Genomic DNA, 55624 nt, shown 5'->3' on the forward strand with positions numbered 1-55624 from the left:
AGCGAGAAAAACGGCACCGTCTGCTGGTACTCGAACGCCTCGCCGAACAAACTGCGTACTCCACATTTGTCGGTCAGCGCTAACACCTCGGTCAGCAACCGACTCTTCCCGATGCCGGGCGGCCCTTCGATGACCAGCACGCCTCCGCGCCCCTGGGCCACCGCGGTAACCAGCGCGCCGATCAGTTTCAGCTCGTCCGCCCGCCCCCGAATCGGCGGAGTGACCAGCGGCTGACCGCCGACATCAAAAAGGCCGGTTGAAGGCCCCACCGGTTTCCTGTCCACGAGTTACTGAACTGCCCTTGCAGTGGCGCAATTGTAATCATCGACGTGATTTGCTGTCGATCAATCAGTGCCGTGCGTGAGCTGCGCCAATTGGGCGCGGGAGGTGATGCCTAGCTTGGCGAATGCATTGTGGACGTGGGTCTTAACCGTGTGGGGGGAGAGGTGCAGCTCGGTAGCGACGTCGCGGTTGGTCGCACCCTGTGCGATGAGGTTGACGACGGTGAGTTCGGAGTCGGTGAGGCTGTCCCAGCCGGTTTTTGCCCGCGATTGCGTGACGATGCGCCGTTCCACGCCTAGTCGGCGCAAGGCGCGCCCCACCCGGCGGGCATCGGCAGTCGCCCCGCACTCGACGTAGGTGTCGAACGCCGCGTTCAGTTGGTCGAGCGCCTCAGCGTTGCACTGTGCGCGAGCCAGCTCGACGCCGGCATCCTCGGCGGCGCTTGCGCAAAGAAGCGGCCGCGACGACGAATGAAGCAACTCCGCGGCAGCCAGCAATGCTTGGGTATCACGCTCGAGGATCCCGCGAATGTGTTGGGCAACTGTGGTGAACAACCGAACCGCGGGCCGCTCCCGTTCGAGCACGTCAACGGCGTCCAGGAGACGCGCTCGCAGCCCGGCATCACCGGCGGCCGACGCTACCCGTGCGGTCAAGGTCAGCTGATCCAAGACCGTCGGCAAGAACGGTGTCACGAGTAGCGAGATGTCGCTGCCCAGCCAGCGCGCCGCTTCATGGACGTCGTCGCGCTGCCACGCCGCCAGTCCTAGCACGCCCGCCGCCTCTCGACGTACGGAAGGTGTGCCGTTGGAGTAGGCATCGCGCGCCTCACTCATCGTCTCTAGCAACAACGTTCGGTCGTCGGTGCGCGCCGCCACCTCCGCCAGGATGAACATGCGCCTCACGTCTACGTAGGTCGAGCCCGTTCGACCCCCCGTCGGCAGCCACTCGATGGCGGCGCGGGCAGCCGCCAACCGGCCCGCGGCCACCTCCGTCCCCCCGGCCGTCAGGGCCCAGATGTGAAGCCCCATGCCGTCGCGTTCCTGCTGGGATTTTTCTGTGCGGCCCGCGACCAGTGCCGCGGATTCTTCCAACCGTCCGACCACGGCGAGCAGATTTGCCAGGTGGATCGCGGCGAGGTGATGAGCGGTCGTATCGTCCGCGGGGGTCAGGGCTTGGAGTTCCTCAACGCGGTGGAGAGCGCGGCCCGGGTAACCGTTCGCGCAGTCGAGGCAGGCAAGTGCGACCCCGGACAGAATGCACGACTCGAGATCGCCGGTGGATGCGGCGGCTGCGGCCGCCTCGTCGGCTGCCGCGCTGTCATGTCCGTGTTGGCCGTACATCGCCAGGTTGTAGGCCAGCCACGCCCGATGTCGTGCCTGTGTGGCGCCGCTGAGGTGGGGCAACTGAAGCGCGCGGCGGTTCTCTTCGATGTGTCGCGTTGTCGTATCTGTGGTTAGCGTGGGGAGCCGGAGGCGAATCTTGGCCTCTTCTTCGGGCGCCAGCGCATCAGACAGGGTGGTGCTCGCCAACCGTTGCGCCTCTTCGTAGCGTGTGGCCCGATTGAGCAGCACGATCGTTTCTGTCACGAGTGGCCCGCGTCCCGGATCCTGAGGGGGCTGGAGCTCCAACGCGCGCTTGCTCAAATCCGCCGCAGCGCTTGGATCGCTATTGGCCACCGACCGTGCGGCCTGGCGAAGTGCGGCGATCGCGGCCTGGTCGCCCATCTCGGCGCTGCGGGCGAGTTGGGTTGCGACCTCCTCGGGCGCCGCCCCCATGTCCAGCATGACGGTTGCCGACTGGCGCTCCATCGCTCGGCGCAACGATTGGGGCAACGACTGGCGGGTCGCTTCGCGCAGCAAATCGTGACGGAACCTCATCTGGTCACCGTCTTCGATGAGTAAGTCGGCGCGGACAGCCTCATCTACCGCCGATACCAGGCCGGTAGGTCGACGTTCCAGCATCGCGGCGAGCAGCCGGGCCGAGAACCGGTCAGGCAGCACTGCGGCTACCTGCACGACTTGGCTCGCGGCATGGGAGAGTTGGTCGAGTCGTTGCTGCATGGTGTCGCTGAGGCGTCGCGGCAACGTGTCTCCGGTGGCTACCGCGCGGCCGCCGCTGACATCGAGCCGGCCCTCCTCGTCCAGTCCGCGCAGCAGTTCTGTCAGCAGGAACGGGTTGCCGTGTGCCTTGTCGGCCAGACTCAGAAGCGACGGATCTGCGTTGGCTCGCACTGCGTCTTGCACAATGTCGGCGACTGCGCCCGGTGTCATGGCCGTCAACCGCAGAAAATCGGCATCGTCGCGTTCCAGCGCGGTCAGCGTCTCGCGAACGGCCGGTCCGCCTGCGCCGGTTCGCGCGGTAAGCACCCACAGCACCGGGGCGTCGGGCCGCGTTGCGGCCAGCGACCGCAGCGCCAGCAGGGTGGCGTTATCGGCCCAGTGGATGTCCTCGAGAACGATCGCCAAGGGTTTTTGGGACGCGGCCGCATGTATGGCGGCCTGTAACTCGCGCACCACCCAGTAGCTGAGATCGGCGGTCGTGCCCAAGCGGCGCAACGCCTCCGCATCCCCGACAGGGGGATCCGCACGCAGGGTCGCCATGAACAGTGAGAAGAACGGCACCGTCTGCTGATACTCGAACGCCTCGCCGAACAGTGACCGAACACCGACCTTCTCGGCGAGCGCCAAGACCTCGGTCAACAAGCGGCTTTTGCCGATGCCCGGCGGCCCCTCGATGACCAGCACGCCCCCGCGCCCCTGGGCGAGTGCCGCGATCAGCTCGCTGATCACCTTCAGCTCGTTCGCCCGCCCACGGATCGGCGGTATGCCAACCTTCCCGGTCGCCCTCGCGGTGCTCACGCCAACCACCGCCCACCGACCCCGAGCGGGTGGGCGGAAGACCCCGAAGTTGTGTTGGCCACAGTTCTCGCTACCGTTAGCGCTGGCAGTAAGTGTAGGCCTGTTCCTTGGCCTCACCTGCCGTGTATCGCGTTCGATTGAACTAGATATGTACTCCGCAATTACCTCCGGCGCGCGCTGGTGTCCGTTTGGGCTGGCGGGCCCGAGTCCCGCCAACGCAGCGAAAATCTTCTCGCCAGCCGCGCTCACGCTGTGTCCGCTCACCGGATTCTCCTCGTTGTGGCATCGATGTATAGGCTCTTGCGACTCATGACACCGCGGCGCACGGATGGTGAGGGTCTCAACATGAGGTGAGTGAGCGTCTCAAAGTGAGACGCCGGTGGGCGTGCTGAACCGGCCGTCATCGTGGTCCCGAATGGGTGCCCCCGGGCATGCGCTGGTTCGTCTGAGCAACGTCACCGCGGTCCGTAAAGTAATCGTTTAAGGTCTACAGCGAAGGGACGCCCAAATCTTCCGATCGCGGAAGTGGGGTGACAGGCCGCCGCTCGACGGCGAGCCAGAGTCGAGGTAGTTCGAAGATGGCGCATGGGGGCTCCGCGACCGAATTAGAGCGGGCCAGGGAAAAGTTTTTGTCCGTCGAGTCGCTCGACGCGGTGCGGTCACTCGATGAGGACATTCTGCAGCCCAGCGTCCTGGACTCCTGGCGTCGGTCGCACGCCTTGCGCCTAAACCCCGACCGGGTCGAGCTCCCATATGTGCGTGAACCCAATATGGGTTCGCAGTTGGCGCGTGCGGCCGCGCCGGTGCTGCGGCGCATCACCGATGACCTGGCTGCGCAAGCTGTCAGCGTTATCTTGACGTCAACCGACGGGGTGGTGGTTGAACGAACCGCCGCGGAAGTGTCCATCCTCAACGCGTTGGATACGGTGAGCCTCATACCTGGCTACAGCTTGGCTGAAGAGGTGGCGGGCACCAACGGGATTGGCACGACGCTGGAGACTGGGCAGCCGGCGTTCATCCGTGGCGGTGAGCACTACGTGGCTGTGTTCACCGGCTTCGCGTGCGCAGGTGCGCCGATCCGTGATCCCATAACGCGCAGACTCGTCGGCGCCGTCAATATGAGTTGTCTGGCCGACGAATCCGATCCACTGTTGCTCGCGCTGGCTACCAGCGCCAGTCGTCAGATCGAGGATCGCATGCGGGTGGTGGCGCATGAGGGTGAGACCGCGCTATTGGAGGCGTATCTGCAGCAGGCACGGCGATCTACGAGCGGTGTGCTAGCGATTGGCGGCGATGTGGTGTTGATGAACCCCTATCTGCGCCGGACGCTCGACGGCAACGAGCAGACCGCGCTGCTCGAACACGCCTCGGATCTGTGCGCCTCCACGCTGTCGGGCACGACGCTGGCTGTTCTGCCAAGTGGGCACATCGCCAAAATTACTGCCGCCGACCGCTCTTCGATGCGCGGCGGCCGAACGAATGTCGTTTTCCGCGTTGATCTTTCCGTCCAGACAGGCTTGCACGAGGCTCAAGTCGGCCACTCGTTGCGCATTCAAATCCCTGGTCTGGCAGGTCGCAACAGCGCCTGGCTACGCTGCTGCCAGCAGGTGCGGCAGTGCTGCCGCGACCGAGACTGGGTAATGCTCGAGGGAGAGAAAGGATCCGGCCGGGCGCGGCTGGCCCAGGCGGTGGGGCAGGATGCGAAGCCAGGCCGAACCGTTCGGGTGATGCGCGCCGCGACGTTTCCCAGCGCGGTGCGTTTCGTCGCCGAGCTGGCGGCTGAGTCAGGCGATGAGGACTTCGCGGTGGTGATCGCCGACCTGGATGAAATCGACAAGGACACACTCGAATCGATCACTTCGATGCTGGCCGCGCGCGCAGGCTCGGGATGGATTGCAGCGACCAAAAGTTCCGCGCCTCCTTCCGCACCGCTCACACATCTGCTGCCGCTGTTTACGCATACCGTGACCGTGCCGGCGCTGCGACACAGGATTGACGACCTCGAGGAACTGGTGCCACTGCTGCTGCGCGAAATCACCCGGGGCGCTGATGTGAAATTGGCGCCCGATGCTATGCGCCAACTCAGCAGGCTGCCGTGGCCGGGCAACGTCTCGCAGCTGCGGCGGGTTCTGACCGAAACCGTTGCCCGCCAGCGATCGGGCATTATCCGAGCCGACAAGTTGCCACCTGAGTGCCGCTCGGTCACGCGCCGCAAGCTGACCCAATTGGAAGCCCTGGAGCGCGACGCGATTGTCCGTAGCCTTCAAGACCATGGCGGAAACAAACAAGAGGCGGCTCGCAGCTTGGGAATGTCGCGGGCGACCATTTACCGCAAGATAAACGACTACGGCATCGCGTAACCCTCCTGCGATTGAGGGTCCAAATCGTTGGCCCACAATCATCATCGTGAAGCGTCACGTCCCTACTGCGCCTCGGGTGCGGTTTGTCGGCAACTCGTGATGCGCGAAACGATCGGCAAATCACCCGGGTGAATCAGTTCCCCGGGCGATGACCACTCATCCCACATCGGTTAATCCTGGCTTAACAACTGGCGAGCGGACGGTACGTGGAGCCAACCATGCTTTTTCGGATCTACGTTCGGGGCCGATAAGCGAGCAATGCCTCGCGACGACCTGGCTGCGTTGATCACCGCGGAACGCCATCGCCACAAATTGGAGAAAACCAGATGAAGCCTCGCCAATTTCAACAGTCGCCTGCCGCATACGGGTCCGGCGCCGCGCGAACACCACGGCTGCTGCATCGTATGCGGGACGCCGCCTTTCGCCGCCGTTGGGCGCACCGGAAGGGAGATGCCGCGATGGACGCCGCCCGGGCGGTCGAGGATCAACTTCACGCGCTGCGGCCCATCTGCAGTGCCCAGCAGGTGTCAAGCGGGATTACCTGCGGTGCGCCGGCGGTGGCGGTCGCCGAGATACACGCCATCGACGGATGTGACCAGATGGGGCTGACCCCAGACGGCGACATCATCGAGACGCTCTGTCAAGCCTGCTTGGCTACTGTGCGATGGGCGATGGCGACCTACGTGGGCGACAAACGCGAGATGGCGTCTCGATGCGGCACCCACCCGGCGTGCGCCACCTGCGGGCGTCCCACTGGATACCTGCGCAGTGTCTTGGCTGTGCGCCCGATCGGGCCTAGGGGCTGACGCCATGAGCCGACTACGCGATGCCTCGCTGTTTGTGGCCGCGGTCGCCGGTGATTACGCGGCCCTCACGTTGATCGACGGCCAGCTAACCGATTTCGGCGTCTCCACCGCCGTTTGTGCGGGATCCTTGATCACCGCGGGGCTGAACGCCCGTGCCGCCAATCGTCGCCGCCAAGCGATGGTGCGGGGACGCGCGGCTGTCTGGCAGCGCCGTGATCGGCAGGCAGGTACCGCCTCCGGACAGCAGTGCCCGTTATGCGGAGGCGCGAGCCAAAAACCAAGTGAATCACCCAGATTCGTTGATCGGCAGCTCACGCGCTTATGCGGGGCCTGCGCGCCGCCGGCATTTAACCCAGAGCCGACACGATGATCCCCGAAGCCACCCGCTCACTGCGCCAGATCGGCCGCTACAGCCGCGAAGCAAGCGGATAACCAAGGCACCCTGAGGTTTTCGAAGATGGATTTCGGGGCATTGCCACCAGAAATCAATTCCGGCCGCATGTATTGCGGGCCGGGCTGCGGGTCGATGCTGGCCGCCTCGGCAGCCTGGGACGGGCTGGCCGCCGACCTGCATTCCACAGCGGGCTCCCATCAGTCGGTGATCTCGGACCTGACCAGCGCGGCATGGCTGGGTCCCGCGTCGGTAGCGATGGCGGCCGCCGTCGCACCCTACGTCTCGTGGCTGACGACGACTGCTGCGATGTGCGAGCAGGCAGCCACGGGTGCCAGGGCCGCCGCAGCCGCCTACGAGGCCGCATTTGCGATGACGGTGCCTCCACCGCTGGTCGCGGCCAACCGCGCACAACTGATGTTGCTGATTGCGACGAACATCCTTGGCCAAAACACTCCGGCGATCGCAGCCACCGAAGCCGAGTACAGCGAAATGTGGGCTCAAGACGCCGGGGCAATGTACGAGTATGCCGGCGCTTCCGCTGCGGCGTCGGCATTACCGCCGTTCGCCTCGCCCCCGCCTACCACAAATCCAGCCGGGCTCTTCGGCCAGGTCGCCGCAGTTGCCCACGCGGGCGCCACGTCAGCCGGCACGGCCACCCAGACCATCATGTCGACGGGCTCGCAGCTGCTCTCGGCAGTACCCAATGCACTTCAGGGAGTTGCACTGCCGTTACCGGCCGCTGCCGCATCACTCCCATCATTCTCGCAATTGCTGAGCTTACTGAGTCCGGTCAACCTGACCGTTGCGTCGGCATCGACGGCCATCACGTCGACGGGCATGGCGGGATCGTATGCGGGCTTGGGATATGCGGCCCACTACGACCCAGACGGTGCCAGCAAAATGGATGCCATATTGGAACGTTTGGGGTCCGCTCCGGGAGGCTCAGCAACAGGCGCAGTAGCGTCGTTGGGTTCGCCAGAAGCGGCGGCAGGCAGCGGTGCGGCACCTGCATTGTCGGCGGGTATAGGCCGGGCCTCCTCAATCGGCGCGTTGTCGGTGCCGCCTACCTGGTCCGCGGCCGCTCCGACGATCAGAAGCGTCGCGGTGGCATGGCCGAGCGCCCTCCCCGGTGGCGTCCCGACCGTCCTGGCAGCGAGCCAGGAAAACATGCTCAACGAAATGCTTTTGGCGAGTATGGCAGTGCGCGGCATCCGCGGTGCTCCGGCTCAGAGCCGGTCAACGATCACCATAACGGTGACGTCGCGCCCGCCGGATAGGCCCACGAGCGTCGACAGGTGAAGGCTCCACCCGGTGACGCCTTCGCACTCACCCGGGTGATTTAGCCCGCCGGGTGATGACGACTCACCCCACGTCGGTTAATGCTGGCTCAACAGCCGGCGAGCGGAGGGCAAGTGCAGTCGACGATGTACCGGATCTGCATTCGAGGCCGCGTGACCGAGCGGCTCGGGTCCGCATTGGAAGGGATGCGCCTCGAAGCCGGTGCGACCGAAACCGTGTTCACCGGTGAAATCCACGACCAGTCACAGCTTTACGGACTCCTCGATCGGGTCCGTGATCTGGGCCTTGAGCTCATCAGCGTACAACCGCAGCCCGCGGCTGACGCGACGACAATAACCCTCATCAGGAAGGACCTGTAATGCGAGCGATCACTGTTTCCGATCGTGACTCCGGTGTCGCCGGCCTGTCTCTGACGGACCTGCCGTACCCCCAGGCGGCCGACAACGATGTCGTCGTGCGGGTGCACGCCGCCGGTTTCACACCCGGGGAGCTTGACTGGCCGCACACCTGGATCGACCGCGCGGGTCATGACCGGACACCGAGCGTGCCCGGCCACGAGCTGTCGGGCGTCGTGGTTGAGTTGGGGTACGGCACCACCCTTTTGACTGTCGGGCAGCGGGTGTTCGGGCTCGCCGATTGGGCCCGCAACGGCTCGCTGGCGGAGTACGTCGCTATGGAGGCCCGTAACCTCGCGCCGCTGCCGATGGACATCGACCATACTGTGGCCGCGGCGCTGCCGATCTCTGGATTGGCCGCCTGGCAGGGCTTGTTCGACCACGGCCGCCTCGCCGCCGGGCAAACGGTTCTGATCCACGGTGCCGCGGGTGGGGTTGGGTCGATTGCGGTCCAGCTCGCTCGCGAGGTCGGTGCGCGCGTCATCGGTACCGGCCGGACCGCAGACCGTGACCGGGCGGGGGAGCTCGGCGTCCACACGTTCCTGGACCTGGAGACCGAAAAGCTCGAAGACGCAGGCGAAGTGGACGTGGTGTTCGACGTGATCGGCGGAGAGGTCCTCGCCCGATCCGCCGCTCTGGTGCGAGCCGGCGGAACGCTTGTCACCATCGCCGAGCCGCCGAAGACCCAGCCGCACGACGGCCGGGCAGTTTTCTTCCTTGTCGAGGCCGATCGCGCGCAGCTCGCCGACCTCGCCGCGCGAGTGCGCGATGGCCGCCTCAAGCCGGTGGTGGGTGCCGTGTTGCCACTCGCCGAAGCTGCCGCCGCGTTCGCTCCCGGCAAGCGCATCCACGGCAAGACGATCCTGCGCGTCGTCGAAGACTGAAGACGGAAGGCAGCCCAAAATGGCACTAAGACTGCCACTCACCGCACTAACGGTTGCGGTGATGCTCGCACCGGCCGCACACGCCGAGCCGACGCCAGAAAATCCGGATCAAAACCCAGTGGTTCGACCGGTTTTCAATCAACCTAGCAACGTTCCGGGCAAGTCACTTGAGGCAGTAACCGTCAGCTATCCGCCCGGAGCTAGAAGCGGAGCTCACCACCACGCGAAGTCGGCGTTCATTATGGCGTACGTGATCTCCGGAGCGATCCGCAGTCAAGTCGAAGGTGAGCCGGCACGGGTTTATCACGCAGGCGAGACGTGGAGTGAAGCCCCCGGCGCACACCACACGATCAGTGAAAATGCCAGCGCCACCGAACCCGCGCAACTGCTGGCGGTCTTCCTGCTCGATACCGGAGACGGCCCGCTCACCACGGACGACAACACGACGCAATGAGCCAGCGCGTCAACGACGGAAATTGTTCGCACCATTCGGCATTCATAGTTTGACGCTTCGATTTCCGGGAGAAGTCCATGCGCACCCCTGATCCGATCCGAGTTGTCCGGATGGCATTGCGGTTCTCGCTGGCGGCGTCCTTTCTGTCCGCTGTTGCCGACCGGTTCGGTTGGTGGGAGCCGTTTGGGCAGGGTAGCTGGGGGAGCATGGCCCGCTTCACCGACTATGCCCACCAGCTGGTTCCGTTTGTTTCTGGATGGTTATTGACCGTCATTGTGTGGGTTGCCACCGTCGCCGAAGCGACCCTGGGGGCCTTGCTGATCGCGGGCTGGCGCCCGAAACTCGTTGGCGTGGCAGCTTGCTCGTTGCTCATAATTTTTGGTACCGCGATGGCTGTGTCCCTCGGTATGGAATCACCGCTTAGCTACAACGTCTTCTCCGCGGCAAGCGCAGCCGCGGCCTACGCCATACTCGGCACATCATGGCCCCCACATACCCCTGGTGCCAAACACCACGGGCGCCTTGTCCAGTCGCGAACACAGCTGGACGCACCGATCATCGGGAACGAGGGTAGATGAAAGCTGGTAAAGACTTCGACGTGATCGTCGTAGGTGGCGGTGTGGGTGGAGTGGCCGCAGTGCGGAAGCTTGCGTCCATAGGCCTTTCGGTAGCGCTCGTTGAGGATCGTCTATTCGGTGGAGAGTGTCATTACTGGGGCTGCAACCCGAGCAAAACGCTACTTCGCTCGGTCGAGGTGTTCAATCTCGCGAAGGCTGTTCCTGGTGTGCGAGAAGCTATTTCGAAGTCAGAACTGGATGTTGCGGCCGTCTTCGCGAAACGCGACACGATCATCGAGCATCTCTCGGATCAAGACAGAACAGCATCACTGCGGCAAGCCGGTGTAGCAGTGTTTCATGGGTTCGGCCGGTTGAGCGGCCAACGGACAGTGCGCGTGGCCTACACCCTGGGGGATACCACCGAAGCCGTCCTGACCGCACGCCACGCGGTCGTGCTGGCCACCGGCACTCGACCTAACATGCCGGAGATACCTGGGTTGCCACAAGCACGCCCGTGGACGAATCGGGACTTGACGACCATGACAGAGGTGCCGCCTCGCGCGCTGGTGGTGGGAGGCGGCCCCGTCGGCGTCGAATTCGCGACCATCCTGAACGGTTTGGGCTCCGCGGTAACACTTCTGGTACGCGGGAACACCCTGCTTCCCAACTGCGAACCCGAAGCCCGCGAGCTAGTCGCGCAGTCACTGCGAAGCAAAGGCGTCACGATTCACTTTGAGACAGAGTTGTCGACGGTAGCCCGCCCCGTGGCGGGCGGCCCCGTCACCGCGACTTTCCAACGTCAGACCGTCGAGGTGGACGAAATCGTCCTGGCGGCCGGACGGCGCACCAACACCGACAACATCGGGCTGGAAACCCTTGGCCTGCCAGGCGGCGGGTTCGTTCCTGTGAACGACCATCTACAGGCGGTCGACGTCGCGGGCGGCTGGCTCTACGCGCTGGGAGATACCACCGGGCGCGCGCGGCTGTCTCATATCTCCACCTACCACGGCCGTGTCGTGGCGGACATCATCGCGGCCCGAGCCGCAGGGCGAGAACTGTCCGAGGACGAGTTGATTGCGCGTGATGCCGGCAGTCTTGCCCAGGTTATCTTCACTGAGCCTCAAGTGGCCTGGGCGGGGCGCACGGAAAGTCAGGCTCGAGCAGAAGGGTTCGTGGTGCGGACGCGAACCGCCCGTTACCCCGGAACACTGTCATTTCTGTCCCTTTTCAGGGATGGCTTCCAAGGGTGGGCGAAGTTGGTCATCAACGCCGAGACCAACACATTGCTCGGAGCGACGTTCGTCGGCCCGGAGTTCTCGGAACTGATTCAAGCAGCCACCCTGGCTATCGTCGCGAAGGTCCCGGTCAGTCTGCTACGCCATGCTGTAGCGCCGCATCCGACGGTTAATCAGGTCTGGGATCTGCTGGTCGCCCAAGAGTACGAATGTGCCCCGTTACGGAAAAACGCGGCGCAGAAAGCACAGAAGAGCGCTTAAGCGAATCGCCTTACCCATCAAACCCGTTAGACCCCGACCTTTGGGAGGAACCACAATGACCTGCGACTGGCCGGTCGTCTCACTGTGACCATGCTTGTAGCGGGAGTCCGCACGCTCGGCGGCAAAGTGGAGACGCTCGAAGTGGACGACCCGCGACCGTTGGCGGCCGACGAGGTCCTCATCGACATTCGCGGCGCAGGTGTCGGCAACTGGGACAACATTATTCGCTACGGCGGCTGGGACGTTGGCGCGCGGCCACCGCTGGCGCTCGGTGTCGAGGCGGCGGGAATCATCGAGGCCGTGGGTAATCGTCCGAGCGGATTCAGTGTGGGCGATGAGGTGCTGTGCCATCCTGTGCCGCTGCGCGGCCAAGGCACGTGGGCGCCGTTTCTGATCGCACCCGTCGCATCGCTCGCGCGCAAACCGCCCGAGATTTCGTGGGAGACCGCAGCGATCTTTCCGGTGCCGGCGTTGACCGCCGAGCAGGTGGTCGGCGAGGCGTTGGCCCTTCAGGGTGGAGAAACGTTGCTCGTTCATGGCGCGGGCGGACTCACCGGCGGGCTCATCGTCCAGCTGGCCGGCCTGCGCGGGGTCGACGTGCTCGCCACGGCCAGCCCGCGCAGCGCCGAACGAGTCCGCGGGCATGGTGCACGCGAAGTAATCGACTACCGCGATCCGGCGTGGCCGCACCACGCAAGGGCGCTGGCGAAGGGCTCCATCGACGCCGTCGCCAACGCGGCCCCCGGTGGTGCTGCTGCGGCGATGACCGCACTTGCCGACGGCGGCCGGCTGGCCACCATCACCCCCGATCCACCCGCATCCGCCCGCGGGATCGGCGTGACCGCGGTTTACGTCCGGTCCGACGGGGCTCAACTCGACCGCCTCACCGCGCTGCTGGCCTCTCGTCGATTGAGCATGCCGACCCCGCGTTCTTGCGGCCTGGATCAGGCCGCCGCCGCCCTCGCGCATGTCGTCGCAGGCCACGAGGCCAACGGAGTGGCCATCACCAAAAAACATCTCACGGAATCAGCCGGCAAACCATCACACCACCAAGGAGTCTCGAGATGACCACCATTACCCCGATCCCCACTGGAGTAGCCGATCACATCGGACACTACGCCGACGCCGTCGTCGTATCCGGCGGCGGCGCACAGATTTTCGTCTCCGGAACGCCCGGGGTGCGCGAAGACGGCACTGTGCCTGAGGACTTTACCGAGGAAGCCCGGCAGTGCTGGGCCAATGTCGAAAAGGCCCTCGACAAGGCCGGCGCCAAGCTCACCGACATTGTCTACATGCGCCAATGGGTCACCAGCCGTGACAATGCGTCCGCCTACCTGGCGGTGAGCAAAGACATCATCCGCCACCGACCCGCCGCCATGTTCAGCATCATCGACGGGCTGGTGTGGCCCAACATCCGCGTGGAAGTTGAAGTCATCGCCATCCTGCCGGCATGAGCGATTATCCCATCGTCGACTTGTCCACCGACGCGCTGCTGACCACGACACGCTCGGTGCGCAAGCGTCTCGATTTGACCAAACCCGTTCCCATCGGCCTGATCCGGGAATGCCTGGAGATCGCGGTGCAGGCACCGACGTCGGCCAACGTGCAGAACTGGAGCTTCATCGTGGTCACCGACGCCGAACAGCGCCGTGCGATCGGCGATGTGTACCGCCGCACATGGGACTTGATCGTCGCGTCCCCTTTCGCGGTCGCCGATCGGTTCAAGGACGACCCCGCGCGCAATCGCGAGCAGCGCAAAGTGTCCGACAGTGCGGCGTATCTCGCCGAGCACTTTTGCGAGGTCCCAGTGTTGATGATTCCGTGTGTCGCGGTTATCGATGGTGACGGCAGGCTGACGGGCGAAAACGCCAACCAGTACTGGAGTTCGGTCATGCCCGCCACATGGAGTTACATGCTCGCCGCGCGCTCTCGGGGCTTGGGAACCACGTGGACCGGTGTGACCATAATGGCCGACGACGAGATGCGGGCCATCCTCGGGTTGCCCGACAACGTCTATCACGCCACGACCGTGCCGACCGCCTACTACACCGGCACGACCTTCCATCGTGCCGAACGGATTCCGCTCGACGACGTGCTGCATTTCGACCGATGGTGAGCCGCAATGAATCTGGCGCTCAGTCATCGCCACGCGCGCAACGGTGGCCGCGGTGACATTGCGCGCCGCCGCACCGACCAGCCGCGCGATGGCTGTCGCGGTGATGGTATCGATGGTCGCGTTCCTCGACTCCACCGTGATCAACCTGGCTTTGCCGGCCACCGAGCACGACCTCGGCGGTGGCCTGGCGCTGCAGCAATGGATCGTCGACGGCTACCTATTGGCGATGGCGGCCGCGATTCTGCCCGGCGGATCCATCTCGGATCTGTTAGGTCGCGTTCCGGTGATGCGGTTCGGGCTGTTGGCTTTCGGAGCGGGCTCGGTTCTGGCGGCTGTTGCCATCGCACCGGCGATGCTGATCGCTGCGCGCCTGATCCAGGGCCTGGGTGCGGCTTTCCTTGTGCCGGGCTCGCTGGCGCTGATCAACACGGTTTTCGACAAAGCACAGCGGTCAGCAGCGATCGGCGTCTGGACCGGGTGGACCGGGACCGCATTCGCGTTGGGCCCACTGCTGGGCGGACTGAGCGTCGATTTCCTCGGCTGGCGTTGGATTTTCGTGTTGTCGGCGATCCCCATGGCGGTCGGGTACGCATTGACGTTCTGGCTGTGCCCGATGTCGGGGCGGGTCGAAGGCGCCCGAGTCGATTTCGGCGGGGCGGGCCTTTCGGCGGTAGGGCTGGCCGCGACCGTGTATGCGTTGATCGAATCGCAACGCGCCGGCTGGACCGACCCGATGGTCATCACACCGTTGGTGATCGGGATGGCCGCACTGGCTGGCTTCGTGAGCTGGCAGCGACGCAGCAGGTGTCCGATGATACCGTTGCCGCTGTTCACATTTCGCAACTTTGCCGCCGCCAATGTGGTCACCGCGTTCGTCTACGGCGCGTTGACTCTGGCATCGCTGGCCATCGCCCTCTACACCCAAGAGGTCGGCGGCTACTCAGCCACCGCGGCCGGACTGGCCACCCTGCCGATCCCGGCGCTGTCGTTCGTGTTCGCCCGTCACGTCGGCCGCATCGCCGCGCGGATGGGGCCACGCGCTTTCCTGATCGCCGGTCCGGCCTTAGCGGGGATCGGGCTGCTGCTGATCCGCCCGAAACCCAATGGATTCCACGCGATCACCGACCTGATCCCCGGGATGACCGTGCTGGCCATCGGGCTGGTCGCGACGATCACACCGCTGACGTCGGTGACGCTGGCCTCGGTGCCGACCGAACACAGCGGCGTGGCGTCGGCGATCAACAATGCCGTCTCGCGGCTCGCCGCGCTGATGTCGATCGGGTCCATGGGGTTGATCAGCGCTGGGGCGGTGAGCGCCACGGGATTCGCCCACGTGTTACAGGTGAGCGCCGCACTATTCGCCCTGGGCGTATTATGCGCCGCGCTGTTGATAACCAATCCGCCTGCCGGGTGCCAGCCTGTGCCGTGCGACATCGCGGCCTTGTGTCGCGACCGGCCCGGCGTGCAACCGGCCCTGGCCAGCAGCCCCTCGGCTGCAACCGAATCCGCCCCTCCGCAGTGATAGTTCACGCGCTGAAAAGAACACGCCTGACCATCCTTGCGCCAGCACCATCGAGCGAGCGGTCTCCCCGCAGGGAGGTACCTCAACGTGACACAACAAGTGGGAGGAAAGATGACAACAGCACCCGTACCGTCCGGAACCCGAGACCACGAGCGCATGATGACCATGCTGACTGGATTCTGGGTCACCCAGATCGTCCGTGCTGCAGCGACTTTCAACTTGGCGGATCATCTCGCGGCAGGCACCGACACGGCAGAGGCGATCGCCGCAAAGGAATCCATCGACCCGGACGCCACTCGAAGGCTGATCCGTGCCTGCGCCTCGCTGGGTCTTGTGTCGTCGGCCGATGGTAAGCAGCTCAGAGGGACGCCCTTGCTCAGCACGCTGCTCAGAGACGACCCGAACTCGTTGCGTGGCATGGTCCTTGCGCAAGCCGCTCCTGGTCACTGGTTGACCTGGGGATGCTTCCCGGATGCTGTTCGCAGCGGCACCAGGCAGATGGAGCCTGCACACGGTACACCCGGTACGATCTTCGACTACTTAGCCGCCCATCCCGACGAGGCGAGTCATTTCACCGAAGCCATGTCGAACCTGAGTGCCGCCGCTGCGATCGAGATCGCAAAGTTGGTCGATACCCGAGGCGTCGAATACGCGCTCGACGTTGGGGGAGCAAACGGCGCGGTACTTCGGGCGATGATGCGGGTCAACCCCGACCTGCGCGGTGGCGTCTTCGACTTGCCACACATCGTGTCCGACGCCGCGGCGGCGGCTCGCAAAGATGGTCTGCAGGAACGCCTCACCGCAGTGGGAGGCGACTTTTTCGAGTCGGTACCGCCTTCAGATCTGTACGTGCTCAAATACATTCTGCACGACTGGGACGACCAGAACTGCATACGGATCTTGAGAAACTGCCGTGCCGCCCTGCACCAGGGTGGGCGCCTCGTCGTCATCGACTATCTCGTCGGAGAATTCGGAGTGCCTGGGCTGCCGGCAATGATGGACATGAACATGTTGGTCATGACCGGTGGGAAGGAACGCGACATCGCCGAGTTCGATGCGCTCTTCGCCTCCACCGGACTTCGCCGCACCACCGTCGGCCAGGCTGGGCAGTTCGCCGTCATAGAAACCGTAGCGATCTGAATATGGCATCCGCCACGGGCGTCTGCGAACGCGCAATGGACACCGCATTGTTTCTGCGATCAGTGAAAGGCGCTGCAACCTTCACCATCACAGCGAAGGAGCCCACCCCGGGAATCAACTCGACCGCCATGGCGTTCGGCTAGCCGTGGCGCACGCGAAGAGATGCCTTAATATCAGCCCGTCGAGCATTCCTGATCGGGGGGCACGGTGTTGACGCTTCTCAAGCGGGCATGGGTTCCGCTGGTTGTGGCCGTGGCGTTGATCATCGGCGGCGTGGCGGTGGTCCGACTCAATGGCGTTTTCCCAGGACCTGGCCTGCCCAAGCCCGATCCGCGGGACGCAACCCCGCCGTATGCGGCCAAGACGGCCGTATACGAAATCCTGGGACCGCCCGGGACAACCGGCGTCGTTAACTGGATGGACGCGGACTCGCTACCGCAGAAGGCCAGTTTCACCACATTGCCGTGGTCGAAGACGATCGTCGCCCAGATGCCTGGCATCTTTGCCTACGTCGTCGCCCAAGGTGACAGTCCCTCCATCGGTTGCCGCATCACCGTCGACGGCAAGTTGGTCGATCAACAACAGATCAACACCCGGGACGCGCAGGTTTCCTGCTTGGACAAGTCCGCGTGACCGACGACACGAGCGACACCGACAGAATCCCCGTCGCGCAACCCACCACTGTTGAGCACAAACCGCGGATCGCCCGCACCATCCGCGTGCTGGCGCTGCCGATAGTGGTGATCTGGCTGCTGATCGCAGTCGGCGTCAACGTCTTCGTCCCACAGTTGGAGAAGGTTGCCGAGGAGGTCTCGGTGCCGCTCTCGCCGTCCGACGCGCCGTCGGTGACGGGGATGAAGCACATCGGGGAGAAATTCAAGGAGTACGACTCCGACAACCTCGTCCTGGTGACGCTCGTCGGTGACAAACCTCTCGGCGAAGACGCTCACCGGTTCTACGACGATCTGGTCAGGAAGCTGCAGCAGGACCACGAACACGTCGAGCATGCGCTGAATTTCTGGGGACAGCGATTCACGGCCTCCGGTGTCGAGAGCTACGACCACAAGGCCGCCTATGTCCAGGTCAACCTGCGGGGTGACCAGGGCGGAGCCGTCGGCGACAAATCGGTTGCCGCAGTTCGCCAAATAGTCGCGGATTCGAAGCCGCCGGCGGGGGTGAAGGCCTACGTCGCCGGTCAGGGAGCCCTGACCGCCGACACGATCGTTGTCGGCGACGCGAGCCTGGCCAAGATGACGATCATCACCATCATCATCATCGCGATCATGCTGATGTTCGTCTATCGATCCATCGGCACGGTGTTGCTGACGATGGTCATCCTGTTCGTCGGACTGGCCACCGGCCGCGGGGTGGTAGCGCTGCTGGGCGAGACCGGCATCATGGGGCTGTCGACCTTCGCCGTCAACTTGCTGACGGCACTGGCCATCGCGGCCGGTACCGATTACGCGATATTCATGGTGGGCCGCTACCAGGAGGGCCGCGAACGAGGCCTGGACCGGGAAGCCGCCTACTACGACACCTTCGCCGGGGTCACCAAAGTGGTGCTGGGCTCGGGTTTGACGATCGTCGGGGCGCTGGCCTGTCTGAAATTCACCCGGCTGCCGTACTTCAGTTCGCTGGCGTTTCCGTGCGCAGTGGGTCTGCTGGTGGTGGTGGCCGCCGGGGTCACACTGACGCCGGCGCTGATCGCCTTCGCAAGCGGCTTCGGCCTGTTCGACCCGAAGCGCGAGTTCAACTACACCCGGTGGCGCCGTTTGGCGACGGCCATCGTGCGGTGGCCGGCGCCCATCCTCGCCACCTCCGTCATCCTGGCGATCGTCGGTGCAATTGGCTTGATGGGCTTCACTCCGCGCTACAACGACCTGTACTACCTGCCGCAGAGCGCTTCGTCAGTGAAGGCGTACACAGCGGCCGATCAACACTTCACCCAGGCCCGTTTGAACCCGGACCTGCTGATGATCGAATCGGACCACGATCTGCGCAATCCCAGAGACATGCTGGTCCTGGACAAGATTGCCGGCGCCGTTTTCCGGGTGCCGGGCATCGAACGGGTGCAGAGCATCACCAGACCTCTCGGCCCGCCGATTCAAGACGGATCCATTCCGTTCCAGCTCAGTGTGCAAAGCGCGCCGATCCGCAGCAATCTGAACTACTTAAAGGACCGCGTCGGCGACATCAAGAAGATCACCGGTTTCCTCGACACTCAGATCGCACTGTTGGAGCGCCAGTACGCGGTGACCCAGAAGCTCGCGAACGCCGCGGACGACAGCTCGAAAACCACGGGGGAGACGGCGGCCATCACGGACGAAATCCGGGATCATATCGCGGATTTCGATGACTTCTGGAGACCGATTCGCAGTTACTTCTACTGGGAGAAGCACTGCTACGACATCCCGATCTGCTGGTCGCTACGATCGCTCTTCGACGCGCTGGACGGGTTCGATCAACTCGCCGAAAAGTTCCACTCGCTTACCAGCGACCTCACCAACACGGCCAAGGCCACGCGCGAATTGCTGGCGATCATTCCCGAGAACATCGCCGTCTCGAAGTCGATCCGGGATACGACGCTGACCATCTACAGCACGTTCGACAACCTGATCGATCAGTTCGACCGGCTGACCGACACGAACGCCGTGATGGGCAAGTCCTTCAACGACTCCCAGGTGGAAAGCCTCTTCTACCTGCCACCCGAGATCTTCCAGAACCCAGACTTCTTGCTGGGGTTGAGCTTGATGGTGTCGCCGGACGGCAAGGCCGCTCGCTTCATCATCACGCACTCAGTGGATCCTGCGACGACAAAGGGAATCGCGTCTGTTGATCAGGAACGCCAAGCGGCCAAGGAGGCGCTGAAACTCACCTCGCTGGAGAATGCCGACATCTACCTCGGCGGTACGGCCGCAACGTTTTACGACATCGCCAACGGCGCCAAGTTCGACCTGATGATCGCCGGGGTGGCCTCGATCGTGCTCATCTTCATCATCATGGTGATCGTCACCCGCGCTCTGGTCGCAGCGGGTGTTATCGTCGGCACCATCGTGATGTCGTTGGGGGCCGCCTTCGGGTTTTCGACCCTGATCTGGCAGCACCTTGGGAATTTCCAGCTGCACTGGGTGGCAACAGAATTCGCGTTGATTGTGCTCTTGGCCGTGGGGTCCGATTACAACCTGATGTTGGTGTCCCGAATCGAGGAGGAGATCGGAGCGGGTTTGAAAACGGGACTTATCCGCGGCATGGGCGTGACAGGCCCGGTGGTCACTGCCGCCGGTGTGGTGTTCGCCGTCACCATGGCCACGATGATCACCAGCGATCTTCGGGCGATCGGCCAATTCGGCACGACGATCGGCATCGGCCTGTTGTTCGACACCTTTGTCGTCCGATCGCTCATCACACCGTCGATCATGACGGTGATGGGACGCTGGTTCTGGTGGCCGAAGCGGGTACGCGTCCGCCCGGCCAGTCAGATGCTTCGGTCGGTGGGGCCGCGCCCGTTGGTTCGTGCCCTCTTGTACCACCCGCGGCACGGGGTCCCGTCGGATCCGCAGACGTAGCATCAGCCGGCGTCGCCGATTGCGGATTGTGTCGGCTAACGCGCCGCCTTGGCGGCCTCGCGCCGAGCCTTCTCCTTCGCGTGGGCCGAGCAGCAATGCCCCATATCGCAGTGGTACCGGTCACTACAATCATGCGAACAATAGACTGATGCGGCCGGAAGCCATTCCGGATCGGACAGCTCGCGCGGCCGGTCGTTCGGATCGAACGTATGGCCGCAATGTACGCAGACCTTGGTCTTGGCCATACCGCTCAGGGTACGCGCTTTAGCCCTAATTCGAAGCTGATTTCAGATCGCGGCAAACAAACTAGTTTCGCAAAGCAATGGCGTGCAATTGAAGGTAGCCGCATTTACGCGAACGAAATTAACTATCTTTACCGCCCCCCTATTCATTCACGCTTCGCTTCACGGCGGCGCATTACTCACCCGGGTGAATGGGCAGTTGGGGTGATGACAGCTCACCCGGGCTGCCCGCAGTCTCAGTACGAGCACGGCCGGGCGGGATTGTCACTCCGGGTCGTCCCAGCAGAGGGCGTTACGCGTCGTGGAAACGAAGAGTGGCGTCCACTCATAGCCGTCAGAAGAACCAGGAAGGGACCCCGAGTATGCATTTTGATGGCAAGAAGGTCATTGTTGTGGGCGGTAGTGCCGGCATGGGCCGGCAGTCCGCGATCGACATCGTCGGGCACGGCGGCAGCGCGGTGATCGTCGGACGCTCGAAAGCGCGCGTCGACGACACCGTCGCCGAGCTGACGAGCCACGGTGAAGCCTGGGGCATCGCCGCCGACCTGACGGACCGCGCGGCGGTCGCCGACGCGCAGCGCGCGCTTTCCGAGAATCACAGCGACGCGACGCTGCTGGTGAACGCGGCCGGGTTCTTCATCCCGAAGCCGTTTCTCGCGTACGACTCGCAGGACTACGACTCCTACCTGGAGCTCAACTTTGCGCTGTTCTTCCTGACGCAGACCGTCGTTGCGGGGATGATCGCCCGCGGCGAGGGCGGGTCCATCGTCAACATCGGCAGCATGTGGGCGCATCAGGCGATCGGCGTTACCCCATCGACCGGGCACTCGATGCAAAAGGCCGGGCTGCATGCGCTCACCCATAATTTGGCCATCGAGCTGGCCGGGCACCAGATCCGCGTCAACGCCGTAGCACCGGCCGCCGTCAAGACCCCCGCTCTCGAGCGGTGGGTCCCGAAGGACGAGATCGACTCCACCCTGGACACTTTCGCGCCGATTCATCCCCTGGGGCGAGTCGGCACCCCCGCCGACGTCTCCAACGCCATCACCTTTTTGCTCTCCGACGCGGCCAGTTGGGTCACCGGCGCGATTCTCAATGTCGACGGCGGCATCATGGCTGGGCGCAACTAACCCGATGGAGTTCCTGAGGGTGCTAGGAACCCGGCCTGAAACCCTCTGGCGCGCCGGACAATTGACCACACCCTCAAAATCTGGTGTTCTTTGAAAATAGAAGCAGTCGAGGAGAGATTGCAGTGACAATCGACATATTGAGGCCAGGCGGCCCGCCAGCTAAGTCCGTCGGCCGCACCGAAGGCAAGTCCGTGTTCAATGGGACGGTCGGTGTCCGCCACATCCTGGATAAGTTTCAGGCGGAAGGGCGTTTCTCAGTGCTCGAGCATCCAATGTCACCCCGAGCGCTGGCCGCACCACTTCATCGCCACCACAACGAAGATGAGTACAGCTGGATCATCGAGGGACGCGTAGGCGCTTTGCTCGGCGACGAGGTGCTCTACGGCGGACCAGCCGACTTCATTTTCAAGCCACGAGGCCAATGGCATACATTCTGGAATGCGGGCGATGAGCCGGCCCGCATCCTTGAGATTATTTCCCCCGCAGGATTTGAGCAGTTCTTCGACGAACTTTCTGACCTCGGCGGCATAGACAAGATATCGACAGAGACGCTAGACGCACTCTGTGCGCGGTACGAGCTGGAGATGGACGTCGACAGTGTCCCAGAACTATGCAAACGCTTCGACTTAAAATTCCCCGGTGAACCTATTTGATAATGAACCGCGGGTCCGAAATCCCTGTATACCCAAGCAAAGTCGGCGGGAAGGCCGCCCATGCGCAAGCGAAACATCAAGGAGGACAACCATGGACGGCGATTACGACGACCCGGGGCCCGATAACACCCTGGGTCCCAGCGAATCTCTGGACTCCGACGAGGTGCGCAACGACGATGGTGACATCGTGGTCGACGCACCATTGCGCTGGATCTCGCCTAAGGAAAATCTGACGCTGGATAAGCGCCTAGCCGCTGAGGAGCCCGAGTTCGGCTACACCGAGGAACCGCCGCTAATGCCCCGGCGCCACCGCGGTCAGATCAGTGGCAGCCCAAACGACGGCCCATCGTTCTACGGTGTGGCGCGCGAAGAGTTTGACGAGGACGAGGACGAGGACGTCGGCTGACCGTTAGCCAGGTCCCGTACGCCAGTAGGGAAGGGATTTTTGACTGTGACTGAATCACCAACGCCGATGGGCAGTATCGAGCGCAGTGCTCACCATGGACTGCTGACAATCATCACCGACAACGCCCAAGAAGCGCGGTTCGAGGCCACCGTAGACGACCAGGTGATCGGTCGGCAGCCCTACCGCCGCTACCGCGGCCATATAGTGTTGATGGCCATCGAAGTCGATACGCAATGGCGTGATCGGGGTGTCTCCTCAGCGATGATCAGTGGTGTGCTCACACTGATCCGCAGGGCCGGGCACACGGTTATTCCGCGGTGCAAGATCACGGGTGACTACATCCTGCGCCATCCCGAATACCGGGATCTGGTGACCGACCAATATCAGGGATTGCTCCGCCCGGTGTCGCGGCCCGCTGCGACCGACAGCACCTAACCGGGCTGCGCCGGGCGTGAGGGATCCTTGGTGCTTTCAGCAATTCGATCGGCGGCGGAAGGCACGAAACCGAAGTGACCAGTTGAACGCAACTTTGAAAGGTTAATCATGAAGATCGTAGTCATCGGCGGTCGCGGGCTGATCGGCTCGAAAGTCGCGTCCAAGCTCAGCGCGCAGGGCCACGATGTCGTCGTTGCCTCACGCCGATCAGGTGTCGATTCGTTCACCGGTGAAGGCCTTGCCGGCGCGCTCGCCGGTGCTGAAGTCCTGGTCGACGTCGCGGATTCGCCAGAGTTCGACGATGAACCTGTGATGCGCTTCTTCACCACCACGACCACGAATCTCCTTGCAGCTGAACGGGAAGCCGGAGTCGAACACCATGTGGCGTTGTCGGTGGTGGGTGCGCAGGTCATGCCAGATAGCGGCTACAACACCGCGAAAGCGGCCCAGGAGAACCTGATCAGGGAATCGGGCCGGCCTTATTCGATCGTGCGAGCGACTCCCTTCTACGAATTCGCCGTCGGCTTAGCCGATTCCGCGACAGAGGGAGACATTGTCAGGTTGCCGCACGCGTTGTTCCGTCCTATCGCCGCCGACGACGTCGCCACCGCCGTGGCCCGCGCCGCAGTCGGACGTCCAACCAACGGAGTGACGGAGATCGCTGGACCCGAGGTAATGGGGATGGACGACTTCGTCCGTAGCGGCCTTGCCGCCAGCGGTAATCGACGTCGGGTCGTAACCGACGCCCAGGCGCCATATTTCGGTGCGGTGATCGACGATCACAGCCTCGAACCCGACGAGAACGCCACCATCTTCACTACTCGATACTCCGACTGGATCGACGCGCGCCGCAGTTAAGGAAGCTGAACCGTTGAATACGACTGACTCGGAACCGAAATCAACGATAACCGTGTTGCAGGAAGTGCCGTCACCGTCGATTCCTGACGATGCCCATGTGATGACGGTTCTCATCAAGCATCCGCCGGGCGCCCCTGGTTACCCACCACATCGCCTTCCTGGCGGCCCGGGGTTCGGTTACATGATTGACGGTGAGATGTTGTTCGAGATCGAGGGTGAGGCGCCACGCGTCCTACGGGCTGGAGATGCGTTCTGGGGACCCGGCGGCGACGTGATCCACTATCGGGACGCCAACAACCGCACCGACATTCCCTGTAGCTTCGTCCTCACGTTGGTATGTGTGCCCGGGCAACCGATGCTCGAACGGGCTACCGAAGAAGAGCTTGAGGAACGAAAGGGCCTGCGCGTAACCGACTGATCAGCAGCCAACGAAGCTGCCACCTGCGGGGCAGGTGGGGATGTTGATGAGGGGAACGCAGCTTGACGTCGTCGTTGAGACAGCGAATGCGAGCACCAGCGCTAACAAGGCCTTCTTTCCCCTGGTCATGGCTGGGAAGTGTACGCCTGGGGCACACATCGGCCGTGGCGATTGCCGCGATCTGCCCCCGTTGATCGCCGGGAAGCGCCGGTCAGTTCCCGGCCTCGATGGACGCCACTCGTGCGGCCGCGTCGGGACCGCAGAAGCGCTGGAGGTCCACTCCGCCCGCGCCAAGGAGGTCGTCAATGCGGCGCTTGAGGTCTCCCGAGGAGATGTGGGCGTACAGGTTTCCACCCGGGCAAGAGGTTTGGGCCAGGTCCCGATGGCCCGCCAGGGTGTCGGGCGAAACGTGAAAGTTCTGAGCCGCCCATGCGAACGCGCGAGCTGCTCCCTGGAGCTGGGCCTCCGGCACGGCCTCTTGATCGAAGTCTCCTTCGCAGAGGACCAGGAAATGCCCCGTTGTGTCGTAGTCCGTGGCGGTGTCGCCCGCGATCTCGGTGCTCCGCAGTTCGTAGATGTTGCCATTGCGGTCGACGCCGATGTGATAGGCGATGTCGATCCATCCATGCTGGTCCTGGTGGTATCGCTGATCCTGTCGGAGATGGCTTGGGGCATTTCGGTTTTCGCCAAGGACCACGGCCTCATGGTGCAGAGTCATCCTGGTGATGGTGTGGCGCTTCCCTCCGGAGCGGGCCGGTCGCGCGCCCCACGCGTCGCGGCATAGCAACAGCGCCGAAGTCGCGGCGGCCAGGCTTGCGCTGATGGTCGACGTCGGGGGAGGGGCCGCAACCGAGCGGGTCTCAGAGGCAGGGGCAGAGTCCCTACGCGTCGCACAGCTGCCGACCAGGGACGCCACGCCGATGCTGCCGGCCACCATTAGCAGCTGACGGCGGCTGACGTGAGCTGGCCGGCCGCACGCTGGCTCACACACGCTCCTCACGATACGGGCGTGACGCCCGCCTGCGGAACGTCTTCAATCATGTCCCGCCCAAGGCGTCCCGCACACGTCCGTGCGCTCGTTCGAGCCGCGCGGCGGCCTCCGTCGCGTCGACGCCCTTCAGCAGCGCCACGATCGCGGTCTTGGCATGACCGTCCGCGGCGGCGAGCGCGGCGGTTGCGGTCTGCTCGTCGACGCCGGCCGCGTCGCGGACGATCCGCACCGCCCGGCGGCGTACCTTCGCGTTGGTCGCGCGCACGTCGACCATCCGGGGCCCATAGGCCTTGCCGAGCGCGATCATCACGCTCGTCGAGAGCGCATTGAGCACCACCTTCTGCGCCGTCCCCGCGGTCAGCCGCGTGGACCCGGCGAGTACCTCGGGCCCGGTCAGCAGCTCGATCACCAGGTCGGCGGACGCCTCGCTTCGTGGGTTGTTGACAATCGCGACGGTCAAGGCACCCGCCGCGCGCGCGTGCTCGAGTGCACCGAGCACATACGGCGTGCGGCCCGACGCCGTGATCCCGACGAGCGCGTCGGCGGCGGTCAGGTCCGCGAGATCGGTGGGGTCGAACACATCCTCCGCGCCCTCGATCGCCTCGGTGAGCGCCGCCGGCCCGCCGGCGATCACGGCGCGCACCAGGTCGGTGCCGAAGGTCGGTCCGCACTCGGCCGCGTCGAGCACGCCGAGCCGACCGGGTGTCCCGGCGCCGGCGTAGATCAGGCGGCCGCCGCGCTCAAGCCGTGCGGCGATCGCCTCGGCCGCCGCCGCGATCTGCGGCACCGCCGCCGCCACCGCGTCATGCGCCTCGCCTTCGGCGCCGACGAGCAGCGCGACGACGTCGGCGATGGGGCGCGCATCGAGATCGTCAAGGTCTGGCCACACGGCCTCGGTCGCGAGCGCATCGAGCCCGTGCGTCGCGCCGGGCGCCTGCACGCGAACCACATACGGCTCGTGGATTGCCCGCAGTTGCAGCGCGCCATCGAGCGCGTCGCCGGCGGCCGGGATGAGGTCGAGCTGTGCGCGCAGCGCCCGGACTCCAGCCAGTCCGCCGACCATCGCGACCGGGCCATCCCCGGCCGCGCGGGCGGTCGCGGCGAGCGCCTCGGCGGCAGCGCTGATGATCGCCAGCGCCGCCGCGTCGTGCTGCGCGGCCAGGACGTCCGGCGCGAACGACGCGACTGCGGCAGCATCGGTGAGCTGCGTGGGCCAGCTCTGCGGCGCGCCGAAGCGGGCGCGGGCGGCGTCGAGCAGCGTGGTCGCCGGTCCGCGGCCGTCCTGAGCGCGCAACGCCGCGCGCAGCCCGGCCGCGCCGATCCACGCGCCGCCGCCCTCGTCGCCCAGCCACGGACCCCAGCCGTCGGAAGTGCGCAGCGCGCCGTTCGCATCGATCGCAAGTGCCACGACGCCGGTGCCCACGATCAGCACGACGCCCGGCTCCCCGTCCAGCGCGCCCGCGTGCGCGATCACGGCATCGCTGGTCACGCCGATGCGATGCGCCCGAAGCGATCTCAGCAATGCATCGCCCAGCGCACGCGCCGCGTCCGGCGCCGCCAGCGCCCCGGCGGCGCCCACGATCACCTCATCCACCGGGCCGAAATCTCGCGCGACCGCCAGGACCGCCGCCTCCGCAGCCCGCGCGCCGCCAGGCGTCGCAAGTCCCGGTGCGCCCACACCTTCAACCCTCCGGCCGCCTGCCGCGGCCCGACAGGACGTCTTGCCGAGGTCGACGGCGAGGATCATCGCAGCTTCTGTGCGAATTCGATGATGTTGCCGTCCGGGTCGGCGACGTGCAGCGTCCGTTCCCGCCATGGGCGATCCACCGGCCCGCTGAGGATCTCGACACCGAGCCCTCTCAGCCGTTCCGCTTCCGCATCGACGTCATCGATCAGGAAGCCGATCTCGCCGCAGGGCGGGTTGCCGCCTGCGCGACCGATGAGCTCCGGCAGCTTCGAGCGTTCGAAAAGCGAGAACTTCGTGTTCTCCATTTCGAACTCGACATAGCCGTCGCCCTCGATTCGCACCTGAAGTCCGATCACGTCGCGGTAGAACGCCACGGAGCGGCTGAGCGCCTCGACATAGTGAATGACGTAGTCCACACGACGCATGCAATGCACGGTATCGGTTCCCGCAGTGAACTCGTGGAGGTTCAGCGACCGGTGAATGTGGGAGCGCGGCGCTGCGCCGCCGCCGTCACGCCCTCGCGGAAGTCGGCGGTCGCCGCAAGGCGCGTTTGTTCCTCGAGCTCGTGAGCGGTGGCGGCTGCGACGGCCTCTGCGAGTCCGGCACGCGTCGTGGCACGGATGCTCGTCAGCGCCAGGGGAGCCGAAGCGGCGATACGCTCGGCGAACCGAATCGCCGCCGGCCGAACATCGCCGTCAGCGGCCAGTTCATCGAACAACCCTGCTGCACGGCCGATTTCACCATCGAAGCGCTCTCCGGTGAGCATCCACTCGAGCGCTTTTTGCTGGCCGACGACACGTGGCAATGTGGCGGTGATCCCGAAGCCGGGATGAAACCCGAGCCGGCTGAAGTTGGCCGCGAATTTCGAGGAGGATGCCGCCACTCGAAAGTCTGCGCTGAGGGCAAGCCCGAGCCCGCCGCCGATCGCGGCGCCCTGCACCGCCGCGACAACCGGCTTGCGGGCGCGGAACAATCGGATGGCCTGGGCGTAGAGCTCGCCCGGCGACGAGCGATTCTCGGCGGGCTGGGAGAAGTCGGCGCCCGCGCAGAAGTGTTTTCCCTCCGCGCACAAAACAATCGCCCGGCATTCGATGTCGTCGTCAAGTTGCTCGTAAGCGTCGGCGATACGCGTGATCAAGGCGGTGTCGAAGTAATTGTTCGGCGGCCGATGGATCTCCACCATGGCCACGTGGCCGACGAATTCGACGGTGACATCGACAGGGGTCATAGCTGTTCCAATAGTTCTCGCACGGCGGCATTGAATGTCTCGGGCTGGTCCATATTCGCCGCATGCCCCGCGTTGTCGATGACAAGCTTGCGGGAATTGGAGATTTTGCGGTGCATGTAGTCGGCGGGGGCCAGGAAGTCGGTGTCTTGGGCGCCGACGACCACCAACGTGAGCACCGTGATGCTGTCGAGCGACGTGATCACGCGGGCGTCCTTCTGGGTCATCACACCGCGCGCAGCGCGCGGCAGCCCCTCGGGATGCTGATGGACCGCCTGCGCGACTTCCGACGAGAAGTCGGTCGCCGCTTCGCCCCGCTCGAGTTGTTGTGCCCGTCGTTCCACCCAGTCGTTCCACTTGTCGCGGGCTTCGTCGTTGCGGTAGCCCGGGCCCGTGTCGACAAGTACCAGCGCGGCCACCCGCTGCGGATGGGCGAGGTGGAAGGCCAGGGATAGGTAGCCGCCCAAGGACATTCCGCCGAGTACGGCGCGATCAGTACCCGCGGCGTCGAGAATGGCCGCCATGTCGGCGATGCTGATCTGCTCGGTGTAGCGCTCCATGTCGTCGGGTGCGTCGCTGCTGCCATGACCGCGCTGGTCCCAGACGATCACCGGTCGGTCGACGCTCAAGGCATCGATGTTGGGGCTCCACATGCCCGCGGTGGCGCCGAAACCGTGTGTGAGCAAAAGCGGCAAGCCCGGCGCGTTCGGGTTGTGCACCTGGTAGGCCAGCGTGACCCCGTCTGGGCGCAGCAGCCGGTTCACGACACCACCTCCGACCCCGACTGGATGGCTGGGTATAGGGCATCGGGGCCACCGGCTACCAGGGCCGCGCCGAGCCGGTCCGCCCAGCGGTGATGCCCTCCGGCTTCGTCTCGCCATGCCCAGAGCCGACGGGTCAGATAATGCAACGGATACTCCTTCGTCATACCGATAGCGCCGTGCGTCTGATGGGCGGCCGCGGTCACCAATTGTGCGGCCCGGTCGGCAAGCATTTTGGCGCAAGCGATTTCGAACCCGCCCCGGCCGAGCTCGACCGCTTCGACCGCACCGTCGAGGGCCGACGCGACCACCGCGGCCTGCTGGTGGATGGTCACCAGATGGGCTTGGACGGCCTGGAAACGACCGATGGGGCGCCCGAATTGCTCACGTTCGCCGCTGTAGCGCAGTGTCATCGCCGCGACGGCACTTATCGCGCCGGCCATCAGCGCGGCACGCCCCAGCGCGGTGCGCTCCCATAACGATTGTTCGGTAACCTCGTCTGTCGCGTCGGCGCGCGCAGTTACCGGAATACCGTCGAAAACCACTGTGTCGCGGGGCTCTTCGGCGAGGTTGACGCCGCGGCTGACGGTCGGTCCCCGCGACGATGCGGCCGGTCCGGGCGCGAGCACCACGACGCCGTCGACTAGTCCGATGACATGCTCGGCGCGGTGACCCCATGCGACTGCCGGCACCGTACCGAACAGGCGATCACCGTCGAGACGGAGCGTCGCGGCGGGAGGCAGTACCGTGCGAATGCCCTTGGGCAGCGCGAGATCGGCAGACGCCAATAGCCAACCGCCGACCAGTCCGGCTTCGGCCAGCGGCACCGGTGCCGCGTGCGCTCCCGCGGCGCGGAGCAATTGAATCGCAGCGGCAACGCTACCCCCGGCTCCGCCCAGCTGCTCGGGAACCGGGACATCGCTGAATCCGTTCTGCTGCAGTGCGTTCCATAGCTGCGGTGCCCAGCCGGTAGCGTCGGCGTCGCCAACGTCCTCCCAACGGCTGTGCGCCTTGAACAGCTTGTCGGCAGCGCTGTACAGCTCGTTGTCGCTCATGACAATCCTTTGGCGGCCACGGAGCGCAGCACCTCGGTGGTGCCGCCCCGGATGGTGAATGACGGTGCATCCAGCGCGGCGCGGCGCAACAACCGTTCGAACAATGACGGCTCCGGCTCCAGGCCGCATACGAGCTCGCGGTCCAACAACTCCCGCAGCGCGCGCACGACGTCTTGTTCGAACCGGGTGCCCATCTCTTTGATGAGTGCCGCCTCCGCCGCGGGGGTGCCGCCGGCATCGATCGCCCTGGCCACGGTCAGCGAGAGCCGGCGTAGCACCCAGTATTGGGCCGCGAGCTCGCCGATCAGCCGGCTTCCCTCGCGACTAGCCGCCAAGTCCGGGTGTTCGCGGATGAACTCCTGAACGACCAGGAAGGTCGAGATCCAGCGATCGGGGCCGCTGCGCTCGAAGGCCAACTCGTCGGCGTTCTGTGCCCAGCCCTGCCCGATTTCGCCGATCACCATCTCATCGGAAACCAGCACCCCGTCCAGGAGTACCTCGGCGAAGTGGTCGGTCCTGCCATTCAGGAAGGGGATCGGCCTGACCGTCACCCCGGGGCTGCCCATGTCGATGAGGAATCGGCTGAGCGCCGCGTGCCGTTCGCCGTCGCCGGTTCGGCACAGGGCGATCATGAAGTCGGCGCGCATGGCGTTGCTTGTCCACACCTTGACACCCGACACCCGCCAGCCGTCCGTGTCGCGCACACCCTTCGTGCGGACTGACGCGAGGTCACTTCCAGCGTCGGGCTCGCTCATGCCGATGCAGAAACACAACTCGCCGCGGCAGATTCGTGGCAACAGCCATCGCTTCTGTTCCTCGGTGCCGTAACGAAGGAGCACCTGGGCGATCTGTCGGTCGGCCACCCAGTGATGCCCGACTGGCGCGCCCCAGCGCAGCAGTTCTTCGACAACGACGAAGCGGTCGGCGGCGGTGGCGTCGTGGCCGCCATAACGAGCCGGGACCGCCATGCCGATCCAGCCACGCTCGCCCAACGCGGCGGAGAACTGCGGATTCACCTCGGCGCTCATGCCGAGGCCCGGCTCGAACGTGCCCCAGGGCAGCGTCTCGGCAAGGAATGTGCGTACCTGCTCCCGCAATTCCAGCTCCGCGGCGGTGAGTGCGCCAGGCGACGTGAGCATACTTGGCAGGCTAACGACCGACTCTGAAGCGAGGAAAGGTACCGCCTCGCCCGGGATGCGACTATGCAATCGCCTGAAGGTAGCGATGCACCAGGGCGATCGCTATGCCGCCTTCGCCCACGGATGCTGCGACGCGCTTCACTGATCCCGAACGGATATCGCCGACCGCGAAGATTCCCGGGGCGCTCGTTTCGAGAGCGAACGGCTCGCGATTGGCTTGCCACCATCCTGCCTTCATCGCGTCGGTTCCCGTCAACACGAAGCCGTGCTCGTCGCGCGCGATCTCCTCAGGGAGCCAATCAGTCGTTGCCTCGGCGCCGATCAGCACGAAGAGCACCGTCGCGTTCCGTCGACCTGTCCTGCCGGCGCTTCGATCCATGACCTCGATCGCCTCGAGTTGTTCGTCTCCATGCGCGGCGACAACCTCGGATCGCGTCTGGACCCGAATGTTCGGTTTAGTCGCAATCTGCTCGATGAGGTAGTGCGACATGCTTTCGGCGAGCGACTCACCCCGCACGAGGAGCGTGACCGATCGGGCGTGGTTGGAGAGGAATACGGCGGCTTGGCCGGCCGAATTGCCCGCACCGATCAGATACACATCGTTGCCCTGCGCCAGACCCGCGTCGCTACGCGCCGCGCCGTAGTACACACCTGAGCCTACGAATCGATCGATCGAATCGACCCCGAGGCGTCGCCACTTCACGCCCATCGCAAGGATGATCGACCTCGTTCGGAGAACGTCGCCCCCGTCCAGCGTGACGGTCATGTCGTCGGGGTTGATGTCCTCGACCTGGCGGGTCACAACGATCTCGGCCCCCAGCCGTGTCGCCTGTCGCAGCGTCCGCGTGGCGAGGTCGTCACCAGAGACGCCAAACGGAAATCCCGTGTAATTCTCGATCCGGGTGGAAGTGCCGGCCTGACCGCCGGGGGCGAAGGATTCGATCAGTGCGGTCTGCAGGCCCTCGGAGGCGCCGTTGACCGCCGCCGTCAGACCCGCCGGCCCGCCACCCACGATCACCACGTCGTAATGCGTCCGGCTTGTCTCGACCGTGAGTCCAGCGACGGTGGCAACCGCCCGCATGGTCGGGGTGGTCAGGCGAGTGCCGTCGCGCAGCACCACCACCGGGTAGGCGGCGGGATTGCCTCCGGTGTGTTCGAGAGCTGCAGGATCGTCGGGGTCTAGGCGTTCGAAAGGAATCTGGTTGCGATGGAGGAAGACGTCGCAGTCGTGCACTCCCGGGTCGACGCGCGGGCCGATTACGACCATCGCGGGTTCGCGTGGTTGGGTGGTGGCGTTTCTGAGCATCTCCATGCGCTGCATTGCGGCCGCACCGACCGTTTCGGAGATTTGGGGGGCCATGGCGGCGAGTGTGTGGAACACCTCGACCGTCATTTTTAGTACGCGCGACGGCTCGACGGCCCGCATGCTGGCGGGCAACGGCGTACCGAGCGTCATCGGGACCTCGCCTCCGACCTCGCCCGTATGGCGAACGCCGATCACCTGCTCGACTCCGTTCACCAGCTTCGTCAGCTCCGCCTTACCTTCGACCACAATCGCCAAGGACCGGGCTTCGCCCTCGCGGCCTACGTACTCTCCGGCGATGAGGTGGACGTCCTCCACAGAGCCGGCAAGGTACTCCAGTTCTTTGTCCCCCAGCGTCGAAAAGAGTGGAATTCTGGCCAGCTCTTCGATGGTGAACATGACTGCCTCCCAGCTGCTTTCGCCGGGGCCGCTCAGCCACAGGGGCGGTTTAGCGCGCGGCGTCGAAATCTTCGATGCGGGAATCGTCCGCCGCACACCGTTGGCGGCACATGAGGCATCCGCCCCAAATTAGCGGGAGCCAGCCATCGCGCCGCCGTCGTTGTCGGATAGTCCGACGCGACTCAATGGGGCCCACGCAGGCGTAAGGTTCGACCATGAACGTCGCGGGCAGCGCGCCGGACATCCACTACGCCAAGAGTGGCGGCCTTAACGTCGCCTTCTCGGTGACCGGACAGGGGCCCGACCTCGTCGTCGCGCCCGGCTTCATCTCGCACCTCGACATCATGTGGGAGGAGCCTTCGGTCGTTCACTTCTACTCGCGGCTCGCGTCCTTTCGTCGCGTCGTCACCTTTGACAAGCGGGGCACCGGTCTGTCGGATCCGGTGATGCACGCACCGACATTGGAAGAGTCCGTCGATGACCTGCGCGCCGTCATGGACGCGGCCGGATGTGAACGCGCCGACCTCGTGGGCGTTTCGGAGGGGGGCACGATGGCGATGCTGACAGCGGCCGGCCATCCCGACCGCGTGAATGCGCTTGCCCTGTATGGCTCGTTCTCCCGCTTGCTCCGAACGACCGACTACCCGCTCGGCGTCACCGAGGAGCAGCTGTCGGCGTTGGTCGAAGTGAGTGCGACGGGCTGGGGTGAGGGCGTCGGACTGGGTGCATGGGCTCCAAGCCGGCGGGACGACGCCGATTTCCGGCGGTGGTGGGCGCGGCTGCAGCGGGTGGCCGCCAGCCCGGGCATGGTCCGCAACATCTTCGCGCTCTATCCGCAACTGGACATCCGTGACGTGCTGCCCGCGATCCAGGCGCCGACGCTCGTTGTCCACCGGCGCGACGACCGGATGGTGAGGTGCGAGATGGGTCGCTACCTTGCCGACCGCATCCCCCGGGCCAAGTTCGTCGAGATCGACGGCGCCGACCACCTCTTTTTTACGGGCGACGCCGATGCCCTGCTCGACGAGATTGAGGAGTTCCTTACCGGCGTCCGCCCGCAGCCCGCGGTCGAGCGCGTCCTGGCCACGGTTCTGTTCACCGACATCGTCGACTCCACGAAGCGGGCGGTCGAGCTTGGCGACCAACGATGGAAGGAGCTGCTCGGCAGGCACGACGCTCAGGTGCGGCGCCAGCTCGCACGCTTCCAGGGCTATGAGGTCAACACGACGGGCGACGGCTTCCTCGCCCGGTTCGACGGGCCCGCCCGCGCGATCCGGTGCGCCATTGCGATCCGCGACGTAATGCGGAGCCTGGGCCTCGAGGTGCGGGCGGGCGTACACACGGGTGAGGTCGAGTTGCGTGACGACGACATCAGCGGCATCGCGGTCCACATCGCGGCGCGGGTGGCGGCAGCGGCGGGGGCCGGCGAGGTGCTCGTTTCGCGCATCGTCGTCGACCTGGTCGCCGGGTCGGGCCTCAGCTTTGTCGCTCGCGGCGAGCACGTCCTCAAAGGTGTGGCGGGTGAGTGGGGGCTGTTCGCCGTTGAGGGTTGACGGGATACGGCTTCCGCCGTGCTCTAGGTTTCGGCCGGCCGGTGTATCCGCGAATCCCAAATCCGTTGAGTCTCCACACCGACCGAGGGGTTGTGGATCTCCTGAAAGTTTCGTCCACCACGATTGAATGTGGCGACGACGGCGGCCGGCGCATCCTGTTCCAGGATTGGGATGGACAGCCACTCGCAGGGGCGTATGTGCACCAAATCCACCGCCTTAGCGGTTTTGCCGGGGTCGTAGCCGTAAGGCCCGGAGATGCGGCCCAGCCAGAACCAGCCGTGCGTGTCGCGGGTCCAGACGAACGAGCCTTCGTCGAGCTCGGCGAATCGGGCGACCCGACGGGCAAGCCGGTCTTGGTCGGCGGAACTGCTCACAAGTCGGCCAAACCCGCACAGGCCGAGCCGGCGAGCGCGATCGATGGTGGCTTGTGGCTCGACGGCAGCGTTGCGGGATCGCATCGGCGCGCGGTAGACGGCGACCATGAGAGACATCGTGCCTCGACGCTGCAGCCGATCCGATGCGGCCCTTTTCGCGCACATCGCGGGCGACGACGATTTAATCTCCCGACATGGATCGCATCTGGCAGTGGGCTTGGAATCGGTACGGGGCGCGATACACGTGGGCGGGGGGCGTGATCTCATTTTTCATAGCGCTGCCGATCTACCTCACGTTCGTGTCGTTTCCGATTGTCGCGTTTGAGAAGTCGGATCGCTACGTCGCCGCGACAGCCACCACCGGTGTGGCCGTGCTGGTACTCGCATGCCTCATGGTCCTTCCGGATCGCCGATGGGCACGCCCCACGGAACGGTGGGCGGCAGGCCACGAGGTCGATCGGGTGACGGCCCTGGAGGGCACCTATGTCTTTGTCCGCAGGGCGACTTCTCGCACGGTCTGGGCAGCCGGAGTCTGGGCCGCCGCGCTGTCGGTCGGTGTCGGTGCGATCGCCGGAGCCGGTTGGTTGCGGCTGGTGCAGTACGGCGCCTTGGCTGCCACCCTTGCAGTAGCGATCCAGCTGGTTGCGCTCCACACCACCATGGAGGCGGCATGGCGGCCAGCCAGGGCCGCCCTGGCCGGCGACACGGGAATCGGCGACTCCCTGCCACGCTCTCGCCCGAGCTTTGCCGCGCGGTCGAACGTGTCCATGGTTGCGGTCGCGTTTGGGTTCGCCGTCGGCGGCGCCTTGCTTGCCGCCGCGGTCAATCGCGTCAGTGAAACCCCCATCCTCGCCGTGGTGATCGGAGGTGGGTTGGCGGCCGTATTCGCGGTGCCGATCTCCGTTGGACTTGGATTCTCACCATCGCTGCAACCCATTCGCGACCTCGCTAAGGGCGCCGAACGTGTTGCGGCAGGGGACTATAGCCAGCGCCTGCCGGTCATTCAGGACGATGACCTCGGGGCCCTGTCGGCGTCATTCAACCGCATGCAGACGGGTTTGGCTGAGCGACAACGGCTTCAGGGCGCGTTCGGCACCTACGTCGACCCGGCCCTCGCCGCGCGGCTGCTTCAGCAGGGCGACGACGTGTTCACTGGTGAACGCCGCGAGGTGACCGTGATGTTCGTGGACATCCGTGACTTCACTCCGTTCGCCGAGGCGAACTCCGCCGAGGACACGGTCGCCCGGCTCAACGCGCTGTTTGAAATAGTCGTGCCCGCCGTCGTCGACGCCGGTGGACATGTGAACAAGTTCCTGGGTGACGGAGCTTTGGCCGTCTTCGGCGCCCCGAACGACCTCGCAAACCATGCCGACGCCGCGGTGGACGCCGCCATGGTGATTCAGCGTCTCGTCGGCGAGCGATTCGGCGGTGAGCTTCGCATCGGCATCGGCATCAACACCGGAAAGGTGATCGCCGGCACCATCGGCGGCGGAGGCAAGCTCGAGTTCACGCTGATCGGTGATGCGGTCAACGTCGCGGCCCGCGTCGAGCAGCTCACCAAGGCCACGGGCGATGCGATGCTGCTCACCGGTTCGTGCGTGGACGCGCTGACCAGCCGACCGCACGGACTGCTCGATCGCGGAACGCACGCTTTGAAGGGCAAATCCGCTGTAGTGCAAGTCTTCACTCTCGCTCTACAGGACCGAAAGCCGCACTGAGAACAGTGCTTGGCTAGAGCATCGATTGCGGCTGGGCGCAGAATTGATACGGTCAACCCACGGCCGCCAATTTGGCCGCCGTAAAGTTCGCCAGCCCCGACGATCCTGGAGGAGTTCATGCGCAGGAGCGCGTCATGAGCGATGCCGCCTGGGCGCTCTACACCGAGCAGATGAACAACGTCGACGGCTGGTTTTTCGAGGCCGATGTCGAGCTCTTCAGCCAGCTGATCGCTTGCCAGACGGCCGAGGGCATCAGGGGTGACATGCTGGAGATCGGCGCATACCAGGGCAAGTCCGCCATCTTGATGGGTTACGGCCTGCGTGACGATGAGGAACTGGTGATCTGCGATCTGTTCGGCGCCGTAATGGATCACGCCGACATCGCGCAGGCGCCGCGCCAGGAGTACTCGGGCCTGGATCAGCAGCAGTTCCTGGCCAACTGGGATCGGTTCCACACCCGCCGGCCAACGTTGGAGGTCTGCGAATCATCGGCGCTCGATCTGGGAGAACGGGCGCTGCGCTTCGTCCACATCGACGGTTGTCACGCCTACCGGTGTGTCGCCAACGACATCAGCCTCGCCGTGACCCACACGGCCGAACGGGGCGTGATCGTGATGGACGATTATCGAGGGGTCGAAACCCCCGGTGTGGCGGCGGCCGTCTGGCAGGCCGTCGGCAATGGTTTCGTGTTCCCCTTCGCGGCGACGTATATGAAGATCTACGCCTGCACGTCGGCCGCCGATCAGAGCTACTGGTTAGAGCGCGTCCGGGATCGCGGCGACATCTGCGCCTTCCCCGACTTCGAGTTCCCGTCGTACCGGAGCGTTTCGGACATGCACATCCACCACTCGGCCGACGAGCACTGACAGGAATTCAGCCCGAGGCTTGGCAGTTCGTGGCTTCCAGGAGATCGGCGGCCGTGGCGGCGCTTTCGGCGGGGGTTGCCATCCGGGCGGCGACCTCAAGGGTTCGAGCGATGCAATGCGGAGTGAGGATGGCCCGCAGATCGGCGAGCAGCGAATCTGGGGTGGTTGCGGAGAAATGCCGTCCGATGCCGACGCCCAGCTGGCCGACCGCGGCGGCCCACATCGGCTGATCGACCGAAACCGCAAGGGCCAAAGTGGGTTTGCCGGCGCGTATGCCGGCGAACGTGGTGCCGGGACCCCCGTGGTGAACGACCGCGCGGCAGGCGGGAAAGACGGCCGAGTGGTTCACCGCGCCCACAACCTTGACATGGTCGAATTGCGGGATCCCGGCCAAATCACTTACGCCGCTGCAGATCAGCGCGCGCTCGCCTAATTGCGCGCAGGCCCCGGTGATCATCTCGAGCAAGCCGGCGGGAAACGCGACTCGCGCGCTGCTGCCAAAGCCGAAGTAGATCGGCGGCGTTCCCGCTGCGATCCATGACGACACCTCTTCGTCGACATCGGTCGGTAACTCCAGCGTCAGCCCGCCGACGAAAGGCCGCCGGACATCCCATTTCGCCCACTCGGCTGCCAGCCCCGGGAAGAAGAGTTCGTCGTAGGCCTGAATCTCCAGGGGTTGTCGCGTCGTGGGCCCCGATTCCCCCGACAGGCCCAAAGTTTGGCGCAGGGCGTCCTCGGCCTCTTTGGTTACTTGCGTACTCGTATCACGCCCGAGCGGGTAGATGTGCAGCGCGGCCTGCGGAATGTCGTAGTATCCCGCAACGTTGGCCGCCAGTCCCTGCTGGCTCGCGTCCGTCAATAGCAGGTCGGCCCCGTCTGCCAGCGACGTGAGCGCCGTGCCCAGCTGCGGCCAGAGTCGTTTGAGGTCCTCCGAAATCACCCACGCCATGAAGACTGGATTCGGTGTCTGCCCGTACTTGCGGGCGATATCCGCGTTCTGCTGCAACTGGTCGGGGCCGTGGGGGATCGCGGCAAGCCCCGCCGACTCGACGAAGCCGACATAGTTGGGCGGCACCGCCATGGTGACATCGTGACCTCGGCGCTGAAGTTCCCGACCGATGGTGGCGCAGGGCTCGACATCACCCCGAGTTCCCAAGGTTGCCAGCACAATTCTCATCGATGGACGCCCCCGTGGGAGGCAGGTCCGACGATGCCTCTGAAATATGCGATCGTCCGCTCGACACCGTCTTCGAACGAGACTCGTGGAGTCCAGCCGAGGCTGGACTCGGCGAGGGTGATGTCCGGCCTGCGCTGCTTCGGGTCGTCCGGCGGCAGTGGCTCGAACACCGTCGCCGAGCGCGATCCGGTCATTTCCTTGATGATGCTCGCGGTTTCGAGGACGGTGCGTTCGGCTGGGCTGCCGAGGTTGACGGGTCCGGTGAACGAAGCATCGCTCGCCGCCATATCCACCAGCCCGTCGACGAGATCGTCGACGTAACAAAAGGAACGAGTCTGGCTGCCGTCCCCGAAGACGGTGATCGGTTCTCCGCGCAGCGCCTGGACGATGAACGAGGAGATGATTCGGCCGTCCTCTGGATCCATCCTCGGACCGTAGGTATTGAAGATACGGGCCACCTTGATTCGGACGCCGTAGCGGCGCGCGTACTCGAGCATCAGCGTCTCCGCAACACGCTTGCCTTCCTCGTAGCAGGCCCGCAGCCCGAAGCAGTTGGCGTTGCCCCAATAATTCTCGACCTGCGGATGGATCGTCGGATCCCCATAGACCTCGCTGGTGGAGGCCTGGAGAATCGTCGCCCCGCGCTCGCGCGCCAGTTCCAGTAGGTTTCTGGTGCCGGCGTAGTTGGTCTCCAGGGTGAACAGAGGATCGCGCTGGTAGGCGCGCGGCGATGCGGGGCAGGCCAGGTTGAAGATGACGTCCAGCGGTCCCGACGCGACGGCGCCGACCGGCCGGGTGATGTCATGCTCGACGAAACTGAAGCCTGGGTCCCCGTCCAGCTGCACGATGCTCTCGCGGCTGCCGGTGCAGAAGTTGTCGAGTCCGATGACTTCGATGCCGTCGCCGCGGAGACGATCGCACAGGTGGGACCCCAGGAACCCGGCGGCACCCGCGACGAGGGCTCTCACTGCTTGTTCTCCTTAGTTCCGGCCATCGAACACGTAGCTTCGCATGACCGACGTGACGTCTTTTGGGACGCCCGCTGGAACCGATTGCCCTCACACCGGCGGTTCTCGGCTTGTTCAGCTGAAGTTCAAGATTTCGGAGCCAGGACGACGACGGGAATCGGTCTCGACGTCTTCTTCTGGTATTCGTTGTACCGGTTTTGATTGTTCTTGTTGACGATCTGCCACAGCCGCGGGTAGTCGGGATCGCCGGACAGTACCGGTCGTGCGGTGACGGCGAAACGTCTTGGGCCGACGTTGATTTCGACGTCGGGATTGGCCTTCAGGTTGTGGTACCAGCCGGGGGCCTCGGGCGCACCGCCCTTGGAGGCCACCACGAGATAGTTGTCCCCGTCGCGGGCGTAGGTCAGCGACGTCGTGCGTTGTTTACCGGTCTTCGCGCCGACGGTATGCAGCAGCAGACTTGGTATCCACAGTGTGCGGTGACCGATCCAGCCGTTCGTCTTCTGATACACGGTGTCGTGCACCCGCAGCACCTGCGGGAGCAGCTTCTCCACGAGACTCATAAGTTCCAGTCTCACTCAGCGGCGGCGAACTTCGCCAGTGTCTTCCGAAAGGCGCGGCGGGCTAGTGGTGATGCGGCGGTTGCTCGTCGCGCAGCCGGCGCTCGTCCCACGCCTCGCGCACCTGCTCCTCGTCGCCGAACCGCTCCACGTCCTCAGGCGTGACGTGCACCTGCTTTGATTTCGGCGCGGGCCGCGGTGGATGTCGGGGTTCACTGGGCATGAGGCGATTATCTCTCGATTCGGACGAACTCTAGGTCTGCGCCCTGGCGATGTTCTCGACGATGATCTGGCAGGCCGTGTCATAGAAGGCACTGATCAGGGTGGAGAAGGACAGCTCGAACGGATAGATCATGTGCACGGCCAGCGGCTCGACCGCCCAGTCGGGCAGGATCGGCACGATGGTCCCCTCGCGCAGTTCCTCGGTGCAGATGATCTGCGTGGGCATGGCGCCGATGCCGAGTCCCTGCAGGATGTACTCCTTGCACACCTGGAAGTTGTTGGCCCGTGCGCGTACTCGCGGTGACAGCTCGTGTCGCCTGTCGAGTTTGGTCACCGCCAACTTCAGCTTTTGGGGCCCGCAGAAGCCGAAGTCGATGAAAGGCAGAGTGTTCACCTGCGCGGGTTCGGTGATCGGATCCTTCAGTTGCCCTATGAAATCGGTTGAGGCGCAGAGGAAAAGGTTCAGGTCGAAGACCTTCCGCGCGATCAGCGTCGAATCCTGTAACGGTCCGGGCCCGAATACGACGTCGTAACCGTCCTTGATCGGGTCGACGATGTTGTCGACCAACCGAATGTCCAAGCGCGAGTTCGGGTACCGCTGCAAGAACCGGGCGCCGACGCGGGATGCGTAGTCGATGCCCAGGCTGACCGGTATCGCGACCCGCAGTTCACCTTGGGGTTCCTGCCTACTGCCCTCCACGAGGGCCCGTACACCGTTGGCCTCGGTCGCGATGTTCATCGCGTGGTCGTAGATCTGCTCGCCGATGTCGGTGACGGTCAGCTGATGGGTGTTCTTCCGCAGCAGCTTGATGCCCAGGTCGGATTCCAGCTTGGTCAGCTTCCGGCTCACCGTCGACTTGGGCATGCCGAGTGCCGACGCCGCCTTCGAGATGCTGCGGCAGTCCACCACCTTGCCGAATACCAGCAGGGCATCGAGGTCAAAGGGCAGATTCTGTTCCATTGGTGTTCCAAGTATGCAACAGGGTGTTGCGTTCGTACACCTTATTGGGGGTCCCCGCAGCTGCTAGCGTCGGCCGCACCACGTAGGAGGGACGCGGGGATGAATCAGCCCATCGCCGTCGCCAAGCCCCCAAGCGGGCACTGGATCGACGCATATCCCGAACTCGGCCGCGGCCCCGTGTCGCTCGAAGATTGTGTATCCGAAGAGTTCTACGAGAAGGAACGCGAGCACGTCTTCAAGAAAACCTGGCTCTACGTCGGGCGAGTCGAACGGGTCCCGCGCTCGGGCAGCTATTTCACCCGCGAGTTCCGATTCCTGAACACCTCGATCATCATCGTGCGTGGCAAGGACCAGGTGATCCGCGCCTTCCACAACATCTGCCCGCACCGCGGCAACAAGATGCTGTGGGAGGACGACCCGTTCCAGGAAGTGTCCGGCCGCGCCCCGTTGCTGTACTGCCGCTTTCACGGGTGGCGCTACAAGCTGGACGGAACGCTGCACTCGGCCACCCGCAAGGACCTGCTGCTGGACTTCGATGCCGACAGCTGCCAGGTGCCGGCGGTGCAGTGTGAGGTGTGGGAAGGCTTCATCTTCATCAATCTCAACCCGAACAACACCGAGCCGCTGAGGTCCTTCCTCGGCGAATTGGCCCATGGCATCGAGGGCTACCCGTTCGACGGCCCGCACCAGGTCTACAAGTTCTCGGCCGAATTGCAGTGCAACTGGAAGATTTTCGTCGACAGCTTCGCCGAGAGTTACCACGGCCCGTACCTGCACGCATCGTCGTTCGGGGCTCTCACCGCGGAGGCCAGAGACGCGTTCGACCAGCCCAACCCGTTCACCGACGCACTGGGCTACCAGCTCGTCGGCCCGCACCGGATGTTCTCGTTCTCCGGTGAACCCTCGCAGAGGACGCCGTACTCCAAGCCCATCGAATGCGTGATGGAAGCCAGCGCCGCGGGCCCCTGGAACAAGAAGGTTGATCGAGGGCCGATGCCCCCGGGGATCAATCCCACGCGGTCGGAGAAGTACGGCTTCGACTCGTTCCAGTTCTTCCCCAACTTCGTCATCATCTTCGGCGCATCCGGCTTCACCACCCACGCTCACTGGCCCACCGGCCCGCACTCGCACGTGTTCGAAGTCGAGATGTTCTATCAGCCGCCGAAGACGCACAGGGAGAGACTCGGTCAGGAACTCACCGTGACCTTCCTCAACGACATCATCCTCGAGGACGCGAGCCCGTCGGAGGGCCTGCAGGCGATGCTCAACAGCGGTGTGCTTACGCATTTCACGATGAATGACGAGGAAATCCTGTTGCGCCACCTGCACAAGGTGGTCGGCGATTACGTTGCGGCCGGCGAGGCGGCGAAGGCGGGTCAACGATGAGTGCGGTTCTGCCGAAAGAGTTCTCGCAACTCGAGCACCTGGTGCCCGAGTGGGCGATCGAGGATGGTCACCAGCGCTACGTCAAACGCGTGAACAGCTCCATCGAGGAAATCCGGGCCTTCTACGAAGAGGTGTTTCCGCACGCCGAGGAAGCCGTCGCCTACATCGACAAGTTCGACTACTCCGAGCCGCTGCCCGACGACGTCGCCAATCTGCGCAACCTGCTCTACTCGCTGATCACCGTCTCGTTAGCGGTCGAGCTATGGAAGCAGCCGCGGGTAAAGCATTCGGCCAACACCATTCTCACGAGAATCAGCTGAAACCATGGACCTCACTTCTGCGCAGCTGGAGATCGTCGACCTTACCCCGAGAATCGGCAGCGAAATCCGAACCGATCTCGACACGTTGTTGAGCGGGCGGGAGGCGTCGACGATCCGCGACGTTCTCGAGCGGCGCGGTGTGGTGTTCTTCCGCGGGCTGGACATCGGTGACGAGGAGCAAGTCGCCATCGCCAAGACCCTCGGCACGGTGGTCGCCAACGAGGGACAGGGCGGCATCAACAAGATCTCGCTGGACGAAAGGGTCAATCAGCGCGCCAAATACCTGCAGGGCTCGATGTTCTGGCATTTCGACGGGTCGCTGCAGCCGCTGCCCAATCTGGCCACGCTGCTGCGCGCGGTGCAGCTCTCCGAGACCGGTGGCCAGACCGAATTCTGCAACACCTACGCGGCCTACGATGACCTTCCGGATGCCGACAAGGACGCGATTGCGGAGCTGCGCGTGGTGCACAGCGCGGAGCGCTCGCAGTATTACGTCACCCCGGAGATGAGCTACGACGAGGTGGCGTTCTGGCAGAAGTCGCCAACGAAGGCGTGCCCGATCGTGTGGACGCATCAATCCGGCCGCAAATCCTTGCTGTTGGGCGCGACCTCGGATTACGTGATCGGCCTGCCGGTAGAGGAAAGTCGCGCTCTGCTTGCGCGGCTTCGTGATTGGGCCACCCAGCCACAGTATGTTTATCAGCATCAGTGGCAGCCCGGCGACCTGCTCATCTGGGACAACACCGGGACCATGCACCGGGTGTTGCCGTATTCGGTGGACAGCGGCCGCCTCATGCACCGAACGATTCTCGCGGGTGAAGAGCCCCTGCAGTGAAGCTCGGCATCGCCACCCCGGTCGTCACCAATGTCGCTGGAGCGCCCCTGGAATGGGAGAGGGACGCCGGCATCGAGGACATCGGCCGGGTCGCGGAGGTCGCGGATCGGCTCGGCTATCACCACATGACATGCAGCGAGCACATCGGCATGCCCTCGACCGAATCCGGTCGGCGCGGAGCTCGCTACTGGGATCCGCTGGCAACATTCGGTTACGCTTCGGGGCGCACCAAGCGAATTCGCTTCGCCACGATGACGTTGGTGCTGGGGTACCACCATCCGCTGGCGATCGTAAAGCGTTACGGCACACTCGACCACGTCAGCAATGGGCGGGTGATCCTCGGTGTGGGCGTCGGTTCGCTCAGAGAGGAGTTCGACCTCCTCGGTGCGCCTTTCGACGACCGCGGCGCCCGCGGCGATGACGCCCTGCGGGCGCTGCGGGCAGCCTTGCCGAGCAATGAGCCGGCGTATCAGGGTGAGTTCTACTCGTTCGGCGGGCTGACCGTGGACCCGTGTGCGGTACAGCCGCACATGCCGGTCTGGGTCGGCGGGCGCACACGACGTTCGCTGCGGCGGGCGGTCACCCTCGCGGACGGTTGGTGTCCGTACTACGTGTCGATCCACACCGCCGCGGACTGGTTGCGGCAGTTCGAATTACCGCCGAATTTCGAAGTGGTGATGCCTGCGGAGCAACCCCTGGATCCGGCCGCGAAACCGGAAGCGACACAGGACACGTTGCGGGAGTTGGCCGACGGCGGAACCACCACCCTTTCGGCTCGCTTCGTCCACCATTCGTTGCAGCATTATCTCGAGCAGCTGCACGCATTGATCGAACTGCACCGCGAAACCTTCGGTGCGGACGCGCAAACGCAGTAGACAGGAATCCGATGACCGTCAGGATTGCCGACGACCTGTACTACGACCCGTGGGACGTCGACCTCAACACCGATCCCTATCCGATGTTCCGGCGCATCCGCGAGAACGCACCGCTGTACTACAACGCCGAACATGACTTCTATGCGCTGAGCCGGTTCGACGACGTCAACCGGGCACTGGTCGACCATCAGACCTTCAGTTCCGCACGCGGCGTGGTGCTGGAGATCATCAAGGCGGGCATCGACATTCCGCCGGGACTACTCATCTTCGAAGATCCACCCGTGCACGACATCCACCGCAGCTTGCTCTCCCGCGCGTTCACGCCCCGCAAGATCAATGCCCTCGAGCCGATGATCCGCGAGTTCACCCAGCGTTGCCTGGACCCGCTGGTCGGCGGTGACCGCCTGGACTTCGTCCAGGATCTCGGCGCCATCATGCCGCTGCGCGTGGTGGGCATGCTGTTCGGCATCCCAGAGGACTACCAGCGCCGAGTCCAGGAGGACGGCAAGAAGTTCGTCCGCACCAGGCGTGGCGGACGGATGACGGATAACACCGATGCCAAGCTCGCCGACGGAGAGGTGTTCGCCGACTTCATCGACTGGCGCACAACCCATCCCGCCGACGACCTCACGACGGAGCTGCTCAACGCCGAGTTCGAGGACGAAAATGGCGTCACCAGGAAACTGCACCGCGACGAACTGCTGATGTTCATGAAGGTCGTCGCCGTCGCCGGCTCGGAGACGACGACGCGGTTGATCGGCTGGTCGGGCAAGCTGCTGTCCGAGCATCCCGATCAGCGCCGCCGGCTGGTCGACGACCGATCACTGCTGCCCGGCGCCATTGAAGAGCTCCTGCGTTTCGAGCCACCTGCGCTGCAAGCGGCGCGCTACGTCACGCGCGACATCGAATTTCACGGCCAGACCGTGCCGGAGGGGAGCGCGATCCTGACTCTGATCGGCGCGGCCAACCGCGACGAACGGCGGTTCGGTGAGAACGCCGAATCGTTTGATGTGACCCGGGTGCCGCGCCAGCATCTGACGTTCGGGGTGGGCGCCCACTACTGCCTCGGCAACGCGCTGGCACGGATCGAGGGCCGAATTGCCCTGGACGAGATCATGAATCGGTTCCCCGACTGGGAGGTTGACCTCGACGCCGCGGTGTTTTCGTCGTCGTCGGCGGTGCGCGGCTGGGACAGCATGCCGGCCCGCGTCTAGTCCCGCTGCCGTCAGTGGGTCCTTGGCACTGGGCGCGGGGGGCAAGCTGGCCCGACCGACGAGGAGCGCCTCAGGTGTTTTCGTCGATCCACGTGGTGGTGAAGCGCAGCATCTCGGGGATGCCTTTCGTCAGATCGGCTCCGATGGTTTTCTCGAGCTTGCCGCCTACCAACGGGATCTTGACCTCCACCCTCATGGCGAAGTGCAGTTGTGAACCGCCGTCATCCGTGGGCGCCAGCCGGGTTTCCGCCCGGCCCGACCCCAACCCGCCGGACGCCGAGACGCTGACGTGCCCGCGCACCTGGCGGTCGCCGTCCGGTCGCCAGGTCTCGGTCTGGACGATCTTCACGTCACCGGTGACGAATTTGGCGACCAGCCCGGGGAGGATCTGACGGCCCAGGTGCTGGGTCGTGCGCACCGTCACCGTGCCATCGGCGTCGGTCACCAGCGAATCCAAGGTGGTCTCGGCGGCGCCGGCCGCGATGCGGGCCAGCCAATAGTCCTCGCGACCGAATGCAGCATGAATTTGCTCGACGGTGGCGGACGACTCGGTCGAGACGTCGAATGAGCGCGACATATCCACCCATTCTTGCAGAGGCCCGGCTCACGGCCGCTCAAAGTGCTGGTAGTCGACCGGCGACGTCCAGTCGCCGCCCCACCGCCACCCGTGTTCCGTGAAGACGCGCACGGCGGGGTCCCCTCCGTGCAACAGCCCCGGGTTGCTGCGGCTGCGGTCCAGATACTCCGCCGCGTTGTGCGGTTGGAAACTGCCGTCGGCGTAGACGCACGGGTTGAGACGTGGGTTCAGATCGATGGCCCGACCGTAGGCGTGTTCGGACCAGTGCTCGCTCCCCGGGATGCCGCGGCAGTTGAACGCCGACGTGTTGTCGTCTTCCATCGAGAGCTCGTCGTCGGCGGCCGGGTAGCGGTCCGCCGTGCGGATCTTCTCGATCGGAAACTTCAGCCGGTAGAGCTGCGCGAAGGCCGTGATCACCTCCGGCACCAAGTCTTGGTGCACGATCAGCTCGCCGCGGTGGGGCCGGCCGTCGAAACCGATGTGGTCAACCTCGACGCGTCGTAGCTGCGCGGGGTCCACCGGGCAGCCCGGCCGCCAGCTCGCACCGAGCTCCGCGGCGGTGACCGGGCGAACGTCACTACCGGCGGGCGCCGACGACGCGGTGGACGATGGCCTGGTCGCAGGGGGTGGCGGCGCGCCGCCGCATTGCGTCAACATGGTCCCGGCCGTCAGCGTGCCCGCCAGCACGGCAACCCATCGCCTGCCGGAGGTCACTGGGGATGGGTCCTCACCGCTTGCTCCATCGCGACACGACCATCGCGACCGGGTGTCGCGAGACAGTCCGGCGTCAACGCTACTGCAAGCGGCTCCTAATCCGGTGCGCAACAGCCCCTTTGCGTCGACGCTGAACGCACGGTGGATGCCGCCGGGTCGTCGACTTACCCTTGCCATATGCCGGTAGTCAGTGGCAGGTGGAAGTTCTGGCCATCCTCGCTACGCAAGATCGTCGTGGTCGCAATTGTGTTGCTCGCCCTCATCGCGGTTTCTCCGTGGACCTTTACGGCGCACACACCGGTAGCCGACCGCCCACAGCAGCCCACACAGACGCCGCAGCCCGCGCCGCTGCCCGCTGCGGCTCCCGCGTTCGACTTCGCGGCCATCTCCAAGCTGATGGACGACGCGATCGCTGCAGACGGGCTGCCGGGCGGTGTAGTGGTGGTCGGCCACGGCGGCAACGTCGTCTTCCACCAGGCCTATGGGTCGCGCAAGCTCGCGGGCGAACCGGGGCTTGATGGATCGCCCGCACCCGCGGAGCCGATGACCGAGGACACGATCTTCGACATGGCGTCATTGACGAAGTGCCTCGCAACAGCGGTCGCCATCATGCAGCTCTACGAACAGGGCAAGGTCGCGTTCGACGATCCGGTGCAGAAATACCTGCCCGAGTTCAACACGACGAACGATCCACGACGCGCACAGGTCACGGTGCGCATGCTGCTGACCAACACGTCCGGCGAGGGGATCGACGTGAGCCTGGCAGACCCGTGGGGACTGGGCGGACCCGACAAAGCGGAAGGCATTCATCGCGCGCTCACCACGCCACTGCAGTCGGGACCGGGTGAGGTTTTCCGATACTCCGACATCAACTACATCCTGCTGGGCGCGCTGCTCGAGAAGACCACGGGCGAGGCCGAGGACACGTACGTCCAACGCAATGTGTTTGCGCCGCTGGGGCTGCAAGACACCCGTTACCTTCCCGCGGCCAAAGCCTGCGGCCCACACGTGGTGCGCGGGGCGGCGGTTGCCTGGGCCCCCGCGGCGACCGGAGGCCCTTGTCCCGCAGGGGCATGGGACACCAGCCTGCTGCCGCGCATCGCGCCGACTGCGCGCGACGAGGAAAGCAGAGACGACCCGAGCAAGAATCCGGATTTCTTCGCCCTGCTTCGGGGTACCGTGCATGACCCGACGGCGCGCAGGATGGGGGGCGTCGCCGGCAATGCCGGCATGTTCTCGACGGCGCACGATGCCAGCATCTTTGCGCAGGCGCTGCTTGACCGGCTCGCCGACCGCCCGAGTGAGTTCCCCTTGCGGCCAGAAACTCTCGAGATGATGACGGCTCCTCAGCAGCCCGGCCATACCGCCGAACAAGTTGCAGCGGCAAACCGTGCCGCTCAACGAGCTCACACTCCGACCTATCCGGCGATCGGGGGACAAAGCCTGTTTGGTTTCGGCTGGGACATCGACACGGCCTACTCCAGGCCGCGCGGGACAATCTTTCCCGTCGGCAGCTTCGGCAACACCGGGTTCACCGGAACCACGCTGTGGATAGACCCAGGTTCGAATACCTACGTTATTCTGCTCTCGAACTCGATCCACCTACGGGGCAGCCCGCCGATCTCAAACCTGCGGGGTGCGGTGGCCACGGCTGCGGCGCAGGCCTTGCACCTCTACGGCGCCGCATTACCGCTCTCGACGCCTGCCCCACGGAAAACCCCATAGCAGCTTGTCATTTCACGCAGGGAATGCCGTCGGCGGTCATGCGCGAGAGGTTGGTAACGGCTGGTTGCTCGGTGCCGGAGCCGGTGGCCGGCACCGTGGTGACCGGTGCCGCGGCGGTCGTCGTCGTCGATTCCGACGTGGAACCGCGGGTCTGGTCAAACCGGAAGAAGTCGGTCCCGACCGTCAGCCGCACCGTGTTGCCGGCGACGGTGTCGGATGCGGTCGCCGTTATGTCGTACTGGTCGGCGAGTTCGGTGGCCGCCACCTTCGCGCCGGCCCCGTAGGCAATGGTGCTCGTCTCGGTGGTGGAGTCGGCCGTGCTGACCTTTCCTTGACTGAATTTCCCAGTCGCCAAGAGCATTTGGACACTTGCCGCCTCGCCCTGACGGCCCGAGGCGTTGACGACGTCGAGCGCGACGCCACCGGGGGTGCTCTGCGCACCGCTGTCCGGTTGCGCTGCCGTGGTGGGGTAGCTGGTCGACGGTGCGGTAGACGAATCGGCGCCCACCAGGTTGTGCACGATGGAGCGGATGGTGGGTATGTCGATGAAGTTCACATAGGCGCCGTTTGAGAGTTGACCGAAGCCGGTGACCGGTAGTGTGTACAGCACCACCGGTCTGCTGGGGTACGCCAACGCATTACGAACGAATTCGTCAAAGTCGAATCCGGCGTCGACGGCGACGTTCTGCTTGGCGACGCCCAACAGGGCGTGCAGTTTGGTGGGGTCCGACAATGTCCCGCCGCGGCGCATCGCGCTGACCACCGAGACGATGAAGGCCTGCTGGCGCCGGCTTCGATCAAGATCGGTGAACGCCGCGTCGTTGGGATCGCGGCGTTGCCGGACGAAGGCCAATGCCTGAGTTGCGCTGATCTGTTGGACGCCTTTGTGAAAGTCCGCCCCGGAGTAGTACCGGTCGGACGTGTCCTCGCTGAGGCACACCGTGATCGGTTCGACCACCCGGGCGAGTTGGAAGAACCCGGCAAGGGTGACTTCGATGAAGTGATCGATCGGGATTTGCAGAAGGCTTTTGACGGTGCTGATTTCGGCTTTGCGGCCCGCCTCCCGTGCCGCCTGTTCCCTAGCCGTCGAGTCTTGCCCTTGGGGCGCAGTCGGATTCGGCTGCGAGCCGGCCGAACCATGGCCGGCCATGACCCGCTGGTAGGCGTAGCTGTAAGCCTCCTTGATCTTGCCGCGGCAATCCGAGGTCGGGCAGCCGGCCAGATCGACATAATCGTCGCGCGGGATCGAGATCGCCGTGGCCGGACCGCCGTCGGCAGGCAGGTGCACCACGATCAGCGCGTCGGAATCGCCGTCAGCCGAATCCTCATTACCCGCGTGCAGCGCGTCATAGATGTCGGGCGGCAGCGGCTGCCCGTGCTGGTCACGGCGGCTGTCCAAGCCCATGATCAGGATGTTCTGGTCGCTTCCGGTCGACGCTGGTTCACCGGCCAATGCATCGGATTTGGTGATGCCCGCCGACGCGCTCCGATAGGCGTGCCAGGCGATCCCGATAACGGCGACCACCACCAGCGATATCGACGCGGCCAGCACCTTGGCACCGGCCACCATCCTGTGGTTGCGGTGCAAGCGATTCCGGGGCCCGGCCGTCGGTGAATCTGCTTCTTCGCCGGGCGGGCCCGCTCGACGCGTCATGACAGATCTGAGAATAGCCGGGTTGCGGCGCTTCAAACCGGGGAACGCGGCTCAACTCCCAACAGCCGCAACGGATGCAGGCCGTCGACGTTGCCGACGAACGGCGGATGGATGCTGTAGCCGAGCATCCGGCGAATGTCATCGGAGACCGCCCGCGCGATGTCGCGCGATATCGACAGGGTGTAGGCCTCCATCGGCCGCAGCCACGGTTGGCAGTACTGGGCTGTGACGGCGAGGCGCTCGCGGGCGGTGTTGTTGGCACCCCCGCCGTGCCAGAGGGTGCCGACGAACAAGACGCACGATCCGGCGGGCATCACGACGGGTAGGGCCTGGTCGTCGGGGCCCGGCCGGCGCTTGCCCCAGCGGTGACTGCCCGGGTAGACGATTGTGGCCCCGTTGTCGGCGGTGAAGTCGTCGATCGCCCAGATCGTCGCTGCCGCCAGCGGTTCCCGGGGGCGCGGAATCGGGTAGAAGCCGTCGTCGTGGTGCGCCAGCTGCGCGGCCTCGCCGGGCTGAATGTTGATGGCCTGCAACGCCGAAAGCAGGTAGTTGGGCATCAGCAGCCGATCGAGCACCGCCAGCACCCGCGGGTCATCGACCAGCGGATCGCACACCCGGGTCCTACTCAGCACGCTGTAGATGCGCTGGGTGCGCAGGCCCTCGAAGGAGTTGCGTCCGGTGTGGCCCAGCCAAGGACGCACGGCCTCACGGATCTGCGAGCACTGCTCGGAGCTGAGCAGGTTCTCCCAGATGACGTAGCCGTCGCGATCGAGTGCCGCCATGTCGGCCTCGACGATCGCGCTGTCCACCGCACTTCCACCGGTCGGCGTCCGCTTGTACCGCTGCGCCAGATCGCCCCGCAGGTCCTCCAGCGTGGTGAAGGAGTCGTCGTCGATGCTCATTGGTGCTCGTCCTTAGTCCACTGGCACTTCTGCCCACAGTAGGCCGAGTTCGGCTCAACCCACACCCAAATCGCCGTCCGGTGAACCTCGAAGGCCGGTGATGAACCGTTGCACGCTGCGCGTCAGCGACCGAGGGACGTGGTCGGGATCCATCAGGTCGTTCTCCGCCAGCGGGCCCGCCTCGTTGGCGACGGTCCGCTCGGTGAAGGGCCGCAAAGTCTTGCCGTCTCCGCGGAGTGCCTCGATCGCCTTCAGCACCGATCGGTGTTCGCCGACCGCGTCTTCGAACTCGCCGACCGAAACCCCGAGATGCTCTGCTATCAATTCGCTTCGCACCAAAGCGATTTCGCGGCGTAGGTCATCATGTTCGGAATTGGCCGGCTGTGCCTCGATCGCGACGTCGCATTCGCTGTCGAACCCCATCGAGCGGTTGTTGAAGTTCGACGAGCCGATGCGCAGCAGCCGATCGTCGACCACCAGCACCTTGGAATGCACGTAGATCGGCGTCCCGCCGTCGGTCGCCGGCCAATAGACGCCCAGCCGGCCGTGATCGTCGGCTTCCCACAGCAGCCGGATGAGGCGGTGGCGGGCGCTGTCCATGGTTCCGCGCTCGAGCGGGTTATTGCCTCTGCGGGCCAGCACGATGACGATCTCTGGACCGTCGTCCTCGCGCAGCCGCGCGGCCAGCGCCTGGGCGATGGTTCGGGACGCCAGGTATTGGTTCTCCACATAGACCGTGTTGCGCGCCGCCGCGATGGCGGCCAGGTTGAGCGCCTCCACCTCCCGCACCTCGGGGCGGTCTTCGAGCTTCGGCACAGTACGTGCGATTCCGACGTCGACGTTGCGCAGGTTCGGTTCCAGCTTGCTGGGCCAGGTGCTGTGCTTGGCCTCTACCGGCGACAACGAGCGTTTCGTCGCGGTCTGCCACCTGGTCATGGCCTGCTCACCCAGGGCCCGGGCGGCCGCACCATCGACGGCCAAGCCGACGTCGTGCCGCGGCCCGTAGCTGCGCCCGGACGTGCGGCGGTGATGGTTCTCATGCGCGTGCGCACGGGTGTCCCATCGTTCTAGCGTCAGATCGATGCCGCCGCAGAACGCCGCCGCATCGTCGACGACCACGATCTTCTGATGATGCACGGAGCCGATCGGGTGGGCGCCGTCGATAGCGAAATGCATTCGCCTGCTGCTGATCTGGTTGAGCAGCGACACGGGGGTGAGGCCAAACCAGATGCCGTCGAACGCCGGCAGCAGACGCAGATTGGACTTCAGCAGGTAGATGTCCAGGCCCGGCCGTTTCCACAACATCCAATAAAGGAAAGCCCCCAGCTGGTTCGGCCCGGGAAGCGTCTTCTCGCCCCGCTCGAACGCCACCCTGGAATCGAAGTCCCAGCCGATCAGCATGATCCGATGGCGGGCGCGCAGCATCGCCGCCTTGACGTGCTTGAAGTAGTCGGCCGCGTCGATGATGGTGGCGAATTGGCCGGCCCGTGCCGTGCGCCAGCAAGTCTGGCCGGGACTCAGAAGCCGATCGTCGTGCACGCCGGGCCTCTCAACCAAGTTGCTGGGACAGCGCGGACATAGGCACTGTGTACCACATCGACCTCGGGTGTCGGGATTCGTGCGGAATCGGCGCCCGGCGGCCTAACGTGGGCGTTTGCCGCCGTTATGCACAGCCGGAGGGGTTCGGCAGGACAGGGGTACCGATCTATATGAGGATGAAGCGATGCGAATGCTGCTAGCGCTTGCGGGCTGCGCTGCCCTCGCGGGTGCGGCCGCGCCCGCGTACGCCGACCCGGTCGGCACTTCGGGAGCGGACGCGAGCTTCATCGCCGCGCTCAACCAAGCGGGCATCACCTACCGGGACCCGGCTGCGGCCGTCGAGGTGGGTAAACGGGCATGCCAACTGATGGACGAGGGCAGTCCCCAAGTCGACGTGATCAAGAGCGTGTCGTCGAGCAATCCGGGATTCACGGTGGACGGCGCCGCCCAGTTCACCATGATCGCGGCGAGCGCCTACTGTCCCCAGCACCTGGGGCAGCACGTCAACCAGGCACCGCAGCCCGCGCCGACGCAGCAGTCATCGCCGGCGATCAACCTTCCGCCGGTCACGCCGGGCGCGGCCTAGCGGCCGGTATGAGTTATGCCGCGGCCTCGAGGGTGAGCAGGATGCGTTTGGCTTCTACGCCTCCGAGATAGCCGCCCATCGCGCCGTCGCTGCGCACCACGCGGTGGCAGGGCACCACGACCGGTAGCGGATTGGTGGCACACGCACTGCCGACGGCGCGCACCGCGTTGGGATTGCCGGCCAGCTTGGCCACCGCGGCATAGCTCGCGGTGTGGCCGTAGCCGATCTCGGGCAGATGACGAAGCACCGTGTTGCGGAATCCGGCGGAGAGCCGCCAGTCCAGCGGCACGCTGAAGTCCTGGCGCTTCGCGGCGAAGTACTCGTCGAGTTGCCTTGCGGCCGTATCGAGGCGGCCGGGTGCGAGCAGGATGCGTGGGCTGATCCTGTCGGCGAGGTTTTGCAGGACGGCGTCGTGTCCCTCGCTGGCGTAGGCGACGCGGACGAGACCGAGTTCGGTGGCCGCGATGAGCAAGGCGCCGACCGGGCTGTCGACGACGCGGTAGGCGATGTCCAGCAGGCCCTGGGCTTGCGCGGCGGTGGCGAGCCTTGCGTGCAGTGCGCCCAGGTCGTCGGCGGTGGCGTCGGTGATCTGCGCCAGGTCGCGGTTCAATTCGTGTTCGTTGATCATCGGTGTTCTCCTGTCCCGGTCGGGCCGGCGGCGACGCCGGGGTATGTCCGTCTGAGGGTCGCGATGCCGTCGGCGGCGGCGCGCCGGGCGGCGTCGGGAGTGCCGCCGAGGATGGCGGCGATCTCGGAATAGGGCAGGCCTGCCAGGTAGTGGTAGGCCACGGCCTGCTTCTGCTTGGCGGGCAGCCGGGCCAGCGCGGTGGCCAGGTCGTCGTCCCTATCGGGATCCGCCGGGCCGGCAGTCTCGGGGACGGCGTCGGTCGGCACCGCGCGTCGGGCCCGGGCCCGGGTGAGGTCGATCGCTTTGCGGTGCGCGATGGTGACCAGCCAGGCCTCGACGTTGGCGTCGGCGGGCAGGTCGGGGTAGCCGCGCAATGCGGACAAAAAGGTCTCCGACCAGGCATCGTCGGCGTCGACCGGCCCGACGATGGCGCGGCATACCCGCAGTACGGCGGGACCGTGGTCGACGACCACCGCCTCGAACGGTCGTTTGGCTGTCACGCTGTGTAGACGTTTCGCCGGGGGAGTTTGTGAGATGGCCCCAGTGTCGAACACCGGGGCGGCGGAGGAGCGACTACACCGACTGGAAGCTGCGCTCCACCTCCGAGCGGCTGCGAACCTGATCGCTGCCGAGCACGTAGGTCGGCAGCGTGTGGGGGACCGTGGTGCCGCCCTTCACCCTGGCCTGGGCCTGCCGGAATTCGGGGGCCGGGCCGGATGCGGCGTGGATCCCGTTGATGATCGACCACACCGCGGTGCGACGGGCGGTGCGTTCGACGATGTTGCGATCGCGATGCTGCAGCATCTGCTTGGCCCATTTCGGCATGGTGTCGCGGATGGCCCAGTCGACGGCCGCCTGCGGCATCGGCACGTTGGGGCCGGTGCCCATCGCTTTGCCATGGGTGACAGCCAGTTTCGGCAAGTAAGACTCCAGACATTCGAGCGTCTCGGCCTTGGTGGTCGGCAGGCCGGTGCCCCCCAGCGCGTGGCCCACCCGGACGAACTCACTGTAGTAGCGGTCGAGGTTCTTGCCGCGCAACGGCATTGGGTGATAGAGCTCGTGCGCGGTGGCCAGGCCCCACACGACCGTCGCGTAGTTCCAGCGCAGCCACTCGGGGTCGTCGGCGTCGTAGCGGGCACCGTCGGGGCGAGTGCCCTTGATGGTGTGGTGCATCGCGCGCACGGATTTCGCCAGGCGCTCAGCGGTTTCCGTCGACCCGTATGCCGTACCGATGAAGAACGCGACCGAGTGGCCGAGCCGCGTGGCGGCGCCTTCGGGATCGATCTGGGGCACTTGCGATATCGGGTTGCCGTTGCTGTCCCGCTTGATCAGTCGCGAGTGGTGCATGCCCATCCAGTAGATCGACGGGTCCAGGGTCTCCATGAAGGCGGCGCACTGCAGGCCGAAGATCAGCGCGGGCAGGTGCGAGTGCACACGCC

At 65.1% G+C, this 55624-nt stretch carries 55 protein-coding genes and 1 pseudogene (1 of these 56 cut by a window edge); 30 read left to right on the plus strand and 26 right to left on the minus strand.

Annotated features, from left to right (window positions below; all coding sequences use genetic code 11):
- Together ACZYVJ_RS20805 and ACZYVJ_RS20810 are read right to left on the minus strand one after the other, a co-directional pair.
- Window positions 1–269 (minus strand): AAA family ATPase (locus tag ACZYVJ_RS20805; protein WP_463833099.1); only part of this gene is annotated, 269 nt, incomplete at its 3' end.
- Between the two features lie 75 nt (window positions 270–344).
- Window positions 345–3140, minus strand: coding sequence for a helix-turn-helix transcriptional regulator (locus ACZYVJ_RS20810; protein WP_463833796.1), 2796 nt, complete (start codon window positions 3138–3140; stop codon window positions 345–347).
- 629 nt (window positions 3141–3769) lie between these two features.
- On the opposite strand from ACZYVJ_RS20810, the gene ACZYVJ_RS20815 reads away from it, so the two are divergent.
- The 14 genes from ACZYVJ_RS20815 to ACZYVJ_RS20880 all read left to right on the plus strand — a co-directional run bounded on the left by ACZYVJ_RS20815 (window position 3770) and on the right by ACZYVJ_RS20880 (window position 20129).
- A complete protein-coding gene (locus ACZYVJ_RS20815; protein WP_463833100.1) occupies window positions 3770–5500 on the plus strand; it encodes a sigma-54-dependent Fis family transcriptional regulator in 1731 nt (576 codons plus the stop codon).
- A gap of 1263 nt (window positions 5501–6763) precedes the next feature.
- Window positions 6764–7999: a PPE family protein gene (locus tag ACZYVJ_RS20820; RefSeq protein WP_463833102.1), complete on the plus strand. Its 1236-nt coding sequence runs from the start codon at window positions 6764–6766 to the stop codon at window positions 7997–7999.
- A 113-nt stretch (window positions 8000–8112) separates the two neighbouring features.
- The gene (locus ACZYVJ_RS20825; protein ID WP_463833103.1) at window positions 8113–8358 is read left to right on the plus strand and encodes a hypothetical protein; all 246 of its coding nucleotides are present in this window, start codon (window positions 8113–8115) and stop codon (window positions 8356–8358) included.
- Complete coding sequence (locus tag ACZYVJ_RS20830; RefSeq protein ID WP_463833104.1) at window positions 8358–9278, plus strand: NADP-dependent oxidoreductase; 921 nt, start codon at window positions 8358–8360, stop codon at window positions 9276–9278. Before ACZYVJ_RS20825 ends, ACZYVJ_RS20830 begins: the two co-directional genes overlap by 1 nt.
- A 19-nt stretch (window positions 9279–9297) precedes the next feature.
- Entirely contained in the window at window positions 9298–9732 is a 435-nt protein-coding gene (locus tag ACZYVJ_RS20835) for a cupin domain-containing protein (protein WP_463833105.1), read from the plus strand.
- Window positions 9733–9809: 77 nt separating this feature from the next.
- A complete protein-coding gene (locus ACZYVJ_RS20840; RefSeq protein ID WP_463833107.1) occupies window positions 9810–10310 on the plus strand; it encodes a hypothetical protein in 501 nt (166 codons plus the stop codon).
- The gene (locus ACZYVJ_RS20845; protein ID WP_463833108.1) at window positions 10307–11785 is read left to right on the plus strand and encodes a dihydrolipoyl dehydrogenase family protein; all 1479 of its coding nucleotides are present in this window, start codon (window positions 10307–10309) and stop codon (window positions 11783–11785) included. Before ACZYVJ_RS20840 ends, ACZYVJ_RS20845 begins: the two co-directional genes overlap by 4 nt.
- A 90-nt stretch (window positions 11786–11875) precedes the next feature.
- Window positions 11876–12853, plus strand: a complete 978-nt coding sequence (locus tag ACZYVJ_RS20850; protein WP_463833110.1) for an NADP-dependent oxidoreductase — start codon at window positions 11876–11878, stop codon at window positions 12851–12853.
- Window positions 12850–13239, plus strand: a complete 390-nt coding sequence (locus ACZYVJ_RS20855; protein WP_463833111.1) for a Rid family hydrolase — start codon at window positions 12850–12852, stop codon at window positions 13237–13239. The genes ACZYVJ_RS20850 and ACZYVJ_RS20855 overlap by 4 nt, the downstream gene beginning before the upstream one ends.
- On the plus strand, window positions 13236–13901 hold the full coding sequence (locus ACZYVJ_RS20860; protein WP_463833113.1) for a nitroreductase family protein: 666 nt from the start codon (window positions 13236–13238) through the stop codon (window positions 13899–13901). Before ACZYVJ_RS20855 ends, ACZYVJ_RS20860 begins: the two co-directional genes overlap by 4 nt.
- A gap of 88 nt (window positions 13902–13989) precedes the next feature.
- Complete coding sequence (locus ACZYVJ_RS20865; RefSeq protein ID WP_463833797.1) at window positions 13990–15423, plus strand: MFS transporter; 1434 nt, start codon at window positions 13990–13992, stop codon at window positions 15421–15423.
- A gap of 111 nt (window positions 15424–15534) precedes the next feature.
- Window positions 15535–16563 (plus strand): methyltransferase, encoded by a 1029-nt coding sequence (locus tag ACZYVJ_RS20870; protein WP_463833114.1) that lies wholly within the window; start codon window positions 15535–15537, stop codon window positions 16561–16563.
- A gap of 210 nt (window positions 16564–16773) precedes the next feature.
- A complete protein-coding gene (locus ACZYVJ_RS20875; RefSeq protein ID WP_463833116.1) occupies window positions 16774–17196 on the plus strand; it encodes an MmpS family transport accessory protein in 423 nt (140 codons plus the stop codon).
- The gene (locus tag ACZYVJ_RS20880) at window positions 17193–20129 is read left to right on the plus strand and encodes an MMPL/RND family transporter (RefSeq protein ID WP_463833117.1); all 2937 of its coding nucleotides are present in this window, start codon (window positions 17193–17195) and stop codon (window positions 20127–20129) included. The genes ACZYVJ_RS20875 and ACZYVJ_RS20880 overlap by 4 nt, the downstream gene beginning before the upstream one ends.
- 35 nt (window positions 20130–20164) lie before the next feature.
- Here ACZYVJ_RS20880 and ACZYVJ_RS20885 read toward each other — a convergent pair whose 3' ends face one another.
- The gene (locus tag ACZYVJ_RS20885) at window positions 20165–20374 is read right to left on the minus strand and encodes a ferric uptake regulation protein (protein WP_463833118.1); all 210 of its coding nucleotides are present in this window, start codon (window positions 20372–20374) and stop codon (window positions 20165–20167) included.
- 359 nt (window positions 20375–20733) lie between these two features.
- On the opposite strand from ACZYVJ_RS20885, the gene ACZYVJ_RS20890 reads away from it, so the two are divergent.
- From ACZYVJ_RS20890 to ACZYVJ_RS20915, 6 genes are all read left to right on the plus strand, one after another.
- Entirely contained in the window at window positions 20734–21501 is a 768-nt protein-coding gene (locus ACZYVJ_RS20890) for an SDR family NAD(P)-dependent oxidoreductase (RefSeq protein WP_463833119.1), read from the plus strand.
- A 122-nt stretch (window positions 21502–21623) separates the two neighbouring features.
- Complete coding sequence (locus tag ACZYVJ_RS20895; protein ID WP_463833120.1) at window positions 21624–22154, plus strand: cupin domain-containing protein; 531 nt, start codon at window positions 21624–21626, stop codon at window positions 22152–22154.
- A gap of 91 nt (window positions 22155–22245) precedes the next feature.
- Window positions 22246–22560 carry a hypothetical protein gene (locus tag ACZYVJ_RS20900; protein ID WP_463833121.1) on the plus strand — a complete coding sequence of 105 codons (315 nt, stop codon included), beginning with the start codon at window positions 22246–22248 and terminating at the stop codon, window positions 22558–22560.
- Window positions 22561–22605: 45 nt separating this feature from the next.
- Entirely contained in the window at window positions 22606–22995 is a 390-nt protein-coding gene (locus ACZYVJ_RS20905) for a GNAT family N-acetyltransferase (RefSeq protein ID WP_463833122.1), read from the plus strand.
- Window positions 22996–23103: 108 nt separating this feature from the next.
- Window positions 23104–23853, plus strand: a complete 750-nt coding sequence (locus ACZYVJ_RS20910; protein ID WP_463833123.1) for an SDR family oxidoreductase — start codon at window positions 23104–23106, stop codon at window positions 23851–23853.
- A gap of 52 nt (window positions 23854–23905) precedes the next feature.
- Window positions 23906–24271 carry a cupin domain-containing protein gene (locus tag ACZYVJ_RS20915; RefSeq protein ID WP_463833124.1) on the plus strand — a complete coding sequence of 122 codons (366 nt, stop codon included), beginning with the start codon at window positions 23906–23908 and terminating at the stop codon, window positions 24269–24271.
- 211 nt (window positions 24272–24482) lie between these two features.
- Here the strand turns inward: ACZYVJ_RS20915 and ACZYVJ_RS20920 are convergent, their stop codons facing one another.
- From ACZYVJ_RS20920 to ACZYVJ_RS20960, 9 genes and pseudogenes are all read right to left on the minus strand, one after another.
- A complete protein-coding gene (locus ACZYVJ_RS20920) occupies window positions 24483–25058 on the minus strand; it encodes an N-acetylmuramoyl-L-alanine amidase (protein ID WP_463833798.1) in 576 nt (191 codons plus the stop codon).
- 250 nt (window positions 25059–25308) lie between these two features.
- A complete protein-coding gene (murQ, locus tag ACZYVJ_RS20925) occupies window positions 25309–26202 on the minus strand; it encodes an N-acetylmuramic acid 6-phosphate etherase (protein WP_463833799.1) in 894 nt (297 codons plus the stop codon).
- Between the two features lie 84 nt (window positions 26203–26286).
- Window positions 26287–27078, minus strand: a pseudogene (locus ACZYVJ_RS20930) (BadF/BadG/BcrA/BcrD ATPase family protein); the annotation flags it as partial.
- Window positions 27006–27374: a VOC family protein gene (locus ACZYVJ_RS20935; RefSeq protein ID WP_463833125.1), complete on the minus strand. Its 369-nt coding sequence runs from the start codon at window positions 27372–27374 to the stop codon at window positions 27006–27008. The gene ACZYVJ_RS20935 and the pseudogene ACZYVJ_RS20930, both read right to left, overlap by 73 nt.
- Before the next feature lie 41 nt (window positions 27375–27415).
- Complete coding sequence (locus ACZYVJ_RS20940; protein ID WP_463833800.1) at window positions 27416–28132, minus strand: enoyl-CoA hydratase/isomerase family protein; 717 nt, start codon at window positions 28130–28132, stop codon at window positions 27416–27418.
- A 41-nt stretch (window positions 28133–28173) separates the two neighbouring features.
- Complete coding sequence (locus ACZYVJ_RS20945; RefSeq protein WP_463833126.1) at window positions 28174–28938, minus strand: alpha/beta fold hydrolase; 765 nt, start codon at window positions 28936–28938, stop codon at window positions 28174–28176.
- Window positions 28935–29990, minus strand: a complete 1056-nt coding sequence (locus ACZYVJ_RS20950; RefSeq protein WP_463833127.1) for an acyl-CoA dehydrogenase family protein — start codon at window positions 29988–29990, stop codon at window positions 28935–28937. Before ACZYVJ_RS20950 ends, ACZYVJ_RS20945 begins: the two co-directional genes overlap by 4 nt.
- Entirely contained in the window at window positions 29987–31129 is a 1143-nt protein-coding gene (locus tag ACZYVJ_RS20955) for an acyl-CoA dehydrogenase family protein (protein ID WP_463833128.1), read from the minus strand. The genes ACZYVJ_RS20950 and ACZYVJ_RS20955 overlap by 4 nt, the downstream gene beginning before the upstream one ends.
- A gap of 61 nt (window positions 31130–31190) precedes the next feature.
- Window positions 31191–32831: an FAD-dependent oxidoreductase gene (locus ACZYVJ_RS20960; RefSeq protein WP_463833129.1), complete on the minus strand. Its 1641-nt coding sequence runs from the start codon at window positions 32829–32831 to the stop codon at window positions 31191–31193.
- Window positions 32832–33046: 215 nt separating this feature from the next.
- On the opposite strand from ACZYVJ_RS20960, the gene ACZYVJ_RS20965 reads away from it, so the two are divergent.
- Entirely contained in the window at window positions 33047–34384 is a 1338-nt protein-coding gene (locus ACZYVJ_RS20965) for an adenylate/guanylate cyclase domain-containing protein (protein ID WP_463833130.1), read from the plus strand.
- A gap of 23 nt (window positions 34385–34407) precedes the next feature.
- Here the strand turns inward: ACZYVJ_RS20965 and ACZYVJ_RS20970 are convergent, their stop codons facing one another.
- A complete protein-coding gene (locus ACZYVJ_RS20970) occupies window positions 34408–34866 on the minus strand; it encodes a GAF domain-containing protein (protein ID WP_463833131.1) in 459 nt (152 codons plus the stop codon).
- 86 nt (window positions 34867–34952) lie between these two features.
- On the opposite strand from ACZYVJ_RS20970, the gene ACZYVJ_RS20975 reads away from it, so the two are divergent.
- Entirely contained in the window at window positions 34953–36476 is a 1524-nt protein-coding gene (locus ACZYVJ_RS20975; RefSeq protein WP_463833132.1) for an adenylate/guanylate cyclase domain-containing protein, read from the plus strand.
- Between the two features lie 134 nt (window positions 36477–36610).
- Window positions 36611–37342: a class I SAM-dependent methyltransferase gene (locus ACZYVJ_RS20980; RefSeq protein ID WP_463833133.1), complete on the plus strand. Its 732-nt coding sequence runs from the start codon at window positions 36611–36613 to the stop codon at window positions 37340–37342.
- A gap of 7 nt (window positions 37343–37349) precedes the next feature.
- On the opposite strand, the gene ACZYVJ_RS20985 is transcribed toward ACZYVJ_RS20980, so the two are convergent.
- From ACZYVJ_RS20985 to ACZYVJ_RS21005, 5 genes are all read right to left on the minus strand, one after another.
- Complete coding sequence (locus ACZYVJ_RS20985; RefSeq protein WP_463833134.1) at window positions 37350–38519, minus strand: glycosyltransferase; 1170 nt, start codon at window positions 38517–38519, stop codon at window positions 37350–37352.
- Complete coding sequence (locus tag ACZYVJ_RS20990; RefSeq protein WP_463833135.1) at window positions 38516–39487, minus strand: UDP-glucuronic acid decarboxylase family protein; 972 nt, start codon at window positions 39485–39487, stop codon at window positions 38516–38518. Before ACZYVJ_RS20990 ends, ACZYVJ_RS20985 begins: the two co-directional genes overlap by 4 nt.
- A 125-nt stretch (window positions 39488–39612) precedes the next feature.
- Window positions 39613–40050 (minus strand): nitroreductase family deazaflavin-dependent oxidoreductase, encoded by a 438-nt coding sequence (locus tag ACZYVJ_RS20995; RefSeq protein ID WP_463833136.1) that lies wholly within the window; start codon window positions 40048–40050, stop codon window positions 39613–39615.
- 61 nt (window positions 40051–40111) lie between these two features.
- A complete protein-coding gene (locus tag ACZYVJ_RS21000) occupies window positions 40112–40270 on the minus strand; it encodes a hypothetical protein (protein WP_463833137.1) in 159 nt (52 codons plus the stop codon).
- 30 nt (window positions 40271–40300) lie between these two features.
- On the minus strand, window positions 40301–41230 hold the full coding sequence (locus tag ACZYVJ_RS21005; protein WP_463833138.1) for a LysR family transcriptional regulator: 930 nt from the start codon (window positions 41228–41230) through the stop codon (window positions 40301–40303).
- 99 nt (window positions 41231–41329) lie between these two features.
- On the opposite strand from ACZYVJ_RS21005, the gene ACZYVJ_RS21010 reads away from it, so the two are divergent.
- The 5 genes from ACZYVJ_RS21010 to ACZYVJ_RS21030 are packed head-to-tail and all read left to right on the plus strand — an operon-like array spanning window position 41330 to window position 45860.
- Entirely contained in the window at window positions 41330–42616 is a 1287-nt protein-coding gene (locus ACZYVJ_RS21010) for an aromatic ring-hydroxylating oxygenase subunit alpha (protein WP_463833139.1), read from the plus strand.
- On the plus strand, window positions 42613–42936 hold the full coding sequence (locus tag ACZYVJ_RS21015) for a hypothetical protein (RefSeq protein ID WP_463833140.1): 324 nt from the start codon (window positions 42613–42615) through the stop codon (window positions 42934–42936). The genes ACZYVJ_RS21010 and ACZYVJ_RS21015 overlap by 4 nt, the downstream gene beginning before the upstream one ends.
- Before the next feature lie 4 nt (window positions 42937–42940).
- Window positions 42941–43771, plus strand: coding sequence for a TauD/TfdA dioxygenase family protein (locus tag ACZYVJ_RS21020; protein ID WP_463833141.1), 831 nt, complete (start codon window positions 42941–42943; stop codon window positions 43769–43771).
- Entirely contained in the window at window positions 43768–44646 is an 879-nt protein-coding gene (locus tag ACZYVJ_RS21025) for a TIGR03619 family F420-dependent LLM class oxidoreductase (RefSeq protein WP_463833142.1), read from the plus strand. Before ACZYVJ_RS21020 ends, ACZYVJ_RS21025 begins: the two co-directional genes overlap by 4 nt.
- A gap of 11 nt (window positions 44647–44657) precedes the next feature.
- Window positions 44658–45860, plus strand: coding sequence for a cytochrome P450 (locus ACZYVJ_RS21030; protein ID WP_463833143.1), 1203 nt, complete (start codon window positions 44658–44660; stop codon window positions 45858–45860).
- Between the two features lie 70 nt (window positions 45861–45930).
- Here the strand turns inward: ACZYVJ_RS21030 and ACZYVJ_RS21035 are convergent, their stop codons facing one another.
- Both ACZYVJ_RS21035 and ACZYVJ_RS21040 read right to left on the minus strand, forming a co-directional pair.
- Window positions 45931–46437 carry a DUF2505 domain-containing protein gene (locus tag ACZYVJ_RS21035; RefSeq protein WP_463833144.1) on the minus strand — a complete coding sequence of 169 codons (507 nt, stop codon included), beginning with the start codon at window positions 46435–46437 and terminating at the stop codon, window positions 45931–45933.
- A gap of 27 nt (window positions 46438–46464) precedes the next feature.
- Window positions 46465–47094, minus strand: coding sequence for a M15 family metallopeptidase (locus tag ACZYVJ_RS21040; RefSeq protein WP_463833801.1), 630 nt, complete (start codon window positions 47092–47094; stop codon window positions 46465–46467).
- Between the two features lie 234 nt (window positions 47095–47328).
- On the opposite strand from ACZYVJ_RS21040, the gene ACZYVJ_RS21045 reads away from it, so the two are divergent.
- A complete protein-coding gene (locus ACZYVJ_RS21045; RefSeq protein ID WP_463833145.1) occupies window positions 47329–48876 on the plus strand; it encodes a serine hydrolase domain-containing protein in 1548 nt (515 codons plus the stop codon).
- A gap of 7 nt (window positions 48877–48883) precedes the next feature.
- Here ACZYVJ_RS21045 and ACZYVJ_RS21050 read toward each other — a convergent pair whose 3' ends face one another.
- From ACZYVJ_RS21050 to ACZYVJ_RS21060, 3 genes are all read right to left on the minus strand, one after another.
- The gene (locus tag ACZYVJ_RS21050; RefSeq protein WP_463833802.1) at window positions 48884–50446 is read right to left on the minus strand and encodes an LCP family protein; all 1563 of its coding nucleotides are present in this window, start codon (window positions 50444–50446) and stop codon (window positions 48884–48886) included.
- A 116-nt stretch (window positions 50447–50562) separates the two neighbouring features.
- Window positions 50563–51432, minus strand: a complete 870-nt coding sequence (locus tag ACZYVJ_RS21055) for a phytanoyl-CoA dioxygenase family protein (protein ID WP_463833146.1) — start codon at window positions 51430–51432, stop codon at window positions 50563–50565.
- A gap of 54 nt (window positions 51433–51486) precedes the next feature.
- Window positions 51487–52971 (minus strand): phospholipase D-like domain-containing protein, encoded by a 1485-nt coding sequence (locus ACZYVJ_RS21060; protein ID WP_463833147.1) that lies wholly within the window; start codon window positions 52969–52971, stop codon window positions 51487–51489.
- Window positions 52972–53155: 184 nt separating this feature from the next.
- Between ACZYVJ_RS21060 and ACZYVJ_RS21065 the strand changes: the two genes are divergently transcribed.
- Window positions 53156–53557, plus strand: coding sequence for a DUF732 domain-containing protein (locus ACZYVJ_RS21065; protein WP_463833148.1), 402 nt, complete (start codon window positions 53156–53158; stop codon window positions 53555–53557).
- Between the two features lie 13 nt (window positions 53558–53570).
- Here the strand turns inward: ACZYVJ_RS21065 and ACZYVJ_RS21070 are convergent, their stop codons facing one another.
- The 3 genes from ACZYVJ_RS21070 to ACZYVJ_RS21080 all read right to left on the minus strand — a co-directional run.
- Window positions 53571–54185 carry a methylated-DNA--[protein]-cysteine S-methyltransferase gene (locus ACZYVJ_RS21070; RefSeq protein ID WP_463833149.1) on the minus strand — a complete coding sequence of 205 codons (615 nt, stop codon included), beginning with the start codon at window positions 54183–54185 and terminating at the stop codon, window positions 53571–53573.
- Window positions 54182–54685 carry an RNA polymerase sigma factor gene (locus tag ACZYVJ_RS21075; RefSeq protein WP_463833150.1) on the minus strand — a complete coding sequence of 168 codons (504 nt, stop codon included), beginning with the start codon at window positions 54683–54685 and terminating at the stop codon, window positions 54182–54184. Before ACZYVJ_RS21075 ends, ACZYVJ_RS21070 begins: the two co-directional genes overlap by 4 nt.
- 73 nt (window positions 54686–54758) lie before the next feature.
- Window positions 54759–55624, minus strand: partial view of an oxygenase MpaB family protein gene (locus tag ACZYVJ_RS21080; RefSeq protein WP_463833151.1) — the 3' portion only. Its footprint extends 139 nt past the window's final position; only the last 866 of its 1005 coding nucleotides appear in the window; its start codon lies beyond the right edge, outside the window — the gene reads right to left on this strand; the stop codon is at window positions 54759–54761.

The sequence above is a fragment of the Mycobacterium sp. IDUB_3 genome (assembly GCF_055419585.1).

Excerpts from the sequence above, each read along its gene's own strand:
- ACZYVJ_RS20970 (WP_463833131.1), bottom strand. The coding sequence starts at position 34,866 with ATGGTCGCCGTCTACCGCGCGCCGATGCGATCCCGCAACGCTGCCGTC.
- ACZYVJ_RS20885 (WP_463833118.1), bottom strand. The coding sequence starts at position 20,374 with ATGGCCAAGACCAAGGTCTGCGTACATTGCGGCCATACGTTCGATCCG.
- ACZYVJ_RS20845 (WP_463833108.1), top strand. The coding sequence starts at position 10,307 with ATGAAAGCTGGTAAAGACTTCGACGTGATCGTCGTAGGTGGCGGTGTG.
- ACZYVJ_RS20965 (WP_463833130.1), top strand. The coding sequence starts at position 33,047 with ATGAACGTCGCGGGCAGCGCGCCGGACATCCACTACGCCAAGAGTGGC.
- ACZYVJ_RS21070 (WP_463833149.1), bottom strand. The coding sequence starts at position 54,185 with ATGATCAACGAACACGAATTGAACCGCGACCTGGCGCAGATCACCGAC.
- ACZYVJ_RS20830 (WP_463833104.1), top strand. The coding sequence starts at position 8,358 with ATGCGAGCGATCACTGTTTCCGATCGTGACTCCGGTGTCGCCGGCCTG.
- ACZYVJ_RS21000 (WP_463833137.1), bottom strand. The coding sequence starts at position 40,270 with ATGCCCAGTGAACCCCGACATCCACCGCGGCCCGCGCCGAAATCAAAG.
- ACZYVJ_RS20860 (WP_463833113.1), top strand. The coding sequence starts at position 13,236 with ATGAGCGATTATCCCATCGTCGACTTGTCCACCGACGCGCTGCTGACC.
- ACZYVJ_RS20975 (WP_463833132.1), top strand. The coding sequence starts at position 34,953 with ATGGATCGCATCTGGCAGTGGGCTTGGAATCGGTACGGGGCGCGATAC.
- ACZYVJ_RS20870 (WP_463833114.1), top strand. The coding sequence starts at position 15,535 with ATGACAACAGCACCCGTACCGTCCGGAACCCGAGACCACGAGCGCATG.
- ACZYVJ_RS21045 (WP_463833145.1), top strand. The coding sequence starts at position 47,329 with ATGCCGGTAGTCAGTGGCAGGTGGAAGTTCTGGCCATCCTCGCTACGC.
- ACZYVJ_RS20985 (WP_463833134.1), bottom strand. The coding sequence starts at position 38,519 with ATGAGAATTGTGCTGGCAACCTTGGGAACTCGGGGTGATGTCGAGCCC.
- ACZYVJ_RS20995 (WP_463833136.1), bottom strand. The coding sequence starts at position 40,050 with ATGAGTCTCGTGGAGAAGCTGCTCCCGCAGGTGCTGCGGGTGCACGAC.
- ACZYVJ_RS20820 (WP_463833102.1), top strand. The coding sequence starts at position 6,764 with ATGGATTTCGGGGCATTGCCACCAGAAATCAATTCCGGCCGCATGTAT.
- ACZYVJ_RS20980 (WP_463833133.1), top strand. The coding sequence starts at position 36,611 with ATGAGCGATGCCGCCTGGGCGCTCTACACCGAGCAGATGAACAACGTC.
- ACZYVJ_RS21020 (WP_463833141.1), top strand. The coding sequence starts at position 42,941 with ATGGACCTCACTTCTGCGCAGCTGGAGATCGTCGACCTTACCCCGAGA.
- ACZYVJ_RS20955 (WP_463833128.1), bottom strand. The coding sequence starts at position 31,129 with ATGCTCACGTCGCCTGGCGCACTCACCGCCGCGGAGCTGGAATTGCGG.
- ACZYVJ_RS20850 (WP_463833110.1), top strand. The coding sequence starts at position 11,876 with ATGCTTGTAGCGGGAGTCCGCACGCTCGGCGGCAAAGTGGAGACGCTC.
- ACZYVJ_RS21005 (WP_463833138.1), bottom strand. The coding sequence starts at position 41,230 with ATGGAACAGAATCTGCCCTTTGACCTCGATGCCCTGCTGGTATTCGGC.
- ACZYVJ_RS20940 (WP_463833800.1), bottom strand. The coding sequence starts at position 28,132 with ATGGTGGAGATCCATCGGCCGCCGAACAATTACTTCGACACCGCCTTG.
- ACZYVJ_RS21055 (WP_463833146.1), bottom strand. The coding sequence starts at position 51,432 with ATGAGCATCGACGACGACTCCTTCACCACGCTGGAGGACCTGCGGGGC.
- ACZYVJ_RS20900 (WP_463833121.1), top strand. The coding sequence starts at position 22,246 with ATGGACGGCGATTACGACGACCCGGGGCCCGATAACACCCTGGGTCCC.
- ACZYVJ_RS21040 (WP_463833801.1), bottom strand. The coding sequence starts at position 47,094 with ATGTTGACGCAATGCGGCGGCGCGCCGCCACCCCCTGCGACCAGGCCA.
- ACZYVJ_RS21065 (WP_463833148.1), top strand. The coding sequence starts at position 53,156 with ATGCGAATGCTGCTAGCGCTTGCGGGCTGCGCTGCCCTCGCGGGTGCG.
- ACZYVJ_RS21015 (WP_463833140.1), top strand. The coding sequence starts at position 42,613 with ATGAGTGCGGTTCTGCCGAAAGAGTTCTCGCAACTCGAGCACCTGGTG.
- ACZYVJ_RS21035 (WP_463833144.1), bottom strand. The coding sequence starts at position 46,437 with ATGTCGCGCTCATTCGACGTCTCGACCGAGTCGTCCGCCACCGTCGAG.
- ACZYVJ_RS20890 (WP_463833119.1), top strand. The coding sequence starts at position 20,734 with ATGCATTTTGATGGCAAGAAGGTCATTGTTGTGGGCGGTAGTGCCGGC.
- ACZYVJ_RS20910 (WP_463833123.1), top strand. The coding sequence starts at position 23,104 with ATGAAGATCGTAGTCATCGGCGGTCGCGGGCTGATCGGCTCGAAAGTC.
- ACZYVJ_RS20935 (WP_463833125.1), bottom strand. The coding sequence starts at position 27,374 with ATGCGTCGTGTGGACTACGTCATTCACTATGTCGAGGCGCTCAGCCGC.
- ACZYVJ_RS20840 (WP_463833107.1), top strand. The coding sequence starts at position 9,810 with ATGCGCACCCCTGATCCGATCCGAGTTGTCCGGATGGCATTGCGGTTC.
- ACZYVJ_RS20865 (WP_463833797.1), top strand. The coding sequence starts at position 13,990 with ATGGCTGTCGCGGTGATGGTATCGATGGTCGCGTTCCTCGACTCCACC.
- ACZYVJ_RS20855 (WP_463833111.1), top strand. The coding sequence starts at position 12,850 with ATGACCACCATTACCCCGATCCCCACTGGAGTAGCCGATCACATCGGA.
- ACZYVJ_RS20835 (WP_463833105.1), top strand. The coding sequence starts at position 9,298 with ATGGCACTAAGACTGCCACTCACCGCACTAACGGTTGCGGTGATGCTC.
- ACZYVJ_RS20950 (WP_463833127.1), bottom strand. The coding sequence starts at position 29,990 with ATGAGCGACAACGAGCTGTACAGCGCTGCCGACAAGCTGTTCAAGGCG.
- ACZYVJ_RS21010 (WP_463833139.1), top strand. The coding sequence starts at position 41,330 with ATGAATCAGCCCATCGCCGTCGCCAAGCCCCCAAGCGGGCACTGGATC.
- ACZYVJ_RS21050 (WP_463833802.1), bottom strand. The coding sequence starts at position 50,446 with ATGGTGGCCGGTGCCAAGGTGCTGGCCGCGTCGATATCGCTGGTGGTG.
- ACZYVJ_RS20960 (WP_463833129.1), bottom strand. The coding sequence starts at position 32,831 with ATGTTCACCATCGAAGAGCTGGCCAGAATTCCACTCTTTTCGACGCTG.
- ACZYVJ_RS21030 (WP_463833143.1), top strand. The coding sequence starts at position 44,658 with ATGACCGTCAGGATTGCCGACGACCTGTACTACGACCCGTGGGACGTC.